Below are 57,671 nucleotides of genomic sequence, written 5' to 3'. Positions count from 1 at the left end.
CGAGGACCGGGACTTCCCGCTCGGGCCGGGAGTGCACCTGCACTGGTCCCTTCCGGACGCGCTGACCAGGCTCGTCCAGGAGGACGGGGGCGGGACGCGGGTGCCCGCCGTACCGAACCGGTGGCTGGTGGCGCGCCGCCGCGACGGGGTTTTGGAACGTTCCTGGGTGGTGGAGAGCGACTACCTGGCCGCGCCGGGGGAGGCGGGCGCGACCGGGATCGCGTTCCCGATGACCGAGGGCGCCGTCCCGTTCCGCAGGCTCGGCCGGGCCGTGCCCCTCGCGACGTGGCGGCCGGACCTGCCGGGCGACCGGCTGCCCCGGGTGACGGCGATCGGGCACGGCGACCCCGCCTTCGCGGCCTTCTACCCGGGCTGCCACAGCGTGTTCGGCTTCCACGACACCGACTTCGCCGCCTCCCGCCCCCCGAGCGGCACCCAGTACGAGGTCACGGGCTGGTTCTCGGCCGCCGCGCAGGACACCCTCGCCGGTCTGACCACCGGCACCGGATGGCGGGCCGCGCTGGAGGACGGGTTCGGCTGGGGCGTACCGGAGGGCAGCGCCCGCCCGGCGTCCACGGTGTGCCACGCCTCGCTGCTGTTCAGGCCGGACGGCCGGGCCGTCAACCCGCTGCTGTACGCCCGGGACGGCGGCGTGTTCGTCGGCACGAGCGCGACCGAGGCGCTCGCCGCCCACCTCGGCACGGTGCTCGACGGGGTCGCCCCCGACGAGGCCGAGGACCTGCTCGAAGCCCTCGCCTACGCCGACGAGCTGGAGGCCAAGCCGCTCGACGTCGGCGCCAAGCTGGCCGAGGAGCGCCACGCCGACGGCTTCCGGCCGCTGCCCTCGGGACAGCTGTGGACGATCCGCCGCGAGGACGACCCGGACGCCGACGCCGACACCCGCCAGCGGCGCGAGGCGCTGGCCCTGCCCCGCCAGATCGGCGACCTGCTCAACCTGCTCAATCTGGCGCAGGAGGACCTCGACCGCGAGAAGGAGACGCTGGTCGGCCTGCGCGAGCAGCTGTTCGCCGACTGGTACCGGTACATGATCTGCGCCTACCCGGGCGCGGGCCTGCGCGAGAGCTACCCCGACACCGACGAGGTGCGCTCCTACCTGGAGTGGCACATCGACCACCTGGACGAGCGGACCAATCTCCTGAGCGGCCCCGAGAACGCCGTGACCGAGGCTCGCGGCGCCCTCGACACCGCCCTGGCGGCGTACAACACCCGGACGGCGGGACCGGCCGGCGCGACGTTCGTCCTCGGCACCGTCCCGGCGCCGCAGTTCCACCTGCCCGCCGAGCCGGTCGTGCTGCTGACCGGCCAGGTCGCCACGCCCTCCGACCGGCACGGCCGGGACGGCGAGGGCGCCCCCGGCGGCCTGCTGCCCTGCCGGGTGCTCGAGGTTCCCGACCCGCGCGACCCCGCGGCGCTGCAGCGGGCGCTGCCCACGCTCGGACTGAGGCCGGACGTCTGGGCGCACAACCCGTGGAACCCGCTGCTCCTGCACTGGGAGGCGGAGTTCCTCGCCCTCGGCGGCGGCGACAACCAGGACCCCGACGACCCCGTCTACGCGCCGACGTTCGTCACCGACGCCTACGAGCTGGCCCCCGGCGAGGCGGACCTGCGGACCAGGCCCGGCCACGAGGCCCCGACCAGGGCCGCGAGCCTCTACTCGGGCACCACGGTCCTGTCGCGTAGTGCCAGGCCGGTGATGTCGGCGCGCATCCTGCGCTACCTGGCGGGCAACATCGTCGCCGCCCACAACGCGGCGAACGGCACGACGGTCGAACCGTCCGCCTTCCAGAAGGCCCCGGACGCGATCCTCGCCTGGTACGCCGCGAACGGCACGGACGCCCGCCTCAAGACGATCATCTCGATGTACCGGCACCTGGCGGAGAACGAGGACAGCAACCTCGCCCAGGTGCTCGGCGGCTTCAACGACGCCCTGCTCATGCGGCGGCTCACCCGCCAGCTCCCGATCGCCGACCCGCTCGGCTTCCCCGGCTACCAGAGGTTCGCCGCGGAGGTCGCGCGGGCCGTCGGCGAGGACACCCGGCACGCGCCGGAGCCGCTGTCGGGCTTCAACCCGATCCGCGCCGGGATGATGCGCCTGAACCGGCTGCGGATCGTCGACAACTTCGGGCTGGCCTGCGACGTCGACACCGGCGACGCGGCCACCACGACGCGGATGCGCGTCCCCGACCGCCCCGGCTGGGCCGCGATGCCGCCGAGGCTGGCCCAGCCGTCCCGGCTGTCGTTCCGCTGGCTGGACTCCGACCACGACCTGCGCGAGATGAACGACGTGCCGGTGACCTCCCCGGTGTGCGGGTGGCTGGTCCCCGACGACCTGAACGACGGCCTCGCCTTCTACGCCGACGACGGCACCCCGCTCGGCCTGGTCGTCGCGAGCCCGGAGCCGTCCGACGCGGACCTGGCCCGCTGGCTGCCCTCTCCCGGCGGCGGGGTCGCCGGCATCCCGCAGATCGGCAACGCGCACCTGCGGGCCGTGGCCACCCGGATCCAGGCGCTCGGCCCGGACCCGTTCGCGGCGTTCCTGGCGACCCTCGACACGCTGACGGCCGGGGTCGAACCCGAGGACCACGGCCTGGACGTGCTCACCGCCCGGCCGCTCGCCGTGCTGCGGGCCCACCTCGACCTGCAGGCGATGGGCCCGCCCGCCGTCCACCAGGACTGGAACGTCTTCCGGCAGGACATGCGGCGCAGCACCCGCGACTCCAACGGCTACCCGGACGTCGCGCTGCCCGTGCGGGTCGGCACGGCCGACCGGCTGAACGACGGGCTCATCGGGTACTGGCGCGAGGAGCCCGGCCTGTTCCTCGGCCTCGGCGACTTCCTGCCCGTCACGACGGCGCCGCCGCTCACGGTCGGGATCGACCTGCCGCCGCGCACGCTCACCCTGCTGGCCGACCCCCGGGCCCCGATCCACGTGACGTCCGGTTTCCTGCCGGGCAAGACGGTCACCCTGCCCGCCGAGCAGTACCGCGCCGCGATGGACGCGCTGCGCGTCCCGGAGTTCACCGCGCCGGTGCTCGTGGACGGCGACAGCCTGGCGCTGCCCGTGCCGGACGTCCCCGGACACCGGTGGAGCTGGCGCGAGCGCACCCCGTCGGCCTGGACCGACCGGCCGCTCGACCCCGTCCACGACGACGCGGGCGCCCCCGCGCTGCCCACGGCCCGGGAGGGCTGGCTGACGCTCGTCCCGGACACCGAGTAACCCGCCCCGAACCCCGAGCGGCCCACCACGGCCACCGGGCCACTGAGCCACCGAGCCACCGAGTCACCGGGCCACCGAGTCACCGAGCTACCGAGCTACCGAGTCACCGAGTCACCGAGTCACCGAGTCACCGAGTCACCGAGCAGAGGAACCCCCTCCATGCAGAAGATCAACCTGACGCTGACGCTCCCCGAGGTCAACCAGATCCTCGACGCGCTCGGCAATCTTCCCTACGCCCAGGTCTACGAGCTGGTCGCCACCGTGCAGCAGCAGGCCCAGGGCCAGCTCGGCCTCGCCTCGGTCCCCGAGGAGAGGCACGGATGAGCGACTCCCTGGTCATGCACTGGCCGCTGGACGCCCTGGCCCCGCAGAAGGCCGTACTCGACAGCGGTCCCAACCAGCTGACGGGCACCTTCGTCGAGCCGCCGACGGTCGTCACCGACCCGAAGTTCGCCTGCCTGCGCCTGGGCGGCGGCAACCAGTACGCGGTCGTGCCCGCGGGCCAGCCGCTGCTCGGGCTGACCACCTACACCCTCTCGGCGTGGATCAACTGGCCCGGCGGCGACACCGTCGCCGTGTTCGGCAAGAGGTCGCCCAACATCCGGCTGCGCCTGGAGGGCAACGGGCGGCTGGAGCACATGTACACCTCGACCAGGGGCACCGACAGTCACAGCACGGGCGCCGGCGCGATCCCCACGAACACCTGGAAGCACGTCGCCGTCACCAACGACGGCGTGACCGCGCGGATCTTCGTGGACGGCGGCCTCGCGGGGGAGTGGGGCCTGCGGGGCGCGGCGCGGGTGGCCGACCGGGAGGACTTCTGCCTGGGATGGGGCAACGGCACGCTGGCCTACAACGGGCTGATCGCGCAGTTCCGGGTGTACGACCGGGCGCTGGCCGCCACGGAGATCCTGCGGGACATGGCCGACGACGAGCCGCCCCTGGAGGCGTTCGTCCGCTCGCACCCGCTGGACTTCGCCTTCGTCAACGAGGACGACCAGCCGGTGCTGTACATCGACGACGTCAAGCTCCAGACGATGACGCTGCGGCTCACCAACAGCTCGCGCGGCACGGTGGAGGCGATGCCGCTCACCGGCGTGTCCTCCAGCACCTACCACTTCGCGCTGCGCCTGCGGAAGGGGACGCTCGCCGCCGGGCTCACCCCCACGCTGAACTCCGCCGACTGGGCGATGGTGCCCGAGGCGGACGGCACGGCCCTGTATTTCCAGTGGAAGAACGCCAGGCCGATCCCGCCGGACGGCACCGTCTCGGTCGAGGTGGCGGGCCTCAACGCCGACGGCACGGACGGCACCCACGGCACCCAGGTGGAACTGGAGCACAAGAACATCAGGTACTCCGGCCAGACCATGCCGCTGGCCGGCACCCGGGTGCAGTACCTGGACGTGATCAACCACCGGGGCCTGCACAACATCCCGCTGGACATCCGCCTCGTCGGCGGCGACCGGGTGCTCAGCGACGGCACCACGCCCAACAGGCTGAAGCTGCACATCGCCAACACGATGCGCTCCGGCAGGGGCATCCCGCTCCAGAAGGGCCTGCCGGCCTCGACCTTCCTGATCTCGTTCGACGCCGAGGCCGACAGCGGCGCCGACGCCGACAGGACGCCCTGGGCGCTCACCAAGGTGGGCGCCGCCGGGGGCGTCGGGCTCTCGGTCACCGGCACCCGGTGGAGCGCCAGGGTGCGCCCGGACAGGGTCAGGACGTGGGAGGTCACGCCCGCCGCCGACACCGTGCTCGCCCCCGGCGAGTACATCGAGCTCGAACTCACCAACATCCTCGCCCTGCCCAAGCCGGGACACGCCCCGATCCTCGTCGAGTACGAGAACATCCCCGGCTACGCCGACGGTTCGGCGACCGTGATGGTGGACCGCACCCCGCTGCTGTTCTCGCAGTCCTCCGCCGGGGTCAACATCGCGGCCGACAGGCTCCAGGCGCGGTTCCAGATCATCCACACCCCGCAGGACGCCAACGGCGACGCGCTGGTCATCGGCTGGAAGTCCGAGCAGAACATGCGCCTGGGCTACGACCGCACCTACACCTGGATCCAGTCGCACAGCGGGCTGCCGCTCGCGCTCAACCCGCTGGGCAACTCCGTCGGGATCGGCACCGGAGCCCCCGAGACCCGCCTGCACATCGTCCACACCAACCAGGACGCCGGGGGCGGCACGGTGATCCTGGGGCCGACCAGCCAGTCGAACCTGCGCCTGGGCTACCACCAGGACTACTCCTGGATCCAGTCGCACGGCTCCCGGCCCCTGCTGCTCAACCCGAGGGGCGACGCCGTGGGCATCGGCCCGGTGGGCTCCCCGCAGGGCAGGCTGCACGTCGTACACGTCAACCAGGACTCGCTGGGCGGCGCGGTGATCGTCGGCCCGGTCAACCAGGCGCACCTGCGCATCGGCCACCACCAGGCCTACTCCTGGATCCAGTCCGGCGGCTCCCGGCCGCTGCTGATCAACCCGCTGGGCCCCGACCAGATCGGCTTCGGCACGCCCGGCCCGCTGGGCGGCAAGGTGACGATCAGGAACGACAACAGCCACCTGCAGCTGCGCAGGGACGGCTCGCAGGGCGCGAGCGGGCAGACGCTGTACCTGGAGCTGTTCCAGGAGGACACGCCGGGCACGAACGTCACGTACCCGACGATCCGCTTCCACCACGCCAACAAGTTCTGGCACCGGATCGAGGGCCGTCCCGAGGGTATCGCGTTCAAGAACGGCAACATCCCGATCGACCAACTCGTCGACGTCATCGCCCAGACCTTCGTGGGCAACAACCTCCGGATCGGCGGCGTCACCATCGGCGAGAACGAGCTGCGCATCCTGCAGCGCCTGGCCGCGGGCCAGCTGGAGTTCGACCTCTACAACACCAAGCAGGGCGAGTACGCCTACGCGGCCGACTACGAGCCGCGCGACAACGACCGGCGCTACGTCTACACCTGGCGGCAGAAGAACCGCATCAACCAGGGCCGCTGGCGCATCGACTTCCCGTCCTGAGACTCCCCCTCCCGAGCAGGTGTGACATGGCACAGAACTCCCGCGACCGCACGGACATCAAGAACGCGAGCAAGGGCTACGGAAGCGTCTCGACGCGCAGCAAGACCAAGCCGGACCGTGACAAGAAGAAGCAGGAGGAGGCGGACGCGGCCAGGAAGAAGGCCAAGCTCATAGCGGTGATGCGCGCCAGGGAGATAGAGGCCCGGCCCGCCGCCAAGCCCGGGACCCGGGACGACGTCAATTTCCACGCCGCGTTCATCCAGATGGGCCAGGGCGACTGCACGATCATGTGCACGCCCAAGGGCCGGATCGTGATGGTCGACTGCGGCTCCGACTCGTACCGCGAGGTGATCCGCGACGAGGAGGAACTGCCGGAGGCCGGAGAGGAGGAGTCGGAGGGGGACCGGGAGGCCCTGCGGCGGGTCATCAGCGGCACCCTGAAACACGAGAAGTTCCTCAAGGGCAGCAACACCGTGGACCTGCTGATCCTCACCCATCCCGACGCCGACCACTACAACAAGCTCTCGGCGGTGATGGACGACAGCGTCGAGTTCCTGAAGGTCTACCACAGCAAGAAGCGAGGGGCCTACGCCAAGGGCGCCACCAGCGAGTGGATCCTGAACCACGCCGCCGACGAGAACCTCATCTTCGAGGTGGACCACCACGAGAACGGCGGCGAGCAGGTGATCGCGCTCAACGGCGAGGCCGTGCCCGCGCGGGACGAGGACGAGGACCCGCCCGAGGGCGGCGTGCTCGACGGCAAGGGCGGCATCCTCATCCTCGACGAGCCGAACTGCAAGATCTCGCTGCTGTCGGGCAACGTGAACACGACCACCCACAAGGACCACAGCACGCCCGCGAACCGGGGCAGCCTGGTGGTCCTCATCGAGCTGTTCGGGAAGAAGCGGCTGCTGATGTCCGGGGACGCCACCCTCAACACCGAACAGTACGTGGTGGACTACCACTCCGCCCGGATCAAGGGCGTCGACCTGGCGACCGCGAGCCACCACGCCAGCGACAACACCTCGTCCCTGCCCGCGTACGTGACGGCGGTCAAGCCCAAACAGCTCCTGGTGAGCGCGGGCAAGCAGATCAAGATGCACCACCTGCCCTCCGAGGCCGTCATCAACCGGTACGCGGACGCGATGACGGCGGCGGTGAAGATCCCCGAGCACACCGTCTACTTCTGGTCCAAGGGCAAGCTCAACAGCTACTTCCCCGAGTCGGAGAAGACCACGCTGCCCATCTACATCACCGGTTCGCGCGGCACCTGGCAGTACTCGATCCTCGCCAAGGACAACAAGTGATGACGCCCGACCAGCTCAAAGCGGCCCTGCGCGGCGGGGGAGCCGCCCTGGACCTGGACGTCCCGGCGCTCGGCTCCGCCTTGCTCTCCGCCCACCTCGGGGAGCGGTTCACCCTCGGCGCCGTCACCGGCCGCACCGAGCTCGCGAACGGCATGACCGTGACGGGCACCGGCGCGAGCGGCCCGTTCACCGGCCTCGCGGTGACCGCCACGTTCACCACCGACGGCTCGGCGGTCACCGCCGACATCACCGGGACCGGCGACGAGACCTGGACGTTCGTCACGGCCTACCCCGTGCTCAAGGCCACCCTCTTCGAGACGCTCCGGTTCCGGCTCCCGGTGCTCCACCTGACCCCGGCGGGGCTCGCCTTCACCGGCACGCTGATCATCACCACCCCGATGGCGCCGCTGGACCTGATGATGCCCGGCGCGGTCCACGCGGTGACCGGCGAGATCGAGATGGTCACCGAGATCGAGGGACTGGGCCTGGACATCACGCCCGTCCCGGACATCGTGCTGTACGGGCCGGAGGGGCACACGCTCGACCTCGGGCTGGTGACCCTGACCGACCTGCGCTACGAGATCTTCGCCGACCCGTGGCTGAACTACGCGACCGGCGACATGGACCCGCGCGGCCGGGTGGCGCTGACCGGAGCCATCCCGTTCACCGCGTCCGGGACGACGCACCAGGTGCTCATCGGCGCCGACGTCTTCGGCTGGGGCGAGAGCGTCGTGCTCAGGGCCGACCTCGGCGAGCTGGGCGAGGCCGCCTTCGAGGAGATCGCCGCCTTCCTCGGGCAGGACTCGCTGGACATCCCCTTCGACGTCGAGGTCACCGCGCCGGTGGTACCCCGCGACCTCACCGTCCGGGTCACGCCGAAGGCCACCCGGATGATCTCCCACGTCTCGCTCACCCTGCAGACGTCGCACGAGTGGGATCTCGACCTGTTCGTCGTGCAGGCCGTGGACCTCACCTTCCGGGTGGACGACCCGCTCGGCGAGGCCCGCGTCACCGTCGCGCTGGCGGGCCTGTTCGGGATCGGCGAGCACGGCACCCTGGAGATCAGCGCGGGGCTCGGCGACAACCTCGCGCTCGGCGGCGCCCTGCGCGAGGGCGACCCGCCGCTGAGCATCCGCGAGGTCTGGCGGGAGTTCACCGAGGAGGCCGACGCGACCCACCTGCCCGACCTCAAGGTCAAGCACTTCGACCTGTCGGCCGTGCTCCCGTCGGGGACGACCCCGCTGACCGTCTCGGCCGTGCTCGAGGTGAACGGGCAGTGGAAGATCGCCGAAGGCGTGATGCTGGAGGACCTGAGGTTCGCCTTCGACGTCGGGGACGACGTCACGTTCGCCTCCTCGGCGGCACTGCTGGTCTCCACCGTCGGCGTGTACGTCTCGGCGGCCTACGACGCCGTCAGGGGCTGGGAGTTCGAGGGCGGCAGCAGGCCGGGCCAGCAACTGCCGGTCGGCGAGATGATCGACTCGCTGTCGGCACGGTTCGGCGCTCCGCCGCTGCCCGCGCCGCTGGCCGGGCTCACCGTGCACGACCTGGCGGCCTCCTTCGCGACCAGGACCACGCGGTTCCTCTTCACGGCCGGCATGCGCCTCCCGATCGACACGACCGAGGTGGACCTGGCCGTCGCGATCGACACGCAGGCGGGCACGTACGACGGGACGATCGCGGTCCTGGTGCGACCCGGCCTGGAGCTGGACTTCGCGGTGCACTTCGCCCGGCAGGCCGCCGCGAATCGCTACGCCGTCACCTACCGGACGGGCGGCACCGTGCCCACGGTCAAGGAGCTGGTCGGGGCGCTGGTGCCCTCGGCGGCGGCGGACATCCCGGACGGTCTCGTGGTCGGCGTCGACGACGCGCTGCTCGCCGTCGAGGGCGACACCCACGTCTTCGAGGTCGACCTCACCGCGAAGGTGGACCTCTCCAACCTGCCCGTCGTCGGGCCGCGCCTGAGCGGGGACCAGGTCGTCGGGTTCGACCCGCTGCGCGTCCTCGCCACCACCGGGACGCTCACCCCCGAGCAGGTCGTCGCGCTGAACGCGATCCTGCCGCCGGGCGTGGCGAAACTGGAGTCCAAGGACTACCCGCAAGGGTTCGCCTTCGGCGGGCACCTGCGGCTCGGCCCGCTGGAGCAGGCCGTCACGCTGCCCGTCGGCACGCCCGCCCAGGTGACGCCGACGCAGGCCAAGACCGCCGACGACGTGCTGTGGTACAGGGCGCAGACCGACTTCGGGCCGGTCCACGTCGAACGGGTGGGGCTGGCCTACGAGCACGTGCCCGACCGCCCCGCGCGGCTCGCGGTGCTGGTGGACGCGTCGATCTCGGTGGGCGGGCTCACGCTCGCCTGCGACGGGCTGTCGGCGGCGGTGTCGCTCGCCGACCCGGCCGCCGTGCCGGCGTTCGACCTGGCCGGGCTCGGCGTCTCCTACAGCGGCGGGCCGGTCACGGTGAGCGGGGCGTTCCTGAAGAACACCGTCGTCCACGAGGGCAAGAACCTCCCCGCCTACAGCGGCAAGGCCGTCATCGGGACCGAGACGTTCACCGCCGGCGCGCTCGGCTCCTACATGCAGCTGCCCGAGGGGCCGTCGCTGTTCGTGTACGCCTTCCTGGACTACCCGATCGGCGGCCCCGCGTTCTTCTTCGTCGAGGGGATCGCGGCCGGGTTCGGCTACAACCGCAGGATCGTCGCGCCGCCCGTCGATCGGATCGCCGACTTCCCGCTGGTGGCCGAGGCCGTCGGCACGGTCGTGCCGGGCACCCTCGCCACCGAGCTGGCCCGCCTGGAGGGCGACCTGCCGCCCTCGCCCGGCGACTTCTTCCTCGCGGCCGGGATCCACTTCACCTCGTTCAAGATGATCGACTCGTTCCTGCTGGTGACCGCCCAGTTCGGGCACCGGTTCGAGATGAACGTGCTGGGCCTGTCCACCCTGGTGCTGCCGGTGGCGGACGCGGCGCAGGCGGGCGTCACGCCCGTCGCGGAGATCCAGCTCGCGCTGCGGGCGACGTTCGCGCCGGAGGACGGCTACTTCTCGCTGCTGGCGCAGCTCACGTCCAACTCCTACCTGCTGTCGCGGGCGTGCCGCCTGACGGGCGGGTTCGCGTTCGTCACCTGGTTCGGCGGGGAGCACCAGGGGGACTTCGTGCTCAGCGTCGGCGGCTACCACCCGCACTTCACCGTGCCCGCGCACTACCCGGCCGTCCCCCGGCTGGGGTTCTCCTGGCAGGTCACGCCCGAGCTCGGCATGAAGGGCTCGGCCTACTACGCGCTCACCCCGGGCGCGCTGATGGCCGGGGCCGCGCTCAGCGCCGTCTACGAGGACGGGTCGCTGCGGGCCTGGTTCGACGCGGCGGTGGACTTCCTCATCGCCTGGCAGCCCTACCACTACGAGGCCGGGCTGCGCATCGCCGTCGGGGCCTCCTACACGTTCGACTTCCTGGGCACCCACACGATCACCGCGCACGTCGGCACCGACGTGCGGTTCTGGGGGCCGGAGTTCGGCGGCACGGCCACGATCGACCTGGACGTCATCTCCTTCACGATCTCGTTCGGGGCCTCGTCCGGCGAGTCGGCGAAACCCGTCCCCTGGAGCCGGTTCAGGGCGGCGCAGCTGCCCCAGGCCGCCGACGCCGTCACGGTCGTGCTGCGCGGCGGCTCGCCGAAGGACTCCTCGGGCACCCACCTGGGCGCGGTCGACCCGGCCGGCCTGGAACTGCTCACCGACGCGGCCGTGCCCTCCACCTCGGCCACCTCCGCGGGGGCCGCGCTGGCCACGACCGGGGCCGCGCCGTTCGGGATCGCGCCGGTGGGGGCCCTTTCCGGCACCTTCACCTCGATCCAGACGATCACGATCACCCGCGGCGGGGAGACGGTGAACTCCGCCTTCCACTTCGAACCGGCCGGCAAGAGCCTGCCCGCGGCGCTGTGGGGCGACCAGCTCACCCCCTCGCTCGACAAGCCCGCACTGCGCGAGAACCTGCTCACCGGGTACATCATCCGGCCGAACCCACCCGGCGAACCGGAGACCACCCAGAGCCTCCCGCTGTCGAGGCTGAGGGCGGCCACCTCCCTGTCCAGCGACCCGGCCTTCTCCTGGACGGAGGCGCGGGCGTTCACCCGGGCCGCCGACCAGCGGCTGGACCTCGCCGCCGGGGCCGGGGCCCGCTCGGCCGTCGCCGGCAAGCTGCTGCCCGACCTGCGGATCGACCTGAACGGGCTGGCCGCTACCGACTTCCTCCAGGCCCCGGAGGTGGGCTCGTATGGTTGAGGACCTGACCTTCCTGGCGTACCGGCGGCCGTCCCTGCCGGTGGGCGACTACACGATCAAGGTCGTCCAGGACCTGAGAAGCGTCGCCCCGGCGACCGCGGTGGACGCCACCACCTTCGAGACGACCCGGACGTTCAGCGTGTCCGGGGACCGCTTCACGCTGCCGCCAGGGACGGTGCGGTCGGTGTTCCCGCCGGACGGGGGCCTCGGCGAGCACTCCAGCGTGCTGCCCCACGTGGTGCTCGACCGGACGACGCTGCCGTGGGAGCGGAGCGCGTACGCCGCCTCCGCGACGGCGCCTCCCTGGCTGGCGCTGCTGGTGTTCAGCGGGGACGAGCAGCCGCCGCGGAAGACCGTCACGCTCGGGACGCTCGCCTCGGGCGGGGCCTCCATCCCGGCACCGGCCCTGGAGCGGGGGCAGAACGCGTCCGACCCGGTGAACGTGATCGACGTGCCGCGCTCCCTGCTGGTCTCGATCATGCCGGGCCCGGACGACCTGGGACGGCTCGCGCACGTGCGCCGGGCCGGCGACGAGACCGCGGTCGTCATCGCCAACCGGCTGCCCGCGCCGGGGGTCTCCTCAACCGTCCACCTCGTCTCGGTCGAGGGACGCTACGGCGCCTCGGGCTTCCAGGCGGGCCCCGACACCCCCGGCGCGCTGGTCCGCCTGGTGACGCTGGCCTCCTGGCGCTTCTCCTGCGTGTCGAAGGAGCACACGTTCCCCTACCTGGTCCGGGCGCTGGCCCACGGGGGCCGGCCCTTCCGGCTGCCCGACAGCGGGGAGCCCGCGGCCGACCCGTTCCTGCGGCAGGGGTACGTGCCGGTCGCGCACACGCTGCGCCAGGGCGGGCGGACCGCGTCCTGGTACCGGGGGCCGTTCGTCACCGGCGACTCGCCCGCCGACAGCCGCTTCGGCGTCCGCACCCCCGACGAGCTGCTGCGCTACCACCCGTCGGCCGGGATGCTCGACATCGGCTACGCCGCCGCGTGGCAGCTCGGGCGGCTGCTCACCCTTCAGCACACCACGGTGGCCAGGAGCGTCCACACCTGGAAGCGGCGGCGGGCGATGGCCGACGGGCGCGACGAGCCGTCCGGCCACCCGCTGGACATCGTCGGCATCGACGACACGATGCCCGACGACGTGAAGGACTTCCTCGACGACCTCGCGCGGCTGCGCGGGGTGCCCTACCGCTACCTCGTGCCCGACGAGCGGCTGCTGCCCGTCGAGACGATCAGGTTCCTGCGGCTCGACCCGCGCTGGATCGCCCACCTGCTGGACGGGGCGACGAGCGTCGGGCGGGTCACCAGGGCCGACGCCGAACGGGACCGGCTGCGACCGCCCCCGGTGGACACCTCGCCGGTCACCGGGGCGCTGATCCGCTCCGACCTCGTGCCGGGGTATCCGGGGCTGCTCGTCGACGGCTACGCCTCGGCCGACGAGAGCGAGCCGCTGCGGCCGCTGCGGCTCGAACGGCTGTCCCCGACGGTCCTGCTCTGCCTGTTCAAGGGCGTCCTGGGCCGCCTCGACCTGCGCCAGGCCCCCGAGGAGCAGCACTTCGGGGTGGAACCGCCACCGGAGGGCCAGGCCGCGGGCCGGTTCGGCAAGACCCTCCGGGCCGCCGACGGCTCGCCGGGCCCGTCGATCCCGTCGCAGTCGCTCGGCGCGTCGGGAACGGTGCCCGTCACCGCCCTGTCGAACGCGATGGCGGCGGCCCTGAACGTGTCCCCGTCCACCTTCGACTCGGCCGCCTTCGCCCGCCAGATGATCGAGACCGCCGAACGCGTCACGTTCCTCCGTACCTCCTGACCTTCCTGCCGCCGTGCGCCGCCCGCCGGGGCCGAAAGTCCTTCCGGGCAAGGGCTTCCGGGCTCGGGGGGCGAGCCGTACGGCACTGCCGTGAGATCCGGGAGAACGATGTGCTTGAGCCAAGGCAGCAGAGCGCGTCATAACCGGAGGAGATCAGCCATGGCGGGCACCAGGGGCACCCACGACACCCAAGGCACCCACGACACCCACGACACCCAAGGCACCCAGGGCACCCAGGGCACCCAGGGCACCCAGGGCACCGAGGGAGCCCGGGACACTCACAGAGGGCAGGGCACCCGGGGGGATCACCGCACCGAGGCCGGTGACCCCCTCGCGGAGGCCCGCCCGGCCGGGACCGGCCCCCGCCCGGTCGACTACGTCTGGGCGCTCGCCAGGATCGGCCTCGGCTGGATCTTCCTGTGGGCGTTCCTGGACAAGACGTTCGGCTGGGGCTTCGCCACGCCCGCCGGCCGCGCCTGGATCGCGGGCGGCAGCCCCACCACCGGCTTCCTCAGGGGAACCGGCGAGAACGCGCTCGGCGGGATCTTCGGCGCCCTGGCCGGGCAGGCGTGGGTCGACTGGCTGTTCATGCTCGGCCTGCTGGGCGTCGGCACGGCCCTCCTCCTCGGGGTCGGCATGCGGATCGCCGCCGTCGCCGGGGGCCTGATGCTGGGGCTCATGTGGGCCGCCGCGCTCCCGCTGGACACCAACCCCTTCCTCGACGACCACCTCGTCCACACCGTCGTACTGGCCGGGCTGGCCCTGGCGGGCGCCGGTGACACCCTCGGAGCGGGCGCCCGGTGGGCCCGCACCCCGCTGGTGCGGCGCCTGCCGGTCCTGAGGTGAGCGACGAGCCGGTACGCGAGAGCCCACCCGGATCCGGGTGGGCTCTCGCGTACCGGGGCCCAGAGCAGGCGATCACACGCCGATCACCCCCGGCGGGGAGGGGGACGCGTACCAGGGTGCAGACTCGGGGGTATGGCGAAGGGCGAGTCAGGGCCGCTGATCCCGCACATGAGGCTGGACGAGCTGCTGGAGGAGCTGAGGGAACGTCTGGAGGCGGTGCTGGCCACCCGCGACCGGGTGCACGCGCTGCTGGACGCGGTGGTCACGGTGGGCAGCGACCTGGACCTGGAGACCATGCTCCGCAGGATCGTACGGACCGCGACCACCCTCGTCGACGCCACCTACGGCGCGCTGGGCGTGGCCGGGGAGGGCGGCACGCTCATCCAGTTCGTCCCGGTGGGCCTGAGCGAGGAGGAGATCGCCGGCATCGAGCACTGGCCGCACGGGCTCGGCCTGCTCGGCCTGCTGATCAAGGAGCCGCGGACCCTGCGGCTGACGCGCATCTCCGACCACCAGGCCTCCTACGGCTTCCCGCCCGGCCACCCGCCGATGGGGTCGTTCCTGGGGGTGCCGGTGCGGGTGCGCGAGGAGGTGTTCGGCAACCTCTACCTGACCGAGAAGCGCGGCGGGGGCGAGTTCGACGAGGAGGACGAGGCGATCGTGACCGCGCTGGCCACCGCCGCCGGCGTCGCCATCGAGAACGCCCGCCTGTACGAGGAGACCCGGCGCAGGGAGATGTGGCTGCAGGCCTCGGCGGAGGTCACCACCAGCCTGCTGTCGGGCGTCGAGCCCGACCAGGTGCTCACGCTGATCGCGCGGCGGGCGCGGCAGATGGCCGGGGCCGACATCGTGGCGGTCCTGCTGCCGGACGAGACCGGCCGGGTCCTGCGGGCGGTCGTCGCCGACGGCGAGAACCACGAGCGGGTGGTGGACGCGGAGGCCCCGATCGCCAGGTCCCTGGCGGGCCTGGCGTTCACCGCGGGCGAGCCGATCACGGTCACCGACCCGGCCGAGACCGAGGTCCCGATCGTGATCGGCGAGTACGTCTCGCTCGGCCCGGTGGCCGCGGTGCCGATCGGCGCGGCGGGAGGCGTGCGGGGCGCGCTGTCGCTGGGCAAGCGCCAGGGGCGCGTCCCGTTCAACCAGGCGGAGGTGCGCACCCTGCACTCCTTCGCCGGTCAGGCCGCGATCGCCCTGGAGTTGGCGGAGAGGCGGATGGACGCCGAGCGGCTGGGACTGCTGGAGGACCGCGACCGGATCGCCAAGGACCTGCACGACGTGGTGATCCAGCGGCTGTTCGCGGTGGCCATGACGCTGATGAGCACGGTGCGGCTCGTCGAGCGGCCCGAGGCCGCGGGCCGGCTGCGCAACGCGATCGACGAGCTGGACGCCACCATCCGGCAGATCCGCTCGACCATCTTCGCCCTGCAGGCTCCCGGAGGCGACGACGAAGGGCTGCGCGCCCGGATCGTGGACCTGGTGGAGGGGGCGCGCGGCCACCTCGGCTTCATGCCGGGCCTGACCATGGAGGGACGGCTGGACACCGGCGTTCCCCCGGGGGTCGCCGAGCAGCTGCCGGCGGTGTTGCGCGAGGCGCTGTCCAACGTGGTGCGGCACGCCAGGGCGTCCAGGGTGGAGGTGTCGGTGAAGCTCGGCGAGAAGCGGCTCGTCCTCACCGTGACCGACGACGGCGTCGGCCTTCCCGCCGACGGCAGGCGCAGCGGGCTGCGCAACCTCCAGGACCGGGCCGAGAACCTCGGCGGGTCCCTCACCACCGAGACCCCGGAGCGGGGCGGCACCCGGCTGGTCTGGAGCGTCCCGCTCGACCGGGACGGCGCCGGTCCGTGAACCGCCGGCTGATCCCCCGGGGCGTCGGGGCCGCTCTCACCGGCCGGGGACGAAATCTCCCGCCTGCCGGGGCTCCCGCCTGCTGGGCTTCCCGCCTGAAGGGGGCGGAATCTTCGCCGGTCGGGCCGCAGCCCTCAGCGAGCCTCCCGCCGGTCGGGCCGCAGCCTTCAGCCGGGCTGGGACCGTAGCCCCCGGGCGGTCGCGGGCGAAGGCGTCGTCAGTTTCGCCGGTCGGCCTTCAGGCGGGCCGACAGGGCGGCCGCCTGGGTGCGGCGTTCCATGCTGAGCTTGGACAGCAGGTTGGAGACGTAGTTCTTGACGGTCTTCTCCGCGAGGTGCATCCGCTCGCCGATCTGCCGGTTGGTCAGGCCCTCGCCGATCAGTTCCAGGATCTGCCGCTCCTGGTCGGTCAGCGCCTCCAGGGGGTCCTTGCGGGTGGCCCGCTCGCGCAGCCGCGACAGCATGGCCGAGGTCGTCTGCGGGTCCAGCAGCGACTGGCCGCCCGCCACCGTGCGCACGGCGCCGACCAGGTCCGAGCCGTGGATCTGCTTGAGCACGTAGCCGGACGCGCCCGCCATCACCGCGTTGAACAGGGCGTCGTCGTCGGCGAAGGAGGTCAGCATCAGGCAGGCCAGCCCCGGCACGCTGGAGCGGACCTCCCGGCACACGTCCACCCCGCTGCCGTCGGGCAGGCGTACGTCCAGGACGGCGACGTCCGGCCGCAGCGCGGGGATGCGGGCCACCGCGGACTCGGCGGTCCCCGCCTCGCCGACCACCTCGATGTCGCCCTCGGACTCCAGCAGCGCGGCCACGCCCCGCCGTACCACCTCGTGATCGTCGACCAGGAACACGCGAATCATGTCTCGAACGCTAGTCCTCTCGCGGTCGCGCAGGTAGGGACCAAGGTCCCTCGTGCCGCCCCCTGTACGGCCGAGAAGGTCACGGGTCGTGCCTGATGCGGCGGCCGGTGATCTCGGTGGGGGTGATCGTGACGTACAGCTCGCGGTCGCCGCCCGCCCAGGCCTGGACGCCGGAGGACTCCGCGGCGGCCCGCTCCCCGGCGGAGGAGGCGTGGTGGGCGCCGCCCCTGACGAGCACGCTCCAGCCCGCGCGACCGGCCTCGTCGATCCGGTCGACCTCGAAACCGATCTTTAGCTCCACGCCCCGGACACCCGTGCGCAGGGGCTCGTCGAGCGGCCCGCCGAAGGCGGTGCGGAAGACGATCGAACCCTCGCGCAGCACGTAGTTGACCGGCAGGATCGCCGGGCCTCCGGGGTCGTTGAAGGCCACCCGGCCCACCCCGCCGGGGGAGAGCAGCCGCAGGCACTCCTCCGCCGTCAGCTCCTCCAGCCGGGACCCGGCGGCGGGACGGCCGCGGCCGGGCGGCAGGTTCACCGCGGCTCCCAGCAACTCCTCGACGCCGACCCCCAGGGCCGCCGCCAGACGGCTCACGGTCTCCGCCGACGGCGAGGCCGCGCTCTCCTCCAGGTATCCCACGTACCCGGCGTCGATGCCGGCCCTGTCGGCCAGCTCCTCGCGGCTCAACCCCAGGGACCAGCGCAGCCGGGCCACCCGCCTGCCCAGGTCGCCGGGGGTCGCCGTACGTTCGGTCATCACATCTCCCAATGAGAAGGTCGCGGACGGACCCATTCCACCGCGGCGACGGCCAGAGGGGGCAGGGGCCGAGGTCCCCGGGGCGTGGGCCTTTCGTCCGTCTCTGGAAGCACAGGTCCCTCAGAAGCCCAGGTCGCTCAGTCCCGGGTGGTCGTCCGGGCGGCGTCCCAGGGGCCAGTGGTACCCGCGGTCGGCCTCGGCGATGGGAAGGTCGTTGATGGACGCGTGCCTCGCGCGCATCAGCCCCTCCTCGTCGAACTCCCAGTTCTCGTTGCCGTAGGAGCGGAACCAGTTGCCGGAGTCGTCGTGGCACTCGTAGGCGAACCGCACGGCGATGCGGTTCCCGTCGAAGGCCCACAGTTCCTTGATGAGCCGGTAGTCCAGCTCCCTGGCCCATTTGCGCCGGAGGAACGCGACGATCGCCTCCCGCCCGTCGACGAACTCCGCGCGGTTCCTCCAGCGGGAGTCCGTCGTGTAGGCGAGGGCCACCCTCTCCGGATCGCGGGTGTTCCACCCGTCCTCCGCGAGCCGTACCTTCTGGACGGCGGTCTCGAAGGTGAAGGGCGGGACCGGCGGACGTGTCATGTCACCATCTCCATGGTCGTGCCTCGCGTGACGGGAGTACGTGAGAGGCGGGCTTCCGTTGCGGAGAGGACCGCGCCACGTCGGCTCGTCCCGGACGCGCGTGTCCCGCCGCCCGATCCGGCGTGGCCGCCTTCGTGCACGCTAGGGAACCGGCGGTTCGCGTACGGACTCCGCCGCGCGTGTTTGGCGGTTTCCCGAGGTGGCGGCGCCCCTTCCTTGGGCCGTCGCGCGTCGCCAGGGCCGTTCGTCGCCACGTCGGTTAGGTTAGGCTAACTTGAAGCGCGTGTCTCCTCCCGAAAAGAGCGCGTACCTCCCCAGAAGGCTGGCCGGGCTGGGCCTGCTCGCCGGCCTGTTGCTGCTCGCCGTGCTGGCGAGCATCGTGATCGGCGCCAAGCAGATCCCGCCGGCCCAGGCCCTCTCCGGGGTGTTCTCCCCGGACGGCTCGGAGAACGCGCTGATCGTCCAGGAGCTGCGGCTGCCGCGCACGCTGCTGGGGGTGGCCGTCGGGGCGGCGCTCGGGCTGGCGGGCGCGCTCATGCAGGCGCTGACCCGCAACCCCCTGGCCGAACCCGGCCTGCTCGGCGTCAACGGCGGCGCCGCGGTGGCGGTCGTGACGGTGATCGCCCTGTTCCGGGTGGACGACGTCCTCGTCTACGTGTGGGCGGCGTTCCTCGGCGCCGCCGGGGCCGCGCTGCTGGTCTACCTGATCGGGTCGCGCGGCCGTTCCGGCGCCACGCCCGCGCGGCTGGTCCTGGCCGGGGCCGGGATCAACGCGGTGTTCAGCTCGCTGACGGCGGGGATGATGCTGCTCAGCCCGCGCAGCTTCAACAGCTTCCGTTTCTGGCAGGTGGGCTCGCTGTCCGGGCGCGACCTCGGTGTCTTCGTCCAGATCGGACCGTTCCTGCTGGCGGGGGCGGTGCTGGCGCTCTGCCTGGCGCGCCCGCTCAACGCCCTGGCCCTGGGGGAGGAGACGGGACGGTCGCTGGGTGCCCGGCCGGGCCGGACCCGCGCGCTGGGGGCGCTCGCGGTCGTGGTGCTGTGCGGCGCCGCCACGGCGGCGGTGGGGCCGATCGCGTTCGTCGGGCTCGCGGTGCCCTTCGTGGTCCGGGCGCTGGTGGGGCCCGACCAGCGCTGGGTGCTGCCGTACTCGCTGCTGCTGGCGCCGGTGCTGATGCTCGCCGCCGACGTCGCGGGGCGGGTGGTCGCGGCGCCCGGCGAGCTGGAGACGGGCATCGTCACCGCGTTCCTGGGCGCTCCCCTGCTGGCACTGATGGTCCGTCGCGGAAGGGTTCCCCAGCTGTGAGCATGAGTCGTGTCCTGCGCGTCGGGACGGTGTCCCTGCGCTGGCGGCCGCGCGTCGTGGCGGCGTGCGCCGTACTGGTGGCCGTCGCGCTGGGGGCGGCGGTGGCCGTGGTCGGCAGCGGCGACTTCCCCGTCTCCGCCACCGAGGTGATCGGGGCGCTGACCGGGCAGGGCGACCGGGCCACCGAGTTCATCGTGGTGACGCTGCGCCTGCCCAGGGCGCTCACCGGCCTGCTCGCCGGCGCGGCGCTCGGCCTGAGCGGGGCCATCTTCCAGAGCGTCACGCGCAACCCGCTGGGCAGCCCCGACATCATCGGGTTCACCACGGGCTCGGCCACCGGCGCGCTGCTGCAGATCCTCGTCGTCGGCGGCGGCACCGCGGCCATCGCGGCCAGCTCCGTCGGCGGCGCGGTGCTGACCGCGCTCGCCGTCTACCTGGTCGCCTACCGGGGCGGGGTGCACGGCTACCGGCTGGTCCTGGTCGGGGTCGCCGCGGCCGCGATGCTGGAGGCGTTCAACGCCTACCTCGTCACGCGCGCGGAGCTGCGCGAGGCGTACGAGGCGGCGTTCTGGCTCACCGGCAGCCTGAACGGCAGGGGCTGGGACCACGCGTGGCCGCTCGTCGTGGCCGTGGCCGTGCTCGTGCCGTTCGCGCTGGCCTTCGGGGGGCGGCTGCGCATGGGCGAGCTCGGCGACGACGCGGCCCAGGCGCTCGGCGTGCCGGTCCAGCGGACGCGGGCCGCGCTCGTGGTGGTCGGGGTGGCGCTGGTGGCGGTGGCGACCGCGGCGGTGGGACCGGTCCCGTTCGTCGCGCTGGCCGCGCCGCAGCTGGCGCGCGGGCTCACCCGCAGGCCCGGTACGCAACTCGTGCCCGCGGCGCTGATGGGCGCGACGCTGCTCGTGGTCAGCGACCTGGTGACGCTGCGCCTGCCGGTCGCGCTGCCGGTCGGCGTCGTCACCGGGGTGCTGGGCGGCGTCTACCTGGTCTGGCTGCTGTCGACCGAGGGCGGGAGAGGGCGGGCGTGAGGGACCTCTCATTCCGAGGCGGCGGTGAATCGCCTGAGATGTCATAAGGCGCGCGTTGACGCCCGAACGCTCCTAAATTAGGTTAGCCTTACCTGACTTAAGGGGAGCTCTGTGCTGACCAGGGAAGAACTGCACCGTTCGCTGACAGAACTGCTCGGGGAGCAGGTAGAGGCGCACGACAACCTCATCGAGCTGGGCATGGACTCGATCCAGCTGATGGGACTGACCGGCCGGCTGCGCCGCCTCGGCGTCGAGGTCGGTTTCGCCGAGCTCGCGAAGCGGCCCACGCTGGCGGAGTGGCTGGAGTTGCTCACCGAGCGCGGTGCCATCGCACCGCAGCCGCAGCCGCAGCCGCAGCCGCAGCCGCAGCCGCAGCCGGGCCCGGTCTCCGGTTCCGGTTCCGGCTCCGGCCTTGACTCCGCTTCCATCTCCGGCTCCGGCCCCGGTGTTAACCCCGACCCCGGCCTCGGTTCCGAGCGGGGAGCCGTGGAGCCGGACGGGTCGTTCCCCCTCGCGCTCATGCAGCACGCCTACTGGATCGGCCGCGACTCCGGCCAGTCGCTCGGCTCCGTCGCCGCGCACCTCTACGTGGAACTCGACGGCCGCGAGATCGACCCCGTCCGGCTGGAGGCGGCCGTCGTGGCGCTCGTCGAGCGGCACCCGATGCTGCGGGCCGCCATCTCCGACGACGGCACCCAGCGCATCCTGCCGGAGCGGCCGGGGCCCGCCGTCACGGTGCACGACCTGCGCGCCGTACCTGACGCCGCCGGGGAGCTTGAGCGGCTGCGCGCCGAGATGTCCACCCAGCGGCTCCCCATCGAGACGGGCCGCGTCTTCGACGCGCGGCTGAGCCTGCTGCCGTCCGGCGCGGCGCGGCTGCACCTGGACGTCGACATGGTCGCCGCCGACGCGATGAGCTACCGCACGATGCTCGCCGACCTCGCGGCGCTGTACGAGGGCGAGAGCCTGCCGCCGATCGGCTACAGCTACGCGCGCTACCTCGCCGCCGACCCGCGCGCCGAGGCCCGTGCCCGCGACCGGCGCTGGTGGGGCGAGCGGCTCGGCGAGCTGTCCGGGCCGCCCGAGCTGCCGGTCGTGGCGCAGCCGGGTGACCGGGTCGTCCGCAAGCACCACTGGCTCGCCCCCGAGGACAGGCAGCGGCTGATCGCCCGCGCCCACCGGGAGGGCGTCACCCCGGCGATGGCGCTCGCCGCCGTTTTCGCCGAGGTGATGGGCGCCTGGTCGGCGACCCCGCGCTTCCTGCTGAACCTGCCGCTGTTCCACCGCGAGCCGATCCACCCCGACGTGGACGCCCTGGTCGGCGACTTCACCGGTTCCATCCTCCTCGAGGCCGACCTGTCGCGGGAGCTGCCGTTCACCGAGCGCGCCCGCGAGCTGCAGGCGCTGCTGCACACGGCCGGAGAGCACAGCGACTACTCCGGCCTGGAGGTGCTGCGCGACCTGTCGCGGGCGCGGGGCGAGCAGGTGCTCGCGCCGATCGTCTACACCAGCGCGCTCAACCTCGGCGAGCTGTTCGGCGACCGGGCGCGGCGCAGCTTCGGGGAGCCGGAGTGGATCATCTCCCAGGGCCCGCAGGTGCTGCTCGACGCCCAGGTCACCGAGGTCTCCGGCGGGCTGCTGCTGAACTGGGACGTGCGCGACCCCGCCTTCCCCGAGGGCGTCGCCGACGCGATGTTCGCCGCCTACACGGGCGCGATCACCCGCCTGGGCGCGCCGGACGCCGACTGGGCCGAGCCGCTGCGGATCGGCGCCTCACCGCACCAGCTGCGCCTGCGGCACGAGCTCAACGCCCAGCCGGCGCTGCCCGCGCGGACGCTGCACGAGGAGTTCTTCGCGCGGGCGCGGGACACCCCCGATCTCGCGGCGCTGCACTGGGGCACCGGCGACGCCGAGGACGCCGGGGGCACGCTCACGTACGGCGAACTGGCCGACCGCGCCCTGCGCGTCGCCGCTCATCTCGTGGAACGGGAGGTACGGCCCGGAGACCGGGTCTCCGTCGAGCTGCCCAAGGGGCCCGACCAGGCCGTGGCGGTGCTCGGCGTACTGGCGGCCGGGGCGGCGTACGTGCCCGTCGGGGCGGGGCAGCCCGCGGCCCGGCGGGAGCGGATCCTCAAGACGGCGGGGGTCGCGGTCTCGCTCACCTCGGCCGTGACGCACCCCGCGCCGCTGGACGCGCCGGTGCCCGTCTCCCCGGACCAGGTCGGCTACGTGCTGTTCACCTCGGGCTCCACCGGGGAGCCCAAGGGCGTCGAGGTCTCGCACCGGGCCGCGACGAACACGATCGGCGACCTGGTCGAACGGTTCTCGATCGGCGAGGGGGACGTGTCGCTCGCCGTGTCGGCCCTCGACTTCGACCTGTCGGTGTTCGACCTGTTCGCCCTCTGGTCGAGCGGGGGCGCCGTGGCGATCCCCCTGGAGGACGACCGGCGCGACGCCACCCGCTGGGCCGAACTGGCCGGGCGGTGGTCGGTGACCGTGCTGAACTGCGTGCCCTCGGTGCTGGAGATGCTGTTGCGGACGGGCCCCGTGCCCAGCCTGCGGCTGGTCCTGCTCGGCGGCGACTGGGTCGGCACGCACCTGCCCGCGCTGCTGCGCGAGCGCTCCCCGGGGGCCAGGTTCGTCGCGCTCGGCGGTACGACGGAGACCGCCATCCACTCGACCGTCATCGAGGTGGAGGGCGAGGTGCCCGCCGACTGGACGGCGGTCCCGTACGGCGTCCCGCTGCGCGGGGTGGCCTGCCGGGTGGTGGACGAGATCGGGCGCGACCGCCCCGACTGGGCGCAGGGCGAGCTGTGGATCGGCGGCGCCGGGGTCGCGGACGGCTACAGCGGCGACGCCGAGCGCACCGCCGACCGTTTCGTCGTCCACGAGGGCACCCGCTGGTACCGGACCGGGGACATGGCCCGCTACCGGCCCGACGGCACGCTGGAGTTCCTCGGGCGGCGCGACCACCAGGTGAAGGTGCGCGGCTTCCGGATCGAGCTCGGCGAGGTCGAGACCGCGCTGGAGAACCACCCCCGGGTGCGCCGCGCCGTCGGCCTGCTCGCCGACTCGCGGCTCGCCGCCGCGGTCGTGCTCACCGGGGAGGCGGGGGAGACGCGGGAGACGCGGGAGACCGGCACCGAGGAGCTGCTCGCCCACGTACGGGAACTCCTGCCCCCGCACATGGTCCCCGACCTGCTGGTGACCCTGGACGAGCTGCCGCTCACCGCGAACAACAAGGTGGACCGCAGGGCGCTCGCCGCCCTCGTCGCCGCCGCGGCCGGGGAGACGGGCACGCCCTACACCGCCCCGGGCAGCGCGCTGGAGCGGGTGCTGGCCCGGGTCGTCGGCCAGGTGCTCGACGTGCCGAGGGTCGGCGCGCACGACGACATCTTCGCCCTCGGCGGCGACTCGGTGCTGGCCACCACCGTCATCGCGCGGCTGCGCGAGGCGCTCGACGCCTCCTCGCTCCCGCTGCGGGCCCTGTTCACCGAGCGGACCGTGTCACGCATCGCCCACCGGTTCACCGAGGTGGAGGAGACGCCCGGCAGGCTGGAGGCGGTCGCCGAGATCTGGCTCATGGTCGAGGGCATGTCCGAGGACGAGCTCACCGAGCGCCTGGGCGCCGGGGAGCCCGGCCAGCCCTGATGGCGGCCGCCCCGGGCGGCCCGTGACGTCCCCGGCGGAGCGCGGCCGCCGGGGCGATCACGGTCAGCGCAGGCCGAGTCGTGGGCGCGGGGAGTCAGCGGGGGGCGAGCCTCAGCACCGCCTTGGTGCGGGAGAGCGACACCACTCGTATGCCGATGCCGTTGACCGACCCCGTCGAGCGGAGGCCGAGCACCGCCTGCGAGGTCACCCCCGGCCCGGTGGCCCGTACCCGTACGGAGGTGCGGTTGAAGGAGATGGACAGCCGGGTGACGCCGAACCGGGGGCTGACCTTGAAGCGCACCGCCTTCGAGAGGGTGAGCTTGCACCTCCCGTCGTAGCACGCCCGGAGATTCGGCTTCGCCGCGTTCGTCACCGGGGCGGCGGCCGAGACCGGTGCGAGGGCGGCCGTCCGTGCTTGCGCCGGTGTCAGGCCGGAGTGCGCCGGTGCGGTGCCGCCGGTCAGGGCGGCGGCCAGCAGGAGGGCAACGGTCGTCTGAGCCATGTTCTTCCTCTCGTCGTTCCTCCGGACTTCACCCGGGAGCGGGCGACGGCTCGCCGGCCGGGTGTCGTCGGTGGTCGTACGTCGGCATGGAATATGACGGGTTTGCTGTCACTCCTCACCATCTGACAGAGACGGCCGTTTTTCCAGCCGTTCCCCCACACCGCCTCAGCCGGTTCCGCCGGGGTGCTTCGGGTTCAGGGCCTCCTGCGGTTCGGTGTCCCGCGGGCCGGCCTCCAGGGTGGCGCCGCGCAGGCCGGTGAGGGTGAGGGCGAGTGCCAGGGCGAGGGCGGCGCTGGCCGCGCCGTACACGACGATCGCGGTGCCGGGGGCCAGGTAGCGGCCGAGCGCGCCCGCGCCGAGCGCGCCGACGGCCTCGCCGCCGGTCTCCTGGGCGGCCCACAGCGCGTTCACCCGGCCGAGGTAGCCGTCGGGGGTGTGCGCCTGGATGAGGCCGTAGCGCAGGATCTCCTCGATGGACGCGACCAGGCCGTACCCGAAGAGGATCGCGACGGCGAGCGCGGGATGGGTCGCGAGCCCGAGGCAGGCCAGGAGCGCGAAGCCGCAGACCGACGCGACGAGCAGCGCCCTGCCCGGGGCTCGCGTGCGTCCGGCCCAGCCGCTGGTGACCGAGCCGAGCACCGCGCCGCAGGCGGGCGCGGCGTAGAGCAGGCCGATCGTGGCCGGGCCGCCGCCCAGCTGCAGGGTCGCGAACGCGGGCATGAGCACCGGGATGCCGCCCGCCACCATGAACAGCAGGCCGAGCAGCATGAGCGAGCCGACCACGCGGTGCGAGGCGACGAACCGCAGTCCCGAGGCGATCGCCCGCAGCGGGTTCTCCGTGACCTCGGCGACCGGTCGCAGGGCGGGCAGCCTCGTCAGCAGGCCGAGGGTGGCGAGCGTCCCCACGGCGGCGGCCGCGTAGTTCCAGCCGACGCCGAACGCCGACACGGTGAGGCCGCCGAGCGCGGGGGAGAGCATCGAGCCGAGCCGTACGGTCAGCGCGTTGAGCGCGCCCGCCGCGACCATCTTGTCGGGCGGGACCAGGGCGGGGGTCGCGGCGAGCAGCGCGGTGACGCTGACGCCGGTCGCCAGCCCGTCCCAGGCGGCGAGCACGTAGATCGCCGCCAGCGAGGGGGAGGGCAGGAAGGCGTTCAGCGTCAGCAGCGCGAAGCCGAGCCCGGCCGCGGTGCGCGCGACCAGCATCAACCGGCGCCGGTCGTGCCGGTCGGCCAGCACGCCGCCCCACAGGAACCCCGCGAGCAGCGCGAAGCCCTCGGCCGAGGAGACCGCGCCGACGTGCACGGTCGAGCCGGTCATCGCGTAGACCTGCACGGGCACCGCGACCATCAGCATGCCGATGCCGAAGACCGACACGGTGCGCGCCACGAACACGTCGCGGAAGGCCCTGCTGGTCCGGAGCGGGCTGATGTCCATGGCCAGGCGGCGCAGCATCTTCGGGGTTCTCCTCGGCGGACGGAGTGGATAAGGTGAGGCTTACCTTAGTTGACCTTAAGGAAAGAGGACAGACCAGTGCAGCGGGTCCTTATGAACGGAAAAATCCACCGTGCGACCGTGACCCAAGCGGACTTGCACTACGTGGGTTCCCTGACGATCGACGCCGAGCTGATGGCCGCCGCCGACATCGTCGAGGGCGAGCAGGTCCACGTCGTCGACATCGACAACGGCGCCCGCCTGGTCACCTACGCCATCACCGGTGAGGCGGGCAGCGGGGTCATCGGCGTCAACGGCGCGGCGGCCCACCTGGTCCACCCGGGGCACCTGGTCATCATCATCTCGTACGGGAACTTCGACGCCGCGGAGGCGCGGGAGCACCGGCCCAGCGTCGTCCACGTGGACGGGGCCAACCGTGTCGTCGCGCTCGGCACCGACCCGGCCGAGCCGGTCGCGGGCGCGGTGGCCCAGATCGCGGGGCGGTGAGTCGTGGAGGGATTCACCCCCTGGCCCGAGGAGTTCGCGGCCCGCTACCTGGCCGAGGGCTACTGGAGCGACCGGCTGCTCGGTGACGTGCTGGGCGGGGGCGACCCCGGGCGGACCGCCCTGGTGGCCGGGGACGAGCGGCTGACCTACGCCGAGCTGGACCGCCGCGCCGGGCGCACCGCCGCCGGGTTCGCGCGGCTGGGCATCCGGCGCGGCGACCGCGTCGTGGTGCAGCTGCCCAACACCACCTCCTTCGTCGTCGTCTTCCTCGCCCTGGTCAGGATCGGCGCCGCCCCGGTGCTCGCCCTGCCCGCGCACCGCAGCAGCGAGATCGGCTACCTGTGCGAGCTGAGCGAGGCCAGGGCGTACGTCGTCCCCGACACGCACGGCGGGTTCGACTACCGCGACCTGGCCCGGTCGCTGGCCGTGGAGCACGTCGTGGTGGACGGGGACGCCCAGGAGTTCACCGCCCTGGCCGACCTCGACACCGATTCCGACTTCGTGGAGTACGAGCGGCCGGAGCCGGCCGACGTGGGGGTGTTCCTGCTCTCCGGTGGCACCACCGGGCTGCCGAAGCTGATCCCGCGCACCCACCGCGACTACGTCTACAACCTGGAGGCCAGCGCCGAGGTCTGCGGCTTCGACAGCGAGACGGTCTACCTCGTGGTGCTCCCGGTCGCGCACAACTTCGCGCTCGCCTGCCCGGGGGTGCTGGGGGTGTTCGCCAACGGGGGCACCGTCGTCCTGGCGCCCTCCGGGTCGCCCGACGAGGCGTTCCCGCTCATCGAGCGGGAGCGGGCGACGGTGTGCGCGGTGGTGCCGCCCATCGCGCTGCTCTGGCTGGAGGCGGCGACCTGGTCGCAGGAGGACCTGTCGTCGCTGCGGCTGCTGCAGGTGGGCGGGGCCAAGTTCGCCGCCGAGCGGGCCAGGCAGGTTCCCGGCGTGCTGGGCTGCGAGGTGCAGCAGGTGCTGGGCATGGCCGAGGGGCTGCTCAACTACACCCGGCTGGACGACCCCCGCGAGCTGGTCGACACCACGCAGGGCAGGCCGCTGTCCCCGGCCGACGAGATCCTGGTGGTCGACTCCGACGGCGCCGAGGTCGCCCCCGGCGAGGTCGGCGAGCTGCTCACCCGGGGCCCGTACACCCTGCGCGGTTACTACCGCGCGCCGGAGCACAACGCGCGGTCCTTCACCCCCGACGGCTTCTACCGGACCGGGGACCTGGTGCGCGTGCTTCCCTCCGGCCACCTCGTCGTGGAGGGCCGCGACAAGGACCAGATCAACCGGGGCGGCGACAAGATCTCCGCCGAGGAGCTGGAGAACCACCTGCTCGCCCACCCGGCGGTGCACGACGCGGCCGTGGTCGGCCTCCCGGACGAGGTGATGGGGGAGCGGACCTGCGCCTTCCTCATCGTCCGGGACCAGGCGCCGACCCTGCGGGAGGTCAAGCGGTTCCTCAAGGAGCGCGGCGTGGCGGGGTACAAGTGGCCCGACCGGATCGAGCTGGTGGAGACCTTCCCCCGCACCCCGGTGGGCAAGATCAGCAAGAAGGAGCTCGCCGCGAGCCTGCGCTGAGCTTCTGTCCGTACGCGTGAGGGCGCCGGTGAGACGCCGGCGCCCTCACGCGTATGGAGGCGCGTGAGGGCGGACGGTGCGCGGGGGCGGCCGGGGTGGTGTTTCCTCAGGCGCCCTCAGGCGCGCGGGACCACGTACGGGGCGATGCTGGAGAGCTTCTCGCAGGTCTCCTCGTACTCCCGCTCGGGCGTCGAACCGGACACGATGCCGGCGCCGGCCCGCAGCCACGCCTGGCCGTTCTCGCTGTAGATGGCGCGCAGCACCAGGGCGGCGTCCATCGCCCCGTCCTGGGAGACGGCCAGGACGGCTCCGGCGTACAGGCCCCTGGGCTCCTCCAGCCGGGCGATCGCGTCGATCGCCGGTGCCTTGGGGATGCCGGAGGCGGTCACGCCGGGGAACAGCGCGTCGAGCGCGTCCCAGCCGGTGCGGCCGGGCGACAGCTCGCCGCTCACGCTCGACCCCAGGTGCTGCACGCTGCCGCGCTCCTTCACCGCCATGAAGCCGGTGACCTTGACCGTGCCGGGCGCGCACACCCGGTACAGCTCGTCCTGCGAGGCGCGCACGGACACGGCGTGCTCGAAGATCTCCTTGGGGTCGTTCTCCAGCTCGCGGCGGGTCCTGGAGTCCACGTCCTCGCCCCGGCCGAAGGCCCGCGTGCCGGCCAGCGGCTGGGTCGCCACCGTGCCGTGCTCGTCGACCCTCACCAGAACCTCGGGGCTGAACCCGGCGGCCTGGAAGCCGTCCAGGTCGAGGAGGAAGGAGCGGGCCGGGGTGTTGGCGGCGCGGCCGCAGGCGTACGTCGCGACGACGTCGACGGGGAACGGGATCGGCAGCCGCCGCGAGACGATGACCTTCTCGTAGAGCCCGGCGTCGATCTCGGAGACCGCCCGGGCGACCCGCGACCGGTAGACGTCGCCGCCGGGGCGCACGTCTACCGGTTTCGGGGCCGGTGTCGCGGGCGCGCCCCGGCCGGACAGCAGCTCGGCGACGCGCTCCGCCTCTCCGGCGTCGACGCTCACCACCAGCGCGCGTCCCGCCTCGATGCGCACCTCGGTGCGCGGTACGACCAGGTGGGCGAGCCTGCCCGCCGGGGTGAGCGAGGCGAACTCGAACGCGATCCAGCCGTAGGCGTTCCAGACCGGCCAGGGGGCGGCCCGCAGCGCCGCCTCCAGCGCCGCGGACGGACGGCCGGTCCACGACTCCTCGGCGAAGTCCACCGAGGCGGCCGAGGTGCGCGGGTCAAGCGAATCGAGCGGGTCGAGTGAATCGAACGAGGCGAGCGACTCCAGCGAGTCCGCCGGGGTCGCGGAGGGCCCGTCCCGCCAGCGGCTGCGCACGACTCCGGGTTCGAGGATCACCTCCCCCGTCACTCCGCCCGCGAAGGTCCACAGGCCCGGTCGCTCGTACACGGTGTAGTCGTCGAACAGCCCGGACCCGGCCAGGAGGGCGACCAGACGCAACGGATCGACGGTGCTCTCGACCACTACCTCTGTGCGCATCTCATCCGTGCGGACACCAAAGGACAACGAACCCAACCCCTCTGCGGAACCGGACAATACCGATCAATTTAGGTAAGGCTAACCTTGTGTCGATTTAAGAGGCAAGGCTAACCTAAGTCTCGATGCGGGACAGAGTGCCCGACCCCGGCCACGAAGGAAGAGTTGAGCGTGCGGGAACAGCAGCAGGACGTTGCACGACGGCGCGAACTGATGCGGCGGATGATGGCCGAGGCGGGGCTCGGTCCCGGCAAGGACCGCATCACTCCACGACGCGTCGGCGGTCCCGCCCCGCTGTCGTACGCGCAGCAGAGCATGTGGCTGCACCACCGGACGTTCCCCTCCAGCCCCGCCTACAACGTGTGCCTGCTGGTGCGCATGTCGGGCGCGCTCGACCCCGGGGCGCTGCGCGAGGCGCTGCGCGCGCTGCTGCGCAGGCACGCGGTGCTGCGCACCGTCTACGGCGAGAACGACGAGGGGACGCCGTTCCAGCACGTCGTCGCCGACGACTCCCTCGACCTGCCGGTGCGCGACTGCGCCGAGGCCGACGCCGAGGCGTACGCCGAGCGGCTCGCGGCGCTCCCCTTCGACCTGCGCGCCGACCGGCCGATCCGGCTGGAGCTGCTCCGGCTCGGCGACGACGCGTACGGCCTGGTCCTGGTCGTGCACCACATCGCCTGGGACGGCATGACCTGGGGGTCGCTCTCGCGTGACCTGTCGGCCCTGTACCGCGCGGCCGTCTCCGGCGAGCCGGACGGCCTGCCCACGCTGACCGTCCACTACCCCGACTTCGCCGCCTGGGAGCAGAACCGCCCGCTCCCGGCGGAGGAGATGGACTACTGGCGCGGGCGCCTCGACCCGCCGCCCGCGCCCCTGGACCTGCCCGCCGACCGCCCGCGCGGCGCGACCGCGTCCGAGCGGGGCGGGCGCAGGGCCCGCCGCTTCGGCGACGCCGTCACCACCGGGATGCGGGAGCTCGCCGCGCGGGAGAACCTCACCCCGTACATGGTGATGCTCGCCGCCCACGCCGTCCTCCTGCACCGCTACACCGGCGCGACCGACATCGCGATCGGCTCGGCCGTGATGAACCGCGAGCACACCGAGATCGAGCGGCTCGCCGGGAACTTCGGCAACACCCTCGTGCTGCGCACCGACCTGTCCGGCGCGCCCACCTTCCGCGAGGTCCTGCGCCGGGTCCGCGACACCTGCACCGAGGGGTTCGCGAACCGGACGCTGCCCTACGACAAGGTCGTGCAGGAGCTTCGGCCCGCCCGCAGGCGCGGCGGCTCGCCGTTCTTCGACACCATGCTGCTCTTCCTCGCCCAGGAGATCGGCGAGCTGGACCTGCCCGGCGTCACCACGGGCTGGACGCACATCCACAACGGCACCACCCACTTCGACCTGTCGCTGGAGGCGTTCGTCCGGCCGCACGGGATGACCGTCGAGGCCACCTTCCGGCGCGAGCTGTTCGACGACGAGCGCGTCGACGCCCTCCTCGTCCACCTGGAGACGCTGCTCGGCGACGCGGTGAGCCGCCCGGACCTGCGGATCGCCGACCTGGAGCTGCTCGGCGCGGACGAGTCGGCACTGCTGGCGGAGTGGAACGACACCTCGTGCCCCGTCCCGGACACGACGGTGACCTCGCTGTTCGAGGAGCAGGCCGCCCGCACCCCCGGCGCGGTCGCCGTTGAGGGCGCCTCCGGCACGCTCACCTACGCCGAGCTGGACCTGCGGGCCTCGGCCCTCGCCCGGACGCTGCGCGAGCGCGGCGCGGGCCCCGGCCGGGTCGTCGCGCTCGCCCTGCCCCGCACCCCCGACCTGGTGGTCGCGCTGCTGGCCGTGCTGAAGTCGGGCGCCGCCTACCTGCCGCTGGACCTGGACCATCCGGCCGACCGGCTGGCGTACATGATCGGCGACGCGGCCCCGCTCTGCGTGATCGCGACCCCGCAGACCGCGACTCTCCTTCCCCCGGGCACCGAGACGCTGACCCCGGAGACCGCCGCCCTTCTCCCGCCCGGGACCGAGACGCTGACCCCGGAGACCGCCGCCCTTCTCCCGCCCGGGACCGAGACGCCGGCCCCGGACGACGCGTCCCCCGGCACGAACGAGTCGCACCCGGTGCGGGGCGGCGACCTGGCGTACGTCATCTACACCTCCGGCTCGACCGGACGGCCCAAGGGCGTGGCCGTCCCGCACTCCGCGCTCACCGCCTTCCTCGTCACGATGAGGGAACGCCTCGCGCTGGGCGGCGACGACCGGCTGGTCGCGGTGACCACGATCGCGTTCGACATCGCCGCGCTGGAGCTGTACGTGCCGCTGATCAGCGGCGCGACCGTCGTGCTCGCCGGACGCGAGACCGTGCGCGACCCGGCCGCGCTCGGCGCGCTGCTCGCCGGGGCGACCATTGTCCAGGGCACCCCGTCGCTGCTGGGCTCGCTGGACCCGGCCGCGCTGCGCGGGCTGCGGGTCCTCGTCGGCGGCGAGGCCCTGCCCGCCGCGCTCGCCGAGAGCCTGCACGCGGTGGCGGCGTCGGCCGTCAACGTGTACGGGCCGACCGAGGCGACGATCTGGGCGACCTCCGCCGAGCTGCCGTCGTCCGGGATCGGCCGGCCGTTCCCCAACACCCGCGCCCACGTCCTGGACGCCGCGCTGCGCCCCGCCCCGGTCGGCGTCCCCGGCGAGCTCTATCTCGCCGGGACGCAGCTGGCGCGCGGCTACGCGGGCAGGCCGGGCCTCACCGCCGAACGCTTCGTCGCCGACCCCTTCGGCCCGCCCGGCGAGCGCATGTACCGCACCGGCGACCTGGCCCGGTGGGGCCGCGACGGGACGCTGGAGTACCTGGGACGCACCGACGACCAGGTGAAGATCCGCGGCTTCCGCATCGAGCCCGCCGAGGTGCAGGCCGTGCTCGCCGCCTGCCCCGGCGTCGCCCAGGCCGCCGTCGTGGTCCGCGAGGACACGCCGGGCGAGAGGCGGCTGGTGGCGTACGTCGTGCCGGAGGGCGACCTCGACGAGGCGGACCTGCGGGCGGCGGCGGCCGGGTCGCTGCCCGAGTACATGCTCCCCGCCGCGACGGTCCTGCTGGAGGCGCTGCCGCGTACCGTCAACGGCAAGCTCGACCGGGCCGCGCTGCCCGCGCCCGAGGTGCGGGTGTCGGGCCGGGGGCCGCGCGACGAGCGCGAGGCGGCGCTGTGCGCGGTCTTCGCCGAGACCCTCGGCCTGGACGCGGTCGGTGTCGACGACGACTTCTTCGCCCTGGGCGGCCACTCCCTGCTCGCCACCCGCCTCGCCGGGCGGGTGCGCGCCGCGCTCGACGCCGAGCTCACCATCGCCGATGTCTTCGAGGCGCCCACGGTCGCCACGCTGGCCCCCCGGCTGGTACGGGGCACCCGGCCGAGGGTCCGCGACGTGACCCGGCCCGCGGTCGTCCCCGCCTCGCCCGCCCAGCGCGGCTTCTGGTTCGAGGAGCGCCTGCGCGGCCCCTCGGCCGCCGACGCGCTCCCGCTCGGCCTGCGCCTGTACGGGCCGGTCGACGTCGACGCCCTGCGCGCCGCGTTCGGCGACGTCGTCGCCCGGCACGAGGCGCTGCGCACCCTGCTGGAGGAGGGCCCCGACGGGCTGCCCGTCCAGCGCGTCCTCGACACCGGCGAGCCCGCCTTCGACGTGGTGGACGCGCGCGGCTGGCCCGAGGAGCGGCTGCGCGCGGCCGAGGCGAGGGCCGCCTCGCACGTCCTCGACCTCGGGGCCGACCTGCCCATCAGGGCGACCCTGCTGCGGGTCTCCGCCGAGGAGTCGGTGCTGGTCGTGCTCCAGCACCACGCCGCCGCCGACGAGTGGTCGTTCACCCCGCTGCTCGCCGACCTGTCGCGCGCCTACACCGCCCGCACCGCGGGCACCGCGCCGGACTGGGCGCCGCTGCCCGTGCAGTACGCCGACTACGCCGTCTGGCGCGGCGAGTCCCCGGCCCCCGCCGGGCAGCTCGACTTCTGGGAGCGGACGCTGCGCGGGCTGCCCGAGGAGAGCGCGCCGCCGGCCGACCGGCCCCGTCCCGCCGAGGCGAGCCACCGGGGCGGGCTGGTGCCGTTCCGGCTGCCGCTGGGCGGGGTGCGACGGCTCGCCCTGGAGACCGGCACCAGCGTCTTCATGGTCCTGCACGCCGCCGTGGCGGCCCTCCTGCACCGGGCCGGCGCGGGCGACGACGTGGCGCTCGGCTCACCCATCGCGGGCCGCCCCGACGAGGACCTCGCGGACCTGGTCGGCGTGTTCGTCAACCTCGTCGTGCTGCGCACCGACCTGGGCGGCGACCCCACCTTCACCGAGCTGCTGGAGCGGGTCCGGCGCACCGACCTGGCCGCGTTCTCCAACGCGGACGTGCCGTTCGAGCAGGTCGTGGAGCGGCTCGCCCCCGAGCGCTCGCTCGCCCGCAGTCCTTTGTTCCAGGTGATGATCGTCCACCAGCGGCTGGAGGACGTGCGGCTGCGGCTGCCCGGCGTGCGCGCCGAGCCGTTCCTGCCCGAGACCGGCGGCGTCAAGTTCGACCTGGACGTCTACTTCGCCGAGGGCGAGGAGCTGATCGAGGGGTTCGTCGCCTACGCCACCGACCTCTACGACGCCGAGACCGTCACCGGCATGCTCGCCGAGCTCGGCGAGCTGCTCGACCGGGCCACCGAGGACCCCGGGCGGCGCCTGTCGTCGCTCGGCACCCCGCTCCAGGGGGTCGCGCGGCCCGGCACCGCCCGCGCGTTCGGCCCGCTCACCGTCGCCCAGCGGATCGAGGCTCAGGTGGCGCGCACCCCGCACGCCACGGCCGTCGTCTCCGGCGACGGCACTGTTTCCGGCGGCGGCTCTGACGCTGTTTCCGGCGGTGACGGCGCGGCGACCCTCACCTACGCCGAGCTGGACGAGCGCGCCGAGGCCCTCGCCGACCGGCTCGCCGCGGCCGGGGCGGGTCCCGAGGAGATCGTCGCGATCGCGCTGCCCCGCTCGGCCGAGTTCGTCGTGGCGCTGCTCGCCGTGCTCAAGACCGGCGCGGCCTACCTGCCGATCGACACGACCTATCCGCGCTCCAGGATCGACCTGATGCTCGGCACCGCCGGGCCGCTGCTGGTCCTCGGTGTGGACGAGCCGCCGAGGGACGCCCCGCCCCGCCCCCGGGTCGAGGTCCGCCCCGACCACCCCGCGTACGTGATCTTCACCTCGGGGTCCACCGGGACCCCCAAGGCCGTCGTCGGCACCCAGCGGGCGCTGGCCAACCGGCTCGCCTGGGGCGCGGACCTCGCCCCCACCGGCGTGCGGGTGGCCAAGAGCTCGCCCGCCTTCATCGACGGCAGCACCGAACTGCTCGGCGGCCTCGTCGCCGGTGACACCGTCGTCGTCGCGGACGACGACACCGCCACCGACGCGCTCGCCCTGGCCGGGCTGATCCGCCGCCACGGCGTGAACCTGGTGACGGTCGTGCCGAGCCTGCTGGCCGCGCTCGTGGAGACCGGCGAGCGGACAGGAGACCTCGGCTCGGTCACCACGTGGGTGAGCAGCGGCGAGGCCCTGCCCGCCGCCCTGGCCGAGCGGGTCCCCGCCCGGCTGGTCAACCTCTACGGCTGCTCCGAGGCGGCCGGCGACAGCCTGATCGCCGAGGGCGCCGGAGGGCTCGTCCCGATCGCCAACACCGTGGCGTACGTCCTGGACGCCGGGCTGCGCGAGGTCGCGGTCGGCGAGCTCTACCTCGCCGGGGACGGCCTGGCGCGCGGGTACCTCGGCGACCCGGCCCGCACCGCCGAGCGGTTCGTGGCCAGCCCCTTCGGTTCGCCGGGATCGCGGCTCTACCGCACCGGCGACCGGGTGCGCCGCCGCCGCGACGGCTCGCTGCAGTTCCTGGGCCGGGCCGACGACCAGGTGAAGATCCGCGGCTTCCGCATCGAGCCGGGGGAGGTCGAGGCGGTGCTCGCCGCGCAGCCGGGCGTGCGCCGGGCGGCCGTGGCGGCCCGCTCGGGGCCGCGCCTCGTCGGCTACGTCGTGGGTGACCCGGGCTCGGACCTCGACCTCGACGCGCTGCGGGCCCGGCTCGGCGAGATCCTGCCCGGCTATCTCGTCCCCTCCGTGCTCGTCGGCCTCGACGAGCTGCCGCGCACCCCCAACGGCAAGCTCGACCGGCGCGCGCTGCCCGAGCCCGTCGTCCGCGAGGGCCGGGCGCCGCGCACCGGCACCGAGCGCGCCATCGCCGGTCTCGTCGCCGGGACCCTCGGGCGCGACGGCGTCAACGCCGACGACGACTTCTTCCGCACCGGCGGCGACAGCATCAGCGCGGCCCTGCTCGTGGGCCGCGCCCGCCGCGCGGGCCTGTCCTTCTCCGTCCGCGACGTCTTCCGGCTGCGTACGGTCGAGGCCCTCGCCAGGGTCGCGGCTCTGTCCGGTGAGGCCCTCTCCGGTGAGGCTCTGTCCGGTGAGGCTCTGTCCGGCGAGGGCGAGGTCCTTTCCGGCGAGGTCGTGACGGGCGGGGCGGTGGGGGAGCGGGCCGAGCTGCCGCTCTCGCCGCTGCAGGAAGGGCTGCTGTTCCACCTGATGCTCGCCGGCGAGGACCGCGACATCTACGTCCAGCAGGCCGTGGTGACCCTGGCCGGGCCCGTCGACCCCGACCGGCTGGCCGGGGCCGCGCGCGAGGTGCTGCTGAAGTTCCCCAACCTGCGGGCCGGGTTCCGCACCGACGGCGGCCGTACCGTGCAGTTCGTCCCCGAGGAGTTCGAGGTCGACTGGACCTACGCCGAGACCGGCGGCCCGGAGGCGCTGGAGGCGTTCGTCGAGGCCCAGCGCGCCCGGCCGTTCGTCCCCGACGAGCCACCGCTGATCCGCTTCGCGCTGGCCAGGGTGGGCGAGGAGGACTTCCGGCTGGTGCTCACCTCCGAGCTGATCCTGCTGGACGGCTGGTCGGGCGGCCTGCTGGTCACCTCGCTGCTGGAGTCCTACACCGACGCCGCCACCGAGCGCGCCCGGCCCGTCGTCCCCTTCCACGCCTACCTCGACTGGGTGAACGCCCAGGACCGGCAGGCCACCATCAAGACGTGGGGCCGCAGCCTGGAGGGGCTCGACGAGCCGACCCTGCTCAAGCCCGAGCTCGCCGACCGCCCCGCCGACCTCGCCACCGCCGGAGAGATCCACCGCGCGCTGCCCCAGGACCTCGCCGCCCGGCTCGGCGCCCTCGCCCGCGAGTCAGGGCTCACCCTCGGCACCCTGTACGAGAGCGCCTGGGGCCTGCTCCTGGCCGGTCTCACCGGCCGCGACGACGTGGTCTTCGGCGTCTCGGTCTCCGGGCGCCACCCCGACGTCGACGGCGTCGAGTCCGTCGTCGGCCTGCTGTTCAACACCGTCCCGGTCCGGGTGCGCGCCTCGGCGGCCGACCCGCTGCGCACCGTCCTGGAGCGGGTGCAGACGTTCCAGTCGGAGCTGTTCGACCACTCCTACGTCGCGCTCGCCGACGTGCAGCGGGTGACGGGCCTGGGAACCCTGTTCGACACCCTCTTCGTGTTCCAGAACTTCCCCGGCATGCCCACCGGGCGAGGCTTCGGCCCCGGCGGCGACGTGCGGGTGACCGGCCGCCAGGTCCGCGACGCGACCCACTACCCGGTCACCATGGTCGTCGAGCCCGGCGCGGGCCTGCGCGTCATGTACCGGGGCGACGCCTTCACCGAGGCCGAGGCCGGACGGCTCACCGACCGCTACGTGCGCGTCCTGGAGACCCTCGCCACCGCGCCCGACACCCCCTGCCACCGGCTCGACCTGCTCCTGCCCGACGAGCACGAGGGATTGCGCCGCGACTGGGCCGAGGCCGAGCGGTTCGTCCCCGACCTCACCATCGCCGAGCTGCTCGCCGAGCAGGCCGCGCGCACCCCGGACGAGCTCGCCCTGGTCTCCCAGCCCGACACGCGGCTCACCTACGCCGAGCTGGACGCGGCGGTCAACCGCCTGGCCCGGCTGCTGAAGGCGCACGGCGCGGGCCCGGAACGGGTGGTCGCCCTCGCGCTGCCCCGCTCCGCCGAGATGGTCGTCGCGCTGTTCGCGGTGCTCAAGACGGGCGCCGCCTACCTTCCCCTGGAGCTGGACTACCCGGCCGACCGGCTCGACTTCATGCTGGCCGACGCCGCCCCCGTCTGCCTGGTCTCGCACCGCGACATCGCCGCCGGGCTCGCGAACCCGGGCGCCGGGATCCTGCTCGACGACCCCGCCGTACGGGAGAGGCTGGCGGGCCTGCCCGGCACCGGGCTGACGGCCGAGGAGCTGCCCGGCTTCGGCAGGGACGTGCCGGGACGGCTGGAGCACCCGGCGTACGTGATCTACACCTCCGGGTCCACCGGGCGTCCCAAGGGCGTGGTCACCCCCTACCGGGGCCTGACCAACATGCAGTTCAACCACCGGGCCAACATCTTCGACCCGGTGGTGGCCTCGGCCGGGCGGCGGCTGCGGATCGCGCACACCGTGTCGTTCTCCTTCGACATGTCGTGGGAGGAGCTGCTCTGGCTCATCGAGGGCCACGAGGTGCACGTCTGCGACGAGGAGCTGCGGCGCGACGCCGAGGCGCTCACCGAGTACCTGCGGCGCCACCGCATCGACGTCATCAACGTGACGCCGACCTACGCCCAGCAGCTGCTGGAGGAGGGACTGCTCGACGGCGAGCACCGGCCGCCGCTCGTGCTGCTGGGCGGCGAGGCCGTCCCGTCGGCCGTGTGGGACCGGCTCGCGGAGGCCGAGGGGGTGCTCGGCTACAACCTCTACGGCCCGACCGAGTACACCATCAACACCCTGGGCGGCGGCACCGAGGACAGCGCCACGCCCACGGTCGGCAAGCCGATCTGGAACACCCGGGGCTACGTGCTCGACGGCTGGCTGCGCCCGGTCCCGCCCGGCTCGCCCGGAGAGCTCTACATCGCCGGGGCCGGCCTGGCCCGGGGCTATCTCGACCGGCCCGGCCTGACCGCCGAGCGGTTCGTCGCCGACCCGTTCGGCGGCGGCCGGATGTACCGCACCGGCGACCTGGTACGGGTCCGCCAGGACGGCAACATCGACTTCCTGGGCCGTACCGACGAGCAGGTGAAGATCCGCGGTTACCGGGTCGAGCTGGAGGAGGTCGAGACCGCGCTCGCCGCCGAGCCCGGGGTCGGGCAGGCCGCCGTCATCGCCGTCGGCACCGAGGTGCCCGGGGTGAAGCGGCTCGTCGGCTACGTGGTGCCCGACGGCGCCGCGCGGCCCGACGCCGAGCGCGAGCACCTGGCCGAGTGGCGGCAGATCTACGACGCCGAGTACACCGAGATCGGCACCGCCGTGCACACCGAGGACTTCGCGGGCTGGGACAGCAGTTACGACGGGTCGCCCATCCCGCTGGAGCACATGCGCGAGTGGCGCGAGACCACGGTGGCCCGCATCGAGGACCTCGGGCCCCGGCGGGTGCTGGAGATCGGCGTCGGCACCGGCCTGCTGCTGTCGCGCCTGGCCCCCGGACGCGAGGAGTACTGGGGCACCGACTTCGCGGCCCCCGTCATCGCCAAGCTGCGGGCCGACCTCGGCCCCGGCTCGCCGGTGCGCCTGAGCTGTCAGCCCGCGCACGACACCACCGGCCTGCCCTCCGGCCACTTCGACACGATCGTCGTCAACTCGGTGGTCCAGTACTTCCCGAGCGCCGCCTACCTCGCCGACGTGATCACCGCCGCGATGGACCTGCTCGCCCCCGGCGGCGCGCTGTTCGTCGGCGACGTGCGCGACCTGCGGTCGGTGCGCCTCCTGCACGCGGCGATCCAGCTCGGCCGGGGAGGCGACGACGACCGGGTGGGTACGGCGGCGGTCGACCGGGCCGTGCGGATGGAGAAGGAACTCCTCCTCGACCCCGCGTTCTTCGCCTCCCTCGGCGTGGCCGCGCGGGTGGAGGTCCGCACCAAGCGGGGCGTCCACCACAACGAGCTCAGCAGGCACCGCTACGACGTGACCCTCTGGAAGGCGCCCGTCAAGGAGCCCGCCGCCGGGACCACGGTCGTGGACTGGGCCGGGCCGGAGGACCTGGAGGCCCGCCTGTCCGCCGCCCCCGGGCCGCTGCGGGTGCGCGCCATCCCCGACCCCAGGCTGTCGGCCGAGCTCGCCGCGCTGCGCGCGCTGGAGGGCGGCGCCTCCCACCGGGAGGCGCGCGAGCTGCTGCAGGCGCCCCCGGAGGGGATCGAGCCCGAGCCGCTGTACGCGCTCGACCCCGCCGTGGTGACCACCCCCTCCGACGAGGTCGGCCACTACGACGCCGTCTTCGGCGGAGGGGCCGCCTTCCTCCCGGCGGACCCGGATCGCAGGCCCGCGTCGTACGCGAACAACCCGGCGGCGGCCCGCGACCACGGGGCGCTCGCCGCGCGGGTGCGCGAGGGGCTCAAGAAGCGGCTGCCCGGCTACATGGTGCCGAGCGCGGTCGTCACGCTGGACGCGCTGCCGCTCACCGTCAACGGCAAGCTGGACCGCAGGGCGCTGCCCGCCCCCGACCGGCAGGGCGGCCCGCGAGGTTCGGGACGCGCCGCCAGGACGGCGGTGGAACACCTGCTGTGCACCCTGTTCGGCGAGGTCCTCGACGTCTCGGGCGTCGGCATCGACGACAACTTCTTCGACCTGGGCGGGCACTCGCTGCTCGCGACCCGGCTGGTCGGCAGGGTGCGCGCGGTGCTGCGCACCGAGCTCGCGATCCGCGACCTGTTCGAGGCGCCGAACGTCGCCGAGCTGGCCGACCGGCTGCACGACAGGGCCGGGGTCACGCTGCGGCCCCCGCTGGAGCCCGGGGAGCGGCCCGAGCGCGTCCCGCTGTCGTACGCGCAGCGCAGGCTCTGGCTCATCGACCAGATCCTGCGCGAGGACGACGGCCCCCGGGAGGCGTACCACCTGCCGCTCGCCGTGCGCCTGAGCGGCGCGCTGGACGTGGACGCGCTGCGGGCCGCTATCGGCGACGTGACGGCGAGGCACGAGAGCCTGCGCACCGTCTTCGCCGAGCACGAGGGCGTGCCCTACCAGCGGATCCTGCCGCCGGAGCGGGCACGCCCGGTCCTGGAGATCACCGCTTCCACGCCCGAGGAGGTGATCGCGCGGCCGTTCGACCTCGCCACCGAGATCCCGCTGCGGGTCGCGCTCATCCCGGAGGGGGAGGACGAGCACCTACTGCTCGCGGTGTTCCACCACATCGCGTTCGACGAGTGGTCCTTCGGGCCGTTCGCCAGGGACGTGGCGCGTGCCTACGCCGCGCGCCTGGACGGAGCGGCGCCCGCGATGAAGCCTCCGGCGGTGCAGTACGCCGACTACACGCTCTGGCAGCGCGAGCTGCTCGGCGACCCCGTCGACCCGGGCAGCCTGCACGCCCGCCAGCTCGCGTACTGGGCCAAGGCGCTGTCGGGCATGCCGGAGGAGATCCCGCTGCCGGTGGACCGGCCCAGGCCCGCCACCGTCGGCCAGCGCGGCGGGACCACGACCAGGGAGCTGCCGGCCCCGCTGGTCGGGCGGCTGCGCGGGCTGGCGCGCGGTTCCCAGGCCAGCATGTTCATGGTCTGCCAGAGCGCGGTCGCCGCGCTGCTGCACCGCACCGGCGCGGGGGAGGACATCCCGCTGGGCAGCCCCGTCGCGGGCCGTACCGACGAGGCGGCCGGTGACCTGGTCGGCTTCTTCGTCAACACGCTCGTGCTGCGCGCCGACACCTCCGGGGACCCCTCCTTCGCCGAGCTGCTCGCCCGCGTCCGCGACACCGACCTGGCCGGTCTGGCCAACCAGGACCTGCCGTTCGAGGCGCTCGTCGAGGCGCTGCGGCCCGCCCGGGTGCCCGGACGCAACCCGCTGTTCCAGGTGATGGTCGGCTACGAGAACCAGGCCATGGGCGACGTCCGCTTCCCGGGGCTGCGGCAGCGGGAGGCGCTGTTCAGCCCGCCCGCGGCGAAGTTCGACCTCGACTTCATCTTCCGGGAGCGGGGGGAGGAGCTGCACCTCATCGTCGACTACTCGGCCGACCTGTTCGACCCGGCCACGATCGACACGATGATCGAGGCGCTCGTCGGCGTGCTGGAGGCCGTCGCGGCCGACCCCGAGGCGCGCCTGGGCGACCTGCCCGTCACGCTCAAGGCCCGCACGGTCACCGGCACCAGTGCCGGAACCGGCGCGACCCGGCGCGACGGCGACCGCGAGGCGATGCTGTGCCGGGCGTTCGCCGAGGTCCTGGAGGTGGACGCGGTCGGCCCGCACGACAACTTCTTCGACCTGGGCGGGCACTCGCTGCTCGTCATGCAGCTGGTACGCCGCATCCGGCGGGAGCCGGGCTGCGCCGGGATGAAGGTCGCGACGCTCATGACGGCACAAACCGTTGCGGAACTCGTGAACCGCCTGGAATGAGGCGCTTCACACAACCGCCAAAGATTGTTAGGTTAGGTGAGCCTAACCTAAAACTGCGAGCCCTCCCCGGGCTTCGGAAGGACATCCATACTCATGCGCGACACGATGCGCCGCCTGGCCGCGACCGGAACGCTGCTGCTGGGCCTCGGTCTGGTGGGCGCGTGCGCCGGTGAGAGCGGCGGGGCCGGACAGCCCGCCGCGAGCGCCCCCGCCTCCCAGGCCGCTCCCGCCTCCCAGGCCGCCGCCGGATTCCCGGTCACCATCACGCACAAGCTCGGCACCGCCACGATCGAATCCGCGCCCCAGCGCATCGTCGCCCTCGGCGAGGTCGACCAGGACACCCTGCTCGCCCTGGGCGTGCAGCCGGTCGCGATGGCGGAGCTGACCGGCATCCAGGACGACGGGCTCACCCCCTGGACCGCCCCCAAGATCTCCGGCGCCAAGCCGACGCTGCTCAAGGCCGGGGAGGCCGGCTTCTCGCTGGAGCAGATCGCCGCGCTCAAGCCCGACCTCATCCTCGCGGGCGGCGACTACTACATCGACAAGGAGTACGCCAACCTCTCCCAGCTCGCGCCGACCACCGCCTACGAGACCGGCCCCGCCGAGGACTCCTGGCAGGTGGTGGCCCGCCAGGTCGCCAAGGCGGTCGGCAAGGCGGAGGAGGGGGAGAAGCTCGTCGCCGACGTCGAGGCGAAGATCGCCTCGGTCAAGACCACCTACCCCGAGCTCGACGGTAAGAAGTTCGCGCTGACCAGCGTCTTCCCCTCCGGGAACATCGGCGTGATGAAGGCCGACACCGACATCAGCGTCAAGCTCTTCAGCCAGTTCGGGCTCGCGCTGCCCGAGGAGATCAAGGCGCTTCCCGGCGAGGGCTTCGCGGCCGAGCTGAGCATGGAGAAGGTCAAGGTCCTCGACGTCGACCTGCTGCTCAGCCACTACAACGACGACGCCGCCACCCAGAAGAAGATCGAGGCCAACAAGCTGTTCGCCGGTCTCGACGTGGTCAGGCGCGGCTCCTACGTGCCGCTGGACCTCAAGGCGTTCTGGCCGCTGCGCACGCCCACGCCGCTCGCGGTCCCGTACGTGATCGACCAGGTCGTGCCCCAGGTCGCCAAGGCCGCGAAGGCCGTCGGCGGGGCCTGACCCCATCCGTCCCACCCTGTTGTATGCGGTCCTATGCTGCCCCCCGCCGCCGCCCGGCCGCGGGGGGACCATCCCTTCAGTACGTGAGAGGCGAACATGTCGAGCCCGGTCTATGACGTCGTGGGCATCGGTTTCGGCCCTTCCAACCTCGCGCTCGCGGTGGCCCTGGAGGAGGAGTACGGCGCCGGTGTGAACGCGGTCTTCTTCGAGAGGCAACCGAGGTTCGGCTGGCACCGCAACATGCTCATCGAGGGCGCCACCATGCAGGTCCACTTCCTCAAGGACCTGGTCACCCTGCGCAACCCCGCCAGCCCCTACTCCTTCCTGTCCTACCTGCAGGAGAAGGGGAGGCTGATCGACTTCATCAACCACAAGACCATGTTCCCCACCAGGCTGGAGTTCCACGACTACCTGGAGTGGGTCGCCTCCTCCTTCACCGAGCTGGTGCGCTACGACTCCGAGGTCGTCGCGGTGCGCCCGCACGACGACGACACCCTCGAGGTCGTCGTGCAGCACGGCGACGAGCTGCACACCTGCCTGACCCGCAACCTCGTGATCGCGGTCGGCCTCGACCCCGTGCTCCCCGACGGCGTGCGGCCGGGCGAGCGGGTCTGGCACACCGAGGACCTGCTCGCCCGGCTCGAAACGCTCGGCGAGCGCGAGCCCCGGCGGTTCGTCGTGGTCGGCGCCGGGCAGAGCGCGGCCGAGACCGTCGAGCACCTGCACCGCACCTACCCCTCCGCGGAGGTCTGCGCGGTCTTCACCCGGTACGGCTACTCGCCGGCCGACGACAGCCCCTTCGCCAACCGCATCTTCGACCCGGAGGCCGTCGACCACTTCTTCACCGCCCCCGAGGACGTGAAGCGCATGCTGTTCGCGTACTCCCGCAACACCAACTACTCGGTGGTGGATCTCGACCTCATCGACGAGCTCTACCGGCGCTCGTACGCCGAGAAGGTCGCGGGTGTCCAGCGGCTGCGCATGCTGAACGCCTCCCGCCTGCTCGACGTGCACGACGACGGCGACACCGCCCGGGTCAGGACGTGCTTCCTGCCCACGGGAGAGGTGAGCACGATCGAGGCCGACGCGGTCGTCTGCGCGACCGGCTACCGCGAGCGCAACCCCCTCGACCTGCTCGGCGAGGCGCGCAAGCACTGCCGCACGGGCGAGGCGGGCGAGCTGCGGGTGGAACGCGACTACCGGGTCTCCGTCGACCCCGGGCAGAACTGGGGCGTCTACCTCCAGGGCGCCACCGAGGACAGCCACGGGATCGCCTCGTCGCTGCTGTCCATGACGGCCGTCCGCACCGGTGAGATCGTCCGCTCCATCGCCCGGCGCTCGGCGTCGATCCCCCAGGCGGCGGACAGGTAGCGGAGATGTGACCGGCGGGCCGTCCGGGACCCCCGTCCCCGGACGGCCCGCACCGGTACGGCGGAAGACACCCGACACGTGCCGATCGGCTGCGTGACTCTGTGTATCCGGATGAATACGTTATTCCTTGTCATATTCCGTACGTGACCAAGGAGAACCATGAACACCTTCATCCGAGATGCCGCCGCCGTCCTGGCCGGGGCGGTCCTGGCCGGTGCCGGTCTGCTCGCCGCTCCCGCGACCGCCGCCCGGGCCACGCCGCCCCAGGCGGCTCCGGGAGCCGTCTGCGAGCGGACGACGGAGGCCCGCTGGATCTGTTTCCTGCGCTACTGCGACCGCTACTACTGCTACTACGACTGCTATCCCACCGCGCTCGCGCGCAGCAGGGGAGACCGGCCCTCCGGCACGACCCGCATCCCCAAGCCTTCGGGGAGGCCGCCGGCCCAGATCGAGAGGCCCGCGCCCGCGTGAGACTGCGAGGGGGTGCGGGCGTCGCCACCGCCCGCCCCCCCCGGCGGAGCCGTGTGGCTTTCCCTGGAAGGGCCTCCCCGCCGGGCGCGGTGATGCCGGGGCTTCGCCGACCGGAACGAGCCACCACCGCTTCAATCCCGAATTTTCACTTTTCCCGCCGGTCATTTCCACCGGGATGTCACCTGATATAAGACATAAGGGATGCCTCCCCCCACCAAGCCGTAATCAGCACATATGAGCCATACGCCGTTAACCGTATTAACCGGCGGCTGTTCACCGGCGCTCCTACCGTGGGGGGCGCTCAGGGAAGTGGTTCTGCTGATCCTCGTCTTGGAGGTTCGTCGATGGAACGCCGCACATTCCTTCGTGCCTCGGTGCTCGGTACGAGCACCCTGGCCCTCACCGGAAGTCTCTGGCAGGACGCCGCCCTCGCGGCCCCGGCCCAGAACGCCCCCGGCCCCTACGGCTCCCTGCTGGCCGCCGACGCCAACGGCATCCGGCTCCCGGCGGGGTTCACCAGCCGGGTGATCGCCCGATCGGGCCAGGTGGTCCCCGGGACCTCCTACACCTGGCACAGCGCCCCCGACGGCGGCGCCTGCTTCGCCGACGGCGGTGGCTGGATCTACGTGTCCAACTCGGAGATCAACCCCGGCGGCGGCGCCTCGGCGATCCGCTTCGACTCCTCCGGCAACGTGGTCTCCGCCTCCTCGATCCTGTCCGGCACCCGGCAGAACTGCGCGGGCGGCGCGACGCCGTGGAACACCTGGCTGTCGTGTGAGGAGGTCGACCGCGGCTTCGTCTACGAGACCCGCCCCTTCGGGGGCGCGGCGACACAGCGCCCGGCCATGGGCCGCTTCAAGCACGAGGCGGCGGCGGCCGACCCGGTCCGCAAGGTCGTCTATCTCACCGAGGACGAGAGCGACGGGCGGTTCTACCGCTTCGTCCCCACCACCTGGGGCGACCTGTCCTCCGGCACGCTGCAGGTGCTGCGCGCGGGCTCCGCGACCAGCGGCTCCTTCACCTGGGCGAACGTCCCCGACCCCGACGGCTCCCCGACCGCGACCCGCAGCCAGGTCTCCGGGGCGAAGTCCTTCAACGGCGGCGAGGGGTGCTACTACGCGAACGACACCGTGTGGTTCACCACCAAGGGCGACAACCGGGTCTGGCAGGTCAACGTCGCGGCCGGAACCTACGAGCTCGCCTACGACGACAGCCTCGTCAGCCCCGGCACCGCCCCGCTGACCGGCGTGGACAACGTCACCGGCTCGACCTTCGGCGACCTGTACGTCGCCGAGGACGGCGGCAACATGGAGATCTGCCTGATCACCGCGAACGACACGATCTCCCCCTTCCTGCGCATCGGCGGCCAGGGATCCTCGGAGATCACCGGCCCCGCCTTCAACCCGGCGGGCAACCGCCTGTACTTCTCCTCCCAGCGCGGCACTTCCGGTTCCTCCTCCGGGGGCATCACCTACTGCGTGACCGGCCCGTTCCGTACCTGACCCATACCTCGGGGAAGGTCGCGCCGTGTGACGGCGGTCGCACGGCGCGGCACCCCCAACCCACAGGTCACGTTCACCCTCCCGACGTCTTGGCTCCCTACGGTGCTGGTCATGGCGTGGAAGACCAGAGTCAACACGGCTCTCGAAGGGATGACGGGCTACAACATCACCCGTGTGCGGCGCAGGGTCACACCCCCGCCGCCCCCGCCCCCACCCCCGCCGCCCGTGGACGTTCCCCGGCCCCCGGCCGACCCGGAGGTCGACCGGCTGCTGCGCGAACCGGTGTTCGTGCTGTCGCCGGTGAGGTCCGGCTCCACCCTGCTGCGCGTCATGCTGAACAGCCACTCCCGGATCCACGCGCCGCACGAGCTGCACGTGCGGCGCCTGGCGGTCACGCTGACCACCGACCCGCTGCGCCAGGCGATGGAGACGCTCGGCCTCTCCGCCGGCGACATCGAGCACATCCTGTGGGACCGCATGCTCCACCGCGAGCTGGCCGGGAGCGGCAAGCAGATCATCGTCGACAAGACGCCCAGCAACGTCTTCGCCCACCGGCGCCTCGCGACCTGCTGGCCCGACGCGCGCTACGTCTTCCTGATGCGCCACCCCGCCTCGATCGCGCTGTCGTGGCACGAGGCCGCCCCGCTGGAGCGCCCCTGGGCCGAGGCGGTCCGGCACACCCTGCAGTACATGCGCTACCTCACCGAGGCCAGACAGCTGCTCGACGGGCTCACCCTGACGTACGAGGACCTCGTCGCCGACCCGGAGAAGGAGATGCGGCGGGTCTGCGACCACCTCGGGGTCGATTACGAGCCCGGCATGGTCACCTACGGTGACCACGGGCACGGGGAGTTCGTGAAGGGCATCGGGGACTGGCGCGACAAGATCAGGACCGGCAGGGTCCAGCCGGGCAGGCCGCTGCCCGCCCCGGAGGAGATCCCGGAGGAGCTGCGCGAGATCTGCGCCGAGTGGGGATACCTCTGACCGATCTCGCAGGATCGGTTCCGGGCCGGTCGCCCGCGGCTCCCGGCGCGGCGGGAAGCGGTCCCCCGCGATCCGTGTCGTCCGGGTGACGCGCGTTCGACGGGAGGATGAATTCTCCGTATGGAATTCTCCGACCTGCATATATGTCGTCTGAGGTGTCATATCTGCGGGCATGGATGCGAACTTCGTGTTGCTCGCCATCGTGATCGTCACCGCGTTGTCCTTCGACTTCACCAACGGCTTTCACGACACCGCCAACGCCATGGCGACCTCGATCGCCACGGGTGCGTTACGGCCCAAGGTCGCGGTCGCGCTGTCGGCGGTCCTGAACTTCGCGGGGGCGTTCCTGTCGCTGAAGGTCGCGGCCACCATCGCGACCGGCATCGTCGACTCCGGGGCCATCACCCTGACGGTCGTCTTCGCCGGGCTGATCGGAGGGCTGGCCTGGAACCTGCTGACCTGGTACTTCGGCATCCCCTCCAGTTCCTCGCACGCGCTGATCGGCGGCGTGGTCGGGGCCACCCTGATCGCGGCGGGCGCCTCGGCCGTCAAGGGCGCGGAGATCGTGTCCAAGGTGCTTATCCCGGCGGTGCTGGCGCCGCTGGCGGCGATCCTGGTCGCCACCGTCGGCACCTACCTGGTCTACGTCATCACCAGGAACGTCCCCGACGGCACCAGGGCCCGCGGGTTCAGGTACGGCCAGATCGGCTCGGCCTCGCTGGTCTCCCTGGCCCACGGCACCAACGACGCGCAGAAGACGATGGGCATCATCACCCTCGCGATGATCACCGCCGGTGCCGTCGGCAAGGACGAGGGAACCCCGACCTGGGTGATCGTGGCCAGCGCGACCGCGATCGCGCTGGGTACCTACCTGGGCGGCTGGCGGGTGATCCGTACCCTCGGCAAGGGGCTGACCGAGATCGAGACCCCGCAGGGTTTCGCGGCCGAGGGGTCCTCGGCGGCCGTCATCTTCGCCTCCTCGCACTTCGGCTTCCCGCTGTCGACCACGCACGTGTGCGCGGGCTCGGTGATCGGCTCCGGCGTCGGCAAGCACCTGGCCGAGGTCCGCTGGAGCATCGCGGCCAGGATGGGGGCCGCGTGGCTGATCACCCTCCCGGCCGCCGCCGTGGTCGGCGCGCTGGCCTGGGCGGGCGCCAACGTGATCGGCGGCGCGCTGGGGGTCGGCGTCGTCTTCGGCGTCGCCCTGGCGCTGTCGGGGGCGCTGTACCTGGCCTCGCGGCGCCGCCCGGTCAACGCCGCGAACGTCAACGACGAATGGACCGGCCGGCTCGCCCCGGCCGCGAAGATGAGGGAGCACGCCGCGTGAACGAGTACACAGACCGGACCGGCCGGCTCGCCCCGGCCGCGAAGATGAGGGAGCACGCCGCGTGAACGAGTACACAGACCGGACCGGCCGGCTCGCCCCGGCCACGAGGACGAGGGGGCGCGCCGCGTGAACGGCTACATCGATCTGGACGCGCTGTGGAAGGTCCTGCTCGCCTCGCTGCTGGCGGGCGCCGGGCTGGTCGCGGTCTTCTCCCTGGCCCTGGTCGGCCTGTCCAGCGGGCGGTTGGCCGGTCGTGCGGGAGCCGGGCTCTGCTTCCTGGTCGTGGCCGCCGGTATCGTCCTCGGCCTCCACACCATGCTCGCCGCCTGACCGCCGGCCGCCGGCCGCCGCTGAGCCGCGCTCGCCGATCGGTCGCCCAGCATTCTAGAGAGACTCTCTAGAATCGGTTACGCTTCCGGGATGAGAGTCACCGCCGTCATCACCGGAGGCAACCGCGGGATCGGCCTGGCCACGGCCGAGGAGTTCGCCCGCCGCGGCCACCGGGTGGTCCTCCTGGCGAGGAACCCCGCCGCGGCGCGCGAGGCCGCCCGGCTCGGCGCCGAGCTGGTCACCGGTGACCTCTCGACCCTGAAGGGGGTCCGGGCCGCCGCCGAGGCACTGGCCGGAACCTGCCCGCGGCTCGACGTGCTGGTCCACAACGCCGGGATCTGGCCGTCGGCGCGACGGCTCACCGAGGACGGGTTCGAGGAGTCCTTCGCCGTCAACCACCTGGCGCCCTTCCTGCTCAACCATCTGCTGGAGGACCGCCTGGACCGGGTCGTCCAGGTCACCGCGGGCCTGTACACCAAGGGCAGGGCCGACCCCGCGCGCACCCCGGCGGGCGCCGACTTCTCTCCCGTACGCACCTACGCCGACACCAAGCTCTGCAACCTGGCGCTGATGCCGCTGTGGGCCGAACGCTGGAGGCGGCGGGAGGTCACGATCGACGCCGTGCACCCCGGGGTGATCAGGACCGGGCTCGGCGACCGGGGCGGCCCGGTGGGGCTGCTGCTGAAGGCCGCGAAGCTGCTGTGGAAGCCACCTGCGGAGGGCGCGGCCCCCGTCGTACGGCTGGCGCTCGACCGCACCGGCACCGGGCGTTACTTCGACGTCGACCGCGAGACGCCCCTCGCCCCGGTGGCCGCCGACCCGGCGACGGCGGGGAGACTGTGGGCGCAGGCCGCGGAGCTGACCGGTGTCGCCTAGGCAGCGGCGCGGCGAGGAGACCAGGGAGCGGCTGCTGGCCGCGGCACTGGACCTCTACGAGAGGGAGGGCGCCGACGGCTTCACCATGACGGCGGTGACCGGTACGAGCGGTGTCAGCGTCGGCAGCCTCTACCACCACTTCGGCAGCTTCGACGGGCTGGCGGCGGCACTCTACGCCCGCTGCCTGTCCGGCCTGCTCGACGCCGTCATCGCCGCGCTGGACGCGGTGCCCCCGGGGGAGGGGACGGGGACCGGGGACGGCACGGAGGCGAAAGCGGGGAAGGGTACGGAGGCGAAGGCAGGGAAGGACGCGGAGGCGCGGGCCGCCGCCGGGGTCGAGGCCGTGGTCGCCGGATACCTGGGCTTCACCCGCGAGCACAGGGCCGCCGCGCACTTCGTCCACGCCTCCGCCTACGCCGCCTTCCTCCCCCCGCACGCCACCCTGGTGGCGAAGGAGAAGGAGCCCAGGCTGGCCGGGATCCTGGGCCGGCTACGGCCGTACGCCGAGGCGGGGCTGGTCGTGGAACTGCCGGACGCGCTGACGGAGATGCTGGTCATCGGCCCGGTCGCGGAGACGGCCCGCCGATGGCTGGCCGGTGCCCCCGGCATCGACCTGGACGAGGCGTGTCGGCTGCTTCCCGAACGGATCTGGCGATCCCTGCGGGCCGACGTCTCGCCGTGACGCCGCAGGTCCCGCTGCGGGGGCGTGACGCGGTGGGTCCCGCCGTGAGGCCGTGAGTCCCGCTGTGAGGGTGTGACGCCGCGGGTCCCGCCGTGAGGCCGCGGGTCTCGCTGTGAGGGTGTGACGCCGCGGGTCCCGCCGTGACCGCCGCGGCCGTGGTACCCGGCCGCCGGTGCCGTCCGTCTCCCCCCGGGAAGGGATTCTCAGGAACCTTGAGGCGCGGCCTCCCGGGAAACGGGTGAGCCGGCCACCCCGTCGTGATCATCGTTCCTGGTCAGAGTGTTACCCCTGTGAAAGTCCGTCACTTTGCGGAGAGTAGTGTTGCTCTGCCCAATTTAGGTAAGCCTTGCCATATACGGAGTGACGGTGTTCGCCAGCTACCTCATCGGATTGCGCGAGGGCCTGGAGGCCACGCTCGTCGTCTCCGTGCTCGTCGCGCTCCTCGTCAAGAGTGACCGGCGCGACCGGCTGCCCCTCGTGTGGGCCGGGGTCGGCGCCGCGCTCGTCCTGTCGGTCGCGTTCGGCGCGCTGCTCACCTTCACCGTCGCCCGCCTGGAATACCGGCAGCAGGAGCTGTTCGAGGCGATCACCTCGCTGCTCGCCACCGCGTTCGTCACCTGGATGATCTTCTGGATGCGCCGCGCCTCCCGTACCCTCTCCGGCGAGCTGCGCGCCAGGCTGAGCGAGGCCCTGGAGGTCGGCGCGGCCGCGGTGGTCGTGATGGCCTTCCTCGCCGTGGCGCGCGAGGGCCTGGAGACCGCGCTGCTGTTCTTCGCCTCCGTGCAGGGAGCCACCACCACCGCCGTCCCGCTGATCGGGATCAGCCTGGGCCTGCTCACCGCGGTCGCGCTGGGCTGGGCGATCTACCGCAGCGCGATGCGGATCAACCTGACCAGGTTCTTCACCTGGACGGGCCTGCTGCTGATCCTGGTTGCCACGGGCATCTTCAAGTACGGCGTGCACGACCTGCAGGAGGCCGGTGTCCTGCCCGGCCTGTCCGCCTACGCCTTCGACATCAGCGGCGTGATGGCCGCCGACTCCTGGTACGGCGCCCTGCTGGCCGGGCTGTTCAACATCACCCCGCAGCCGACCGTGCTGGAGACGGTGGCGTGGATCGCCTACGCGGTGCCGACGCTCGCCCTCTTCCTGAGGCCACGTCGCAGCCGCCCGGCCGCCGCGCCCACCGCCCCGTCCACCGATTCGGCGGCCTCCCCGGTGCCCCCGGCGTCCCGGAATCCCCAGACCTCCTCGACCGACCCGCAGCCCGCGGGCTGAAACCGCTTGAACAGGACGACCATGCGTACTTCCGTTGCCATCGCCGCGAGCGCTCTCGCTCTCGCCGGCCTCACCGCCTGCTCCGCCGCGCCCACCGCCTCCACCGCCGGTGCGGGCGCCGGAGCCGGAGCGCCCGCCGCCCACGCCCATGGCGGCCCGGTCGCGGTGGCCGCCACCGACACCGAGTGCAAGGTCGCCGTCACCGAGGTGCCCGCGGGCACCTCGACGTTCTCGATCACCAACGGCGGCACCAAGGTGACCGAGTTCTATGTCTACGCGGCCGGTGACCGGGTCATGGGCGAGGTGGAGAACATCGTGCCCGGCCTGACCCGCGAGGTGATCGTGGAGTTGCCGGCCGGCAGCTACCAGACCGCCTGCAAGCCCGGCATGATCGGCAAGGGCGTCCGCGGCCCGCTCAGGGTCACCGGCGAGCACAAGCCGCTCAGCGACGACGCCCAGCTCTCCGCGGCGACCGCCGGCTACAAGCGCTACATCAAGTCGCAGAGCGACACGCTGCTGACCAAGACGCAGGAGTTCGTCGACGCGGTCAAGGCCGAGGACATCGGCAGGGCCAAGGAGCTCTTCCCCGTCTCCCGCACCTACTGGGAGCGGATCGAGCCGGTCGCGGAGATCTTCGGCGACCTCGACCCGGCCATCGACGCCCGCGAGAACGACGTGGCCGAGGGCGAGGAGTGGACCGGCTTCCACAGGATCGAGAAGGACCTCTGGGTCGCCAAGGACGTCAGCGAGGACGGGCCGATCGCCGACAAGCTGATGGCCGACATCAAGACCGTCGTGGAGCAGTCCAACGCGGCCGAGCTGTCGCCCGTACTGCTCGCCAACGGGGCCAAGGGCCTGCTCGACGAGGTCGCCTCCGGAAAGATCACCGGCGAGGAGGACCGCTACTCGCACACCGACCTGTGGGACTTCGACGCCAACCTGCAGGGTTCCAAGGCCGCGGTGCAGGCGCTCCGGCCCGTCCTGGAGGAGCGCGCCCCCGAACTGGTGAGGACGCTGGACGAGAAGTTCGCCGGAGCCGAGGCCGCGCTCGGCGCCCATCGGAAGGGCGACGGCTGGAAGCTGCACACCGAGCTGTCCAAGGACGACCTCAGGAAGCTGTCGGACGCGATCAACGCGCTCGCCGAGCCGATCAGCAAGATCGCCGCAGTGGTGGCCAGGTAGCGGACGGCCCGCCGTAGCCGCAGGGGAGGGGTTCGATGAGCGAGCGGATCAGCCGCAGGAAACTGTTCGGGATGGGCGCCGCGGGCGTGGCGGCCGCCGGCGCGGGCGCCGTCGCGGTGCGCGGGTCGGGCGGCGAGCCCGCCCCCACTCCCGCCCCCGGCCCTGCCCGGGTCGCCTCCGCCTCCGACCCCGTCCCCTTCTACGGCGAGCACCAGGCGGGCATCGTCACCCCGGCGCAGGACCGGCTGCACTTCGTCTCCTTCGACGTGACGACCGAGAAGAAGGCGGAGCTGGCCGAGCTGCTGCAGGAGTGGACCGCCGCCGCGGCCCGGATGACGCAGGGCCACGAGGCGGGCGTGTTCGGCGCGGTCGGCGGCCAGCCCGAGGCGCCGCCCGACGACACCGGCGAGGCCCTCGGCCTGCCCGCCTCCGGCCTGACGCTCACCGTCGGCTTCGGCGGGTCACTGTTCGACGACCGGTTCGGGCTGGCCTCCCGCAGGCCGGCCGCGCTCGCCGACCTGCCGCACCTGCCCGGCGACGCGCTGCTGCCGGAGATCTCCGGCGGAGACCTGTGCGTGCAGGCGTGCGCGCACGACCCGCAGGTGGCCGTGCACGCCATCCGCAACCTCGCGCGCATCGGCTTCGGCCGCGTCTCGGTGCGCTGGTCCCAGCTCGGCTTCGGCCGTACGTCGTCGACCTCGCGCGCCCAGGCGACGCCGCGCAACCTGATGGGCTTCAAGGACGGCACCGCCAACCTCAAGCTGGAGGACGTGGCGCTGCTGAGGGAACAGCTCTGGGTGGGACCCGGCGACGGCGCCGGCTGGATGACCGGGGGCAGCTACCTGGTGACCCGCAAGATCCGGATGCTGGTCGAGACGTGGGACCGGGCGCCGCTGGCCGAGCAGGAGCAGATCTTCGGCCGGGACAAGGGGGAGGGGGCCCCGCTGGGCGGGAAGGCCGAGTTCGACGCGATCGACTTCGAGGCCAGGGGCCCCGACGGGGAGGCCCTGATCAAGGACGACGCGCACGTACGGCTGGCGCATCCCTCCCACAACGGCGGCGCGCGCCTGCTGCGGCGCGGCTACAACTACGTCGACGGCTCCGACGGGCTGGGCCGCCTGGACGCCGGGCTGTTCTTCATCGCCTACCAGCGCGACCCCCACCGGCAGTTCGTCACCGTGCAGAGGTCCCTGGCGGGCAGGGACTCCCTCAACGAGTACATCAAGCACGTCTCCAGCGGCCTGTTCGCCTGCCCGCCGGGTGTTCGCGACGCGGGCGACTACTGGGGCCGGGCCCTGTTCTCCTGAGTTCTCCCGGCTCCCCGGAGATCACGCGGTGCCGAGAGCGATGATCCGGTCCACCCGGGCCACGCGGGATGAGATGGTCACCGGGGCCGCGCCGATGCGGGCCGGGGCCCGCGACACCGCGAGTCCGGCCCCGGTGACGCGACATGGCCCTGTCCGGGTTCTCGCCCGGCGGGTAATGGCAGCCTCCACATCGAACACGGGGTCACGCATTGCGGTCGCAAGGTGACAACACATGGATTGTCAGCTGGTTTTCGCCTTCTATCAGAAGGGTATTGATTTGCTGCCTTTCGGCAATGAGATAAATCGACCCCGGGATGTGGGAGGGGTTTCCCGCCTGCTGATGGGCAAGGAAATCCGTCACCGCGCCTTTTGTGAAAGACGAAACGCCCAGCGGAGAATCAGCGATGATGGAGACGGTGTTCCGCAGCCAGGACCTTCCCGTGGCCGACCGGTTCGACCGGTGGTACGAGATGATCACCCAGGCGTTCGCACCAACCCTGGTACGAAGCGACAACGAAAAAGAATTCTCCGCCAGTTTGCATCTGCTCGATCTCGGCGCGGTCCAGCTGACGCGGCTTTCCTACCCGCCGCTGCACTCCCGGCGCACCTCGCTCATGGTGCGCCGCTCCGACCCCGAGATCTACTCCCTGTCGTTGACCCTGCGCGGCACCATGGCCCTGGACCACCACGGCCGCCAGGCCGTCGTCTCACCCCACGACCTCCTGCTGTACGACTCCTCCCACCCCTTCCACGCGCACACCGCCACCGACGGCACCGGCAACGTCGAAGGCATGATCCTGCAGTTCCCCCGGGCACTGGTGCCGCTGCCCTTGGACAAACTCACCCCGCTCACCGCCACCCGCCTGAGTGGCACCCGAGGAATCGGCGCGCTGCTGGTCAACCATCTCATCGCGCTGATCCGGAACTCCAGCGATTACACCGCCGCCGACGCCGCCCGTCTGTCGGCGATCACCTTGGACCTGTTCACCGCGACGTGCGCCCACTTCCTGGAGGCCGAGGCCGCGCTCTCCCCGGAGAACCACCGGCAGGTTCTGCGGACGCGCATCCACGCTTTCATCCAACAGCACCTGGGCGACGGGGACCTGTGTGCCGAGACCATCGCCGCCGCCCACCAGATCTCCGTCCGCTACCTGTACAAGCTGTTCCAGGAGCAGGGGATGAGTGTGGCCGCGTGGGTCCGTTCACGTCGACTGGAGCGCTGCCGCCGCGACCTGGCCGACCCCGCCCTGAACTCCCGGCCGATCCACGCCATCGCCGCCCGCTGGGGTTTTGCCAACAACGCGCACTTCAGCCGCGTCTTCCGCGCCACCTACGGCCTCTCCCCGGCCGACTACCGCCACCACCTCACCACGAGATGATGCGGAAACCGGCAACAGTTGTGCGGAAACCGGCAATGACGTCCCGCTTCGACCGCGACAAGAATGATCACAGAGGGAGCCTGGCGCACCCCGCGAGAACCACGTCGGCCCGGGCGACCTCTCACATCCACCCGGCCCCCGGTCACAGGCACGAGGCGGCACCCGGCCCAGGGAAGGAGAAACGGTTCGCGACCCACCCGCGGTCCCAGGCGCTCCATCGAACGGAAACCGATCAGCGTGGCGGCCTCGAAAGGTGACGGTTCGTCGCGGCATCGGTGCGGACAGGGCGCGCGGAGCAAGATCGAGACAACCGGTACGGCAAATCCGAGTGTGCGACCTGCGATGGTACGAGGGAAATCCCCACGGGAGCGGGGAAGGGGCGCCCGAGGGGTGGAGGCCGGCCCGCAGGAGGAACGGGAAGCAGAAAGCCTCGTCGGAGGGGAAAGCAGATTGGTTCATCGGGCCGCGACAAGCGCCTCGTCGCGTACAGGCCAGACCGCGAAGGAAGCATCGGACGAGGACTACCGCTCCACGCTGTCCGAGGTCGAGTCGGTTCCCGTCCGCTCGCTGCTCTCGGCGGACACGCCGCGGAGCATGGGGGAGGATCCGCAGCACATACGTCTGCTGTTCAGCGTGGAGGCCGCGCTGCCCCCGGTGATCGTGCACCGGCCCACGATGCGGGTCGTCGACGGGATGCACCGGCTGCGGGCGGCGATGCTGCGTGGGGATACGAACATCCGCGTGCGGTTCTTCGACGGCGACGAACACGATGCCTTCGTGATCGCCGTGAGGGAGAACATCGCGCACGGCCTGCCGTTGTCGGCCGCTGATCGCGCCGCGGCCGCCGGCCGGATCGTCCGCTCGCACCCGCACTGGTCGGACAGGATGGTCGGCAAGGTGGCCGGGCTGTCGGCCCGGACGGTGGGTAACGTGCGTCGTTCTGTGTCCACCGGGAACGCCCAGCCGGTGTCACGGCTGGGAGACGACGGCCGCATCCGCCCGCTGGACAGCTCCGCGGGCCGGATCCGCGCGGCTGAGCTGATGGTCGAAGAGCCGCATGCCTCGCTGCGGCGGATCGCGAGACAGGCGGGGATCTCGCCGAACACGGTGCGCGATGTCCGCGATCGTCTTGAGAGGGGGGAGAGTCCGCTGCCAAGATCATCGCGATCCGCTGACGCGCGCCCTGACGCGGCTCCGCACGCGAGGCCTGCCACGTCCGGCGGTTCTCTCCCGGGGGCCGCCTCCGAGGTGCGCTCACCCGAGGCGGGAGGCGACCGGCGCCGGACGTCACCGTTGCATACCCTGATCAGGGACCCGGCCATGCGATCAGGGGAGCGAGGCCGGCTCCTTCTGCGCATGCTCAGCATGAGTGACGCGCTCACGCCGGATCGGGAACAGCTGATCGACGCGGTTCCCGAGCACTGCGTGGATCTGGTCTG

34 protein-coding genes (2 of these 34 cut by a window edge) are annotated in these 57,671 nt (G+C 72.8%); 28 read left to right on the top strand and 6 right to left on the bottom strand.

All coding sequences use genetic code 11. The features are described 5' to 3' along the window. The 8 genes from ACFYWM_RS08215 to ACFYWM_RS08180 all read left to right on the top strand — a co-directional run. Positions 1-3,238, top strand: partial view of a hypothetical protein gene (locus ACFYWM_RS08215; RefSeq protein WP_389910505.1) — the 3' portion only. It extends 173 nt beyond the left edge of the window; 3,238 of the gene's 3,411 nt are visible here — the last part of the coding sequence; its start codon lies beyond the left edge, outside the window; its stop codon occupies positions 3,236-3,238. Between the two features lie 159 nt (positions 3,239-3,397). Next, positions 3,398-3,562: a hypothetical protein gene (locus ACFYWM_RS08210; RefSeq protein WP_389910502.1), complete on the top strand. Its 165-nt coding sequence runs from the start codon at positions 3,398-3,400 to the stop codon at positions 3,560-3,562. Then, entirely contained in the window at positions 3,559-6,252 is a 2,694-nt protein-coding gene (locus ACFYWM_RS08205) for a LamG-like jellyroll fold domain-containing protein (RefSeq protein WP_389910499.1), read from the top strand. The genes ACFYWM_RS08210 and ACFYWM_RS08205 overlap by 4 nt, the downstream gene beginning before the upstream one ends. Positions 6,253-6,278: 26 nt before the next feature. After that, positions 6,279-7,559: a ComEC/Rec2 family competence protein gene (locus ACFYWM_RS08200; RefSeq protein ID WP_389910496.1), complete on the top strand. Its 1,281-nt coding sequence runs from the start codon at positions 6,279-6,281 to the stop codon at positions 7,557-7,559. Continuing rightward, positions 7,559-11,836 (top strand): DUF6603 domain-containing protein, encoded by a 4,278-nt coding sequence (locus ACFYWM_RS08195; protein WP_389910493.1) that lies wholly within the window; start codon positions 7,559-7,561, stop codon positions 11,834-11,836. Before ACFYWM_RS08200 ends, ACFYWM_RS08195 begins: the two co-directional genes overlap by 1 nt. Further along, a complete protein-coding gene (locus tag ACFYWM_RS08190) occupies positions 11,829-13,643 on the top strand; it encodes a hypothetical protein (RefSeq protein ID WP_389910490.1) in 1,815 nt (604 codons plus the stop codon). Before ACFYWM_RS08195 ends, ACFYWM_RS08190 begins: the two co-directional genes overlap by 8 nt. Before the next feature lie 159 nt (positions 13,644-13,802). Then, the gene (locus ACFYWM_RS08185) at positions 13,803-14,489 is read left to right on the top strand and encodes a hypothetical protein (RefSeq protein WP_389910487.1); all 687 of its coding nucleotides are present in this window, start codon (positions 13,803-13,805) and stop codon (positions 14,487-14,489) included. Positions 14,490-14,621: 132 nt separating this feature from the next. After that, positions 14,622-16,337: a GAF domain-containing protein gene (locus ACFYWM_RS08180; protein ID WP_389910484.1), complete on the top strand. Its 1,716-nt coding sequence runs from the start codon at positions 14,622-14,624 to the stop codon at positions 16,335-16,337. Between the two features lie 217 nt (positions 16,338-16,554). On the opposite strand, the gene ACFYWM_RS08175 is transcribed toward ACFYWM_RS08180, so the two are convergent. The 3 genes from ACFYWM_RS08175 to ACFYWM_RS08165 all read right to left on the bottom strand — a co-directional run bounded on the left by ACFYWM_RS08175 (position 16,555) and on the right by ACFYWM_RS08165 (position 18,535). Then, positions 16,555-17,196 (bottom strand): response regulator, encoded by a 642-nt coding sequence (locus ACFYWM_RS08175; RefSeq protein ID WP_389910481.1) that lies wholly within the window; start codon positions 17,194-17,196, stop codon positions 16,555-16,557. Between the two features lie 79 nt (positions 17,197-17,275). Continuing rightward, the gene (locus ACFYWM_RS08170) at positions 17,276-17,950 is read right to left on the bottom strand and encodes a pyridoxamine 5'-phosphate oxidase family protein (protein WP_389910478.1); all 675 of its coding nucleotides are present in this window, start codon (positions 17,948-17,950) and stop codon (positions 17,276-17,278) included. A 120-nt stretch (positions 17,951-18,070) separates the two neighbouring features. After that, positions 18,071-18,535: a DUF1348 family protein gene (locus tag ACFYWM_RS08165; protein ID WP_389910476.1), complete on the bottom strand. Its 465-nt coding sequence runs from the start codon at positions 18,533-18,535 to the stop codon at positions 18,071-18,073. Between the two features lie 283 nt (positions 18,536-18,818). Between ACFYWM_RS08165 and ACFYWM_RS08160 the strand changes: the two genes are divergently transcribed. From ACFYWM_RS08160 to ACFYWM_RS08150, 3 genes are all read left to right on the top strand, one after another. Then, positions 18,819-19,838, top strand: coding sequence for a FecCD family ABC transporter permease (locus ACFYWM_RS08160; protein WP_389910473.1), 1,020 nt, complete (start codon positions 18,819-18,821; stop codon positions 19,836-19,838). A gap of 2 nt (positions 19,839-19,840) precedes the next feature. Then, positions 19,841-20,863 (top strand): FecCD family ABC transporter permease, encoded by a 1,023-nt coding sequence (locus tag ACFYWM_RS08155; RefSeq protein ID WP_389911112.1) that lies wholly within the window; start codon positions 19,841-19,843, stop codon positions 20,861-20,863. A gap of 111 nt (positions 20,864-20,974) precedes the next feature. After that, positions 20,975-24,514 (top strand): amino acid adenylation domain-containing protein, encoded by a 3,540-nt coding sequence (locus tag ACFYWM_RS08150; protein ID WP_389910470.1) that lies wholly within the window; start codon positions 20,975-20,977, stop codon positions 24,512-24,514. A gap of 94 nt (positions 24,515-24,608) precedes the next feature. On the opposite strand, the gene ACFYWM_RS08145 is transcribed toward ACFYWM_RS08150, so the two are convergent. Beyond that, complete coding sequence (locus ACFYWM_RS08145; protein WP_389910467.1) at positions 24,609-25,016, bottom strand: hypothetical protein; 408 nt, start codon at positions 25,014-25,016, stop codon at positions 24,609-24,611. Between the two features lie 165 nt (positions 25,017-25,181). After that, the gene (gene entS / locus ACFYWM_RS08140) at positions 25,182-26,468 is read right to left on the bottom strand and encodes an enterobactin transporter EntS (protein WP_389910464.1); all 1,287 of its coding nucleotides are present in this window, start codon (positions 26,466-26,468) and stop codon (positions 25,182-25,184) included. Positions 26,469-26,546: 78 nt separating this feature from the next. Here entS and panD point away from each other — a divergent pair, with 78 nt between their 5' ends. Beyond that, positions 26,547-26,954: an aspartate 1-decarboxylase gene (panD, locus tag ACFYWM_RS08135; protein ID WP_389910461.1), complete on the top strand. Its 408-nt coding sequence runs from the start codon at positions 26,547-26,549 to the stop codon at positions 26,952-26,954. Between the two features lie 3 nt (positions 26,955-26,957). After that, positions 26,958-28,529, top strand: a complete 1,572-nt coding sequence (locus ACFYWM_RS08130; protein ID WP_389910458.1) for a (2,3-dihydroxybenzoyl)adenylate synthase — start codon at positions 26,958-26,960, stop codon at positions 28,527-28,529. A 116-nt stretch (positions 28,530-28,645) separates the two neighbouring features. Here ACFYWM_RS08130 and ACFYWM_RS08125 read toward each other — a convergent pair whose 3' ends face one another. After that, positions 28,646-30,028 carry a salicylate synthase gene (locus tag ACFYWM_RS08125; RefSeq protein WP_389910455.1) on the bottom strand — a complete coding sequence of 461 codons (1,383 nt, stop codon included), beginning with the start codon at positions 30,026-30,028 and terminating at the stop codon, positions 28,646-28,648. A gap of 168 nt (positions 30,029-30,196) precedes the next feature. Between ACFYWM_RS08125 and ACFYWM_RS08120 the strand changes: the two genes are divergently transcribed. The 15 genes from ACFYWM_RS08120 to ACFYWM_RS08050 form a co-directional block, all read left to right on the top strand. Beyond that, positions 30,197-42,403 carry an amino acid adenylation domain-containing protein gene (locus ACFYWM_RS08120; protein WP_389910452.1) on the top strand — a complete coding sequence of 4,069 codons (12,207 nt, stop codon included), beginning with the start codon at positions 30,197-30,199 and terminating at the stop codon, positions 42,401-42,403. A 93-nt stretch (positions 42,404-42,496) separates the two neighbouring features. Beyond that, positions 42,497-43,546: an iron-siderophore ABC transporter substrate-binding protein gene (locus ACFYWM_RS08115; protein WP_389910449.1), complete on the top strand. Its 1,050-nt coding sequence runs from the start codon at positions 42,497-42,499 to the stop codon at positions 43,544-43,546. A 96-nt stretch (positions 43,547-43,642) separates the two neighbouring features. Next, positions 43,643-44,917 (top strand): lysine N(6)-hydroxylase/L-ornithine N(5)-oxygenase family protein, encoded by a 1,275-nt coding sequence (locus ACFYWM_RS08110; protein ID WP_389910446.1) that lies wholly within the window; start codon positions 43,643-43,645, stop codon positions 44,915-44,917. 159 nt (positions 44,918-45,076) lie between these two features. Next, positions 45,077-45,388, top strand: a complete 312-nt coding sequence (locus tag ACFYWM_RS08105) for a hypothetical protein (RefSeq protein WP_389910443.1) — start codon at positions 45,077-45,079, stop codon at positions 45,386-45,388. 344 nt (positions 45,389-45,732) lie between these two features. Further along, positions 45,733-46,890, top strand: coding sequence for an alkaline phosphatase PhoX (locus ACFYWM_RS08100; RefSeq protein ID WP_389910439.1), 1,158 nt, complete (start codon positions 45,733-45,735; stop codon positions 46,888-46,890). A gap of 111 nt (positions 46,891-47,001) precedes the next feature. After that, positions 47,002-47,874 (top strand): sulfotransferase family protein, encoded by an 873-nt coding sequence (locus ACFYWM_RS08095; protein ID WP_389910436.1) that lies wholly within the window; start codon positions 47,002-47,004, stop codon positions 47,872-47,874. Positions 47,875-48,046: 172 nt separating this feature from the next. Beyond that, entirely contained in the window at positions 48,047-49,201 is a 1,155-nt protein-coding gene (locus ACFYWM_RS08090; RefSeq protein WP_389910434.1) for an anion permease, read from the top strand. 126 nt (positions 49,202-49,327) lie between these two features. After that, positions 49,328-49,531 (top strand): hypothetical protein, encoded by a 204-nt coding sequence (locus ACFYWM_RS08085; protein ID WP_389910431.1) that lies wholly within the window; start codon positions 49,328-49,330, stop codon positions 49,529-49,531. A 90-nt stretch (positions 49,532-49,621) separates the two neighbouring features. Beyond that, entirely contained in the window at positions 49,622-50,407 is a 786-nt protein-coding gene (locus tag ACFYWM_RS08080; RefSeq protein WP_389910427.1) for an SDR family NAD(P)-dependent oxidoreductase, read from the top strand. Continuing rightward, complete coding sequence (locus ACFYWM_RS08075) at positions 50,397-51,089, top strand: TetR/AcrR family transcriptional regulator (RefSeq protein ID WP_389910423.1); 693 nt, start codon at positions 50,397-50,399, stop codon at positions 51,087-51,089. Before ACFYWM_RS08080 ends, ACFYWM_RS08075 begins: the two co-directional genes overlap by 11 nt. 366 nt (positions 51,090-51,455) lie before the next feature. Further along, complete coding sequence (efeU, locus tag ACFYWM_RS08070; RefSeq protein ID WP_389910420.1) at positions 51,456-52,364, top strand: iron uptake transporter permease EfeU; 909 nt, start codon at positions 51,456-51,458, stop codon at positions 52,362-52,364. Between the two features lie 21 nt (positions 52,365-52,385). Then, positions 52,386-53,546: an iron uptake system protein EfeO gene (gene efeO / locus ACFYWM_RS08065; protein WP_389910417.1), complete on the top strand. Its 1,161-nt coding sequence runs from the start codon at positions 52,386-52,388 to the stop codon at positions 53,544-53,546. A 35-nt stretch (positions 53,547-53,581) separates the two neighbouring features. Beyond that, complete coding sequence (gene efeB / locus ACFYWM_RS08060; protein ID WP_389910414.1) at positions 53,582-54,853, top strand: iron uptake transporter deferrochelatase/peroxidase subunit; 1,272 nt, start codon at positions 53,582-53,584, stop codon at positions 54,851-54,853. 407 nt (positions 54,854-55,260) lie between these two features. Continuing rightward, positions 55,261-56,232 (top strand): helix-turn-helix domain-containing protein, encoded by a 972-nt coding sequence (locus ACFYWM_RS08055; RefSeq protein WP_389910412.1) that lies wholly within the window; start codon positions 55,261-55,263, stop codon positions 56,230-56,232. A gap of 390 nt (positions 56,233-56,622) precedes the next feature. Then, on the top strand, positions 56,623-57,671 hold the 5' portion of the coding sequence (locus ACFYWM_RS08050; RefSeq protein WP_389910409.1) for a ParB N-terminal domain-containing protein. The gene runs 82 nt beyond the window's last position; the window shows 1,049 of its 1,131 coding nt (coding positions 1-1,049); it begins with the start codon at positions 56,623-56,625; the stop codon falls past the right edge of the window.

Source organism: Streptosporangium sp. NPDC002721, assembly GCF_042888905.1.
In the GTDB taxonomy this organism is placed as follows: domain Bacteria; phylum Actinomycetota; class Actinomycetes; order Streptosporangiales; family Streptosporangiaceae; genus Streptosporangium.
This window is presented reverse-complemented; position numbering and strand designations above follow the sequence as displayed.

Bases quoted from the DNA above. Each gene is read 5' to 3' on its own strand.
- ACFYWM_RS08210 (WP_389910502.1), top strand. From the start codon at position 3,398: ATGCAGAAGATCAACCTGACGCTGACGCTCCCCGAGGTCAACCAGATC.
- ACFYWM_RS08205 (WP_389910499.1), top strand. From the start codon at position 3,559: ATGAGCGACTCCCTGGTCATGCACTGGCCGCTGGACGCCCTGGCCCCG.
- ACFYWM_RS08200 (WP_389910496.1), top strand. From the start codon at position 6,279: ATGGCACAGAACTCCCGCGACCGCACGGACATCAAGAACGCGAGCAAG.
- ACFYWM_RS08195 (WP_389910493.1), top strand. From the start codon at position 7,559: ATGACGCCCGACCAGCTCAAAGCGGCCCTGCGCGGCGGGGGAGCCGCC.
- ACFYWM_RS08190 (WP_389910490.1), top strand. From the start codon at position 11,829: ATGGTTGAGGACCTGACCTTCCTGGCGTACCGGCGGCCGTCCCTGCCG.
- ACFYWM_RS08185 (WP_389910487.1), top strand. From the start codon at position 13,803: ATGGCGGGCACCAGGGGCACCCACGACACCCAAGGCACCCACGACACC.
- ACFYWM_RS08180 (WP_389910484.1), top strand. From the start codon at position 14,622: ATGGCGAAGGGCGAGTCAGGGCCGCTGATCCCGCACATGAGGCTGGAC.
- ACFYWM_RS08175 (WP_389910481.1), bottom strand. From the start codon at position 17,196: ATGATTCGCGTGTTCCTGGTCGACGATCACGAGGTGGTACGGCGGGGC.
- ACFYWM_RS08170 (WP_389910478.1), bottom strand. From the start codon at position 17,950: ATGACCGAACGTACGGCGACCCCCGGCGACCTGGGCAGGCGGGTGGCC.
- ACFYWM_RS08165 (WP_389910476.1), bottom strand. From the start codon at position 18,535: ATGACACGTCCGCCGGTCCCGCCCTTCACCTTCGAGACCGCCGTCCAG.
- ACFYWM_RS08155 (WP_389911112.1), top strand. From the start codon at position 19,841: ATGAGTCGTGTCCTGCGCGTCGGGACGGTGTCCCTGCGCTGGCGGCCG.
- ACFYWM_RS08145 (WP_389910467.1), bottom strand. From the start codon at position 25,016: ATGGCTCAGACGACCGTTGCCCTCCTGCTGGCCGCCGCCCTGACCGGC.
- entS (WP_389910464.1), bottom strand. From the start codon at position 26,468: ATGCTGCGCCGCCTGGCCATGGACATCAGCCCGCTCCGGACCAGCAGG.
- ACFYWM_RS08125 (WP_389910455.1), bottom strand. From the start codon at position 30,028: ATGCGCACAGAGGTAGTGGTCGAGAGCACCGTCGATCCGTTGCGTCTG.
- ACFYWM_RS08115 (WP_389910449.1), top strand. From the start codon at position 42,497: ATGCGCGACACGATGCGCCGCCTGGCCGCGACCGGAACGCTGCTGCTG.
- ACFYWM_RS08110 (WP_389910446.1), top strand. From the start codon at position 43,643: ATGTCGAGCCCGGTCTATGACGTCGTGGGCATCGGTTTCGGCCCTTCC.
- ACFYWM_RS08105 (WP_389910443.1), top strand. From the start codon at position 45,077: ATGAACACCTTCATCCGAGATGCCGCCGCCGTCCTGGCCGGGGCGGTC.
- ACFYWM_RS08100 (WP_389910439.1), top strand. From the start codon at position 45,733: ATGGAACGCCGCACATTCCTTCGTGCCTCGGTGCTCGGTACGAGCACC.
- ACFYWM_RS08095 (WP_389910436.1), top strand. From the start codon at position 47,002: ATGGCGTGGAAGACCAGAGTCAACACGGCTCTCGAAGGGATGACGGGC.
- ACFYWM_RS08090 (WP_389910434.1), top strand. From the start codon at position 48,047: ATGGATGCGAACTTCGTGTTGCTCGCCATCGTGATCGTCACCGCGTTG.
- ACFYWM_RS08080 (WP_389910427.1), top strand. From the start codon at position 49,622: ATGAGAGTCACCGCCGTCATCACCGGAGGCAACCGCGGGATCGGCCTG.
- efeO (WP_389910417.1), top strand. From the start codon at position 52,386: ATGCGTACTTCCGTTGCCATCGCCGCGAGCGCTCTCGCTCTCGCCGGC.
- efeB (WP_389910414.1), top strand. From the start codon at position 53,582: ATGAGCGAGCGGATCAGCCGCAGGAAACTGTTCGGGATGGGCGCCGCG.
- ACFYWM_RS08055 (WP_389910412.1), top strand. From the start codon at position 55,261: ATGGAGACGGTGTTCCGCAGCCAGGACCTTCCCGTGGCCGACCGGTTC.